This is a genomic window from Pseudomonas sp. 28 E 9, from assembly GCF_900004785.1.
In the GTDB taxonomy this organism is placed as follows: domain Bacteria; phylum Pseudomonadota; class Gammaproteobacteria; order Pseudomonadales; family Pseudomonadaceae; genus Aquipseudomonas; species Aquipseudomonas orientalis_A.
In genome coordinates, this window is sequence record NZ_CVTK01000057.1 from 384,602 (window position 1) to 439,044 (window position 54,443).

At 58.9% G+C, this 54,443-nt stretch carries 57 protein-coding genes and 3 pseudogenes; 21 read left to right on the forward strand and 39 right to left on the reverse strand.

Translation table 11 applies throughout. The annotated features are described in order from the left end of the window. Positions 1-193: 193 nt before the first annotated feature. On the reverse strand, positions 194-1,369 hold the full coding sequence (locus BFQ00_RS26505) for an aminotransferase class V-fold PLP-dependent enzyme (RefSeq protein ID WP_065935194.1): 1,176 nt from the start codon (positions 1,367-1,369) through the stop codon (positions 194-196). A gap of 18 nt (positions 1,370-1,387) precedes the next feature. Further along, a complete protein-coding gene (locus tag BFQ00_RS26510; RefSeq protein WP_065935250.1) occupies positions 1,388-1,624 on the reverse strand; it encodes a DUF3820 family protein in 237 nt (78 codons plus the stop codon). Positions 1,625-1,829: 205 nt separating this feature from the next. Here BFQ00_RS26510 and BFQ00_RS26515 point away from each other — a divergent pair, with 205 nt between their 5' ends. After that, positions 1,830-2,297 carry a ferritin-like domain-containing protein gene (locus tag BFQ00_RS26515; RefSeq protein WP_065887693.1) on the forward strand — a complete coding sequence of 156 codons (468 nt, stop codon included), beginning with the start codon at positions 1,830-1,832 and terminating at the stop codon, positions 2,295-2,297. A gap of 174 nt (positions 2,298-2,471) precedes the next feature. On the opposite strand, the gene BFQ00_RS26520 is transcribed toward BFQ00_RS26515, so the two are convergent. The 3 genes from BFQ00_RS26520 to BFQ00_RS26530 all read right to left on the reverse strand — a co-directional run bounded on the left by BFQ00_RS26520 (position 2,472) and on the right by BFQ00_RS26530 (position 5,614). Beyond that, on the reverse strand, positions 2,472-3,830 hold the full coding sequence (locus tag BFQ00_RS26520) for a hypothetical protein (RefSeq protein WP_065935195.1): 1,359 nt from the start codon (positions 3,828-3,830) through the stop codon (positions 2,472-2,474). A 311-nt stretch (positions 3,831-4,141) separates the two neighbouring features. Then, a complete protein-coding gene (locus BFQ00_RS26525) occupies positions 4,142-4,612 on the reverse strand; it encodes a MaoC family dehydratase (RefSeq protein ID WP_034115694.1) in 471 nt (156 codons plus the stop codon). Between the two features lie 57 nt (positions 4,613-4,669). Beyond that, positions 4,670-5,614, reverse strand: coding sequence for an alpha/beta hydrolase (locus BFQ00_RS26530; protein WP_065935196.1), 945 nt, complete (start codon positions 5,612-5,614; stop codon positions 4,670-4,672). A 213-nt stretch (positions 5,615-5,827) separates the two neighbouring features. Between BFQ00_RS26530 and fadD2 the strand changes: the two genes are divergently transcribed. Together fadD2 and fadD1 are read left to right on the forward strand one after the other, a co-directional pair. Continuing rightward, a complete protein-coding gene (gene fadD2, locus BFQ00_RS26535; RefSeq protein WP_065935197.1) occupies positions 5,828-7,516 on the forward strand; it encodes a long-chain-fatty-acid--CoA ligase FadD2 in 1,689 nt (562 codons plus the stop codon). A 386-nt stretch (positions 7,517-7,902) separates the two neighbouring features. Next, a complete protein-coding gene (gene fadD1, locus BFQ00_RS26540) occupies positions 7,903-9,594 on the forward strand; it encodes a long-chain-fatty-acid--CoA ligase FadD1 (protein ID WP_065935198.1) in 1,692 nt (563 codons plus the stop codon). A 130-nt stretch (positions 9,595-9,724) separates the two neighbouring features. Here fadD1 and BFQ00_RS26545 read toward each other — a convergent pair whose 3' ends face one another. Then, the gene (locus tag BFQ00_RS26545; protein ID WP_065935199.1) at positions 9,725-10,102 is read right to left on the reverse strand and encodes a hypothetical protein; all 378 of its coding nucleotides are present in this window, start codon (positions 10,100-10,102) and stop codon (positions 9,725-9,727) included. A 200-nt stretch (positions 10,103-10,302) separates the two neighbouring features. Here BFQ00_RS26545 and BFQ00_RS26550 point away from each other — a divergent pair, with 200 nt between their 5' ends. From BFQ00_RS26550 to def, 3 genes are all read left to right on the forward strand, one after another. Continuing rightward, the gene (locus tag BFQ00_RS26550) at positions 10,303-10,488 is read left to right on the forward strand and encodes a CsbD family protein (protein ID WP_065935200.1); all 186 of its coding nucleotides are present in this window, start codon (positions 10,303-10,305) and stop codon (positions 10,486-10,488) included. A gap of 181 nt (positions 10,489-10,669) precedes the next feature. Further along, a complete protein-coding gene (locus tag BFQ00_RS26555) occupies positions 10,670-11,623 on the forward strand; it encodes a YihY/virulence factor BrkB family protein (RefSeq protein WP_065895030.1) in 954 nt (317 codons plus the stop codon). Further along, positions 11,620-12,159: a peptide deformylase gene (gene def, locus BFQ00_RS26560; RefSeq protein ID WP_065935201.1), complete on the forward strand. Its 540-nt coding sequence runs from the start codon at positions 11,620-11,622 to the stop codon at positions 12,157-12,159. The genes BFQ00_RS26555 and def overlap by 4 nt, the downstream gene beginning before the upstream one ends. 108 nt (positions 12,160-12,267) lie before the next feature. Here the strand turns inward: def and BFQ00_RS26565 are convergent, their stop codons facing one another. Beyond that, positions 12,268-12,699, reverse strand: coding sequence for a GNAT family N-acetyltransferase (locus BFQ00_RS26565; protein ID WP_130184279.1), 432 nt, complete (start codon positions 12,697-12,699; stop codon positions 12,268-12,270). 184 nt (positions 12,700-12,883) lie between these two features. Between BFQ00_RS26565 and BFQ00_RS26570 the strand changes: the two genes are divergently transcribed. Further along, the gene (locus BFQ00_RS26570) at positions 12,884-13,810 is read left to right on the forward strand and encodes an aliphatic sulfonate ABC transporter substrate-binding protein (protein ID WP_065935203.1); all 927 of its coding nucleotides are present in this window, start codon (positions 12,884-12,886) and stop codon (positions 13,808-13,810) included. Positions 13,811-13,835: 25 nt separating this feature from the next. Here BFQ00_RS26570 and BFQ00_RS26575 read toward each other — a convergent pair whose 3' ends face one another. The 8 genes from BFQ00_RS26575 to BFQ00_RS26610 all read right to left on the reverse strand — a co-directional run bounded on the left by BFQ00_RS26575 (position 13,836) and on the right by BFQ00_RS26610 (position 20,386). Further along, the gene (locus BFQ00_RS26575) at positions 13,836-14,306 is read right to left on the reverse strand and encodes a hypothetical protein (RefSeq protein ID WP_065935204.1); all 471 of its coding nucleotides are present in this window, start codon (positions 14,304-14,306) and stop codon (positions 13,836-13,838) included. 133 nt (positions 14,307-14,439) lie between these two features. Continuing rightward, entirely contained in the window at positions 14,440-15,855 is a 1,416-nt protein-coding gene (locus BFQ00_RS26580) for an MFS transporter (RefSeq protein WP_065935205.1), read from the reverse strand. Positions 15,856-16,036: 181 nt separating this feature from the next. After that, on the reverse strand, positions 16,037-16,474 hold the full coding sequence (locus tag BFQ00_RS26585) for a hypothetical protein (RefSeq protein WP_065935206.1): 438 nt from the start codon (positions 16,472-16,474) through the stop codon (positions 16,037-16,039). Between the two features lie 131 nt (positions 16,475-16,605). Beyond that, positions 16,606-17,343, reverse strand: a complete 738-nt coding sequence (locus tag BFQ00_RS26590; protein WP_065935207.1) for an NAD-dependent epimerase/dehydratase family protein — start codon at positions 17,341-17,343, stop codon at positions 16,606-16,608. Between the two features lie 16 nt (positions 17,344-17,359). Beyond that, positions 17,360-17,992, reverse strand: a complete 633-nt coding sequence (locus tag BFQ00_RS26595) for a glutathione S-transferase family protein (RefSeq protein WP_065935208.1) — start codon at positions 17,990-17,992, stop codon at positions 17,360-17,362. A 230-nt stretch (positions 17,993-18,222) separates the two neighbouring features. Beyond that, positions 18,223-18,639 (reverse strand): hypothetical protein, encoded by a 417-nt coding sequence (locus BFQ00_RS26600; protein ID WP_065935209.1) that lies wholly within the window; start codon positions 18,637-18,639, stop codon positions 18,223-18,225. 163 nt (positions 18,640-18,802) lie between these two features. Beyond that, entirely contained in the window at positions 18,803-19,042 is a 240-nt protein-coding gene (locus BFQ00_RS26605; protein WP_065935210.1) for a DUF6124 family protein, read from the reverse strand. Between the two features lie 312 nt (positions 19,043-19,354). Then, positions 19,355-20,386 (reverse strand): LacI family DNA-binding transcriptional regulator, encoded by a 1,032-nt coding sequence (locus tag BFQ00_RS26610; protein ID WP_165386131.1) that lies wholly within the window; start codon positions 20,384-20,386, stop codon positions 19,355-19,357. Between the two features lie 213 nt (positions 20,387-20,599). Between BFQ00_RS26610 and BFQ00_RS26615 the strand changes: the two genes are divergently transcribed. Together BFQ00_RS26615 and BFQ00_RS26620 are read left to right on the forward strand one after the other, a co-directional pair. Further along, positions 20,600-21,133: a gluconokinase gene (locus tag BFQ00_RS26615; RefSeq protein WP_065935211.1), complete on the forward strand. Its 534-nt coding sequence runs from the start codon at positions 20,600-20,602 to the stop codon at positions 21,131-21,133. An 82-nt stretch (positions 21,134-21,215) separates the two neighbouring features. Further along, positions 21,216-22,568, forward strand: coding sequence for a GntP family permease (locus BFQ00_RS26620; RefSeq protein ID WP_065887726.1), 1,353 nt, complete (start codon positions 21,216-21,218; stop codon positions 22,566-22,568). 421 nt (positions 22,569-22,989) lie between these two features. Here the strand turns inward: BFQ00_RS26620 and alaC are convergent, their stop codons facing one another. Continuing rightward, positions 22,990-24,207, reverse strand: coding sequence for an alanine transaminase (alaC, locus tag BFQ00_RS26625; RefSeq protein ID WP_065935212.1), 1,218 nt, complete (start codon positions 24,205-24,207; stop codon positions 22,990-22,992). A 195-nt stretch (positions 24,208-24,402) separates the two neighbouring features. Here alaC and BFQ00_RS26630 point away from each other — a divergent pair, with 195 nt between their 5' ends. Then, positions 24,403-24,885: a GyrI-like domain-containing protein gene (locus tag BFQ00_RS26630; protein ID WP_065935213.1), complete on the forward strand. Its 483-nt coding sequence runs from the start codon at positions 24,403-24,405 to the stop codon at positions 24,883-24,885. Positions 24,886-24,905: 20 nt separating this feature from the next. Here the strand turns inward: BFQ00_RS26630 and BFQ00_RS26635 are convergent, their stop codons facing one another. From BFQ00_RS26635 to BFQ00_RS26650, 4 genes are all read right to left on the reverse strand, one after another. Beyond that, positions 24,906-26,114, reverse strand: a complete 1,209-nt coding sequence (locus BFQ00_RS26635) for a type II toxin-antitoxin system HipA family toxin (protein ID WP_065935214.1) — start codon at positions 26,112-26,114, stop codon at positions 24,906-24,908. Further along, the gene (locus BFQ00_RS26640) at positions 26,107-26,361 is read right to left on the reverse strand and encodes a helix-turn-helix domain-containing protein (protein WP_065887735.1); all 255 of its coding nucleotides are present in this window, start codon (positions 26,359-26,361) and stop codon (positions 26,107-26,109) included. Before BFQ00_RS26640 ends, BFQ00_RS26635 begins: the two co-directional genes overlap by 8 nt. A 42-nt stretch (positions 26,362-26,403) precedes the next feature. Further along, positions 26,404-26,922 (reverse strand): GNAT family N-acetyltransferase, encoded by a 519-nt coding sequence (locus tag BFQ00_RS26645; protein WP_065887773.1) that lies wholly within the window; start codon positions 26,920-26,922, stop codon positions 26,404-26,406. Positions 26,923-27,001: 79 nt separating this feature from the next. After that, on the reverse strand, positions 27,002-27,856 hold the full coding sequence (locus BFQ00_RS26650; protein WP_065935215.1) for a LysR family transcriptional regulator: 855 nt from the start codon (positions 27,854-27,856) through the stop codon (positions 27,002-27,004). A gap of 88 nt (positions 27,857-27,944) precedes the next feature. Here BFQ00_RS26650 and BFQ00_RS26655 point away from each other — a divergent pair, with 88 nt between their 5' ends. Further along, on the forward strand, positions 27,945-28,382 hold the full coding sequence (locus tag BFQ00_RS26655; RefSeq protein WP_065935216.1) for a multidrug/biocide efflux PACE transporter: 438 nt from the start codon (positions 27,945-27,947) through the stop codon (positions 28,380-28,382). Between the two features lie 11 nt (positions 28,383-28,393). Here the strand turns inward: BFQ00_RS26655 and BFQ00_RS26660 are convergent, their stop codons facing one another. Then, positions 28,394-29,155, reverse strand: coding sequence for an SDR family NAD(P)-dependent oxidoreductase (locus tag BFQ00_RS26660; protein WP_065935217.1), 762 nt, complete (start codon positions 29,153-29,155; stop codon positions 28,394-28,396). A gap of 105 nt (positions 29,156-29,260) precedes the next feature. On the opposite strand from BFQ00_RS26660, the gene BFQ00_RS26665 reads away from it, so the two are divergent. Further along, on the forward strand, positions 29,261-30,157 hold the full coding sequence (locus BFQ00_RS26665; protein WP_065935218.1) for a LysR family transcriptional regulator: 897 nt from the start codon (positions 29,261-29,263) through the stop codon (positions 30,155-30,157). A 177-nt stretch (positions 30,158-30,334) separates the two neighbouring features. Here BFQ00_RS26665 and BFQ00_RS26670 read toward each other — a convergent pair whose 3' ends face one another. From BFQ00_RS26670 to BFQ00_RS26685, 4 genes are all read right to left on the reverse strand, one after another. Continuing rightward, positions 30,335-31,939 (reverse strand): inorganic phosphate transporter, encoded by a 1,605-nt coding sequence (locus BFQ00_RS26670; RefSeq protein ID WP_065895012.1) that lies wholly within the window; start codon positions 31,937-31,939, stop codon positions 30,335-30,337. Between the two features lie 96 nt (positions 31,940-32,035). Further along, entirely contained in the window at positions 32,036-33,064 is a 1,029-nt protein-coding gene (locus tag BFQ00_RS26675) for a transporter (protein WP_065887744.1), read from the reverse strand. A gap of 157 nt (positions 33,065-33,221) precedes the next feature. Beyond that, the gene (locus tag BFQ00_RS26680; protein WP_065887745.1) at positions 33,222-33,530 is read right to left on the reverse strand and encodes a PepSY domain-containing protein; all 309 of its coding nucleotides are present in this window, start codon (positions 33,528-33,530) and stop codon (positions 33,222-33,224) included. Between the two features lie 91 nt (positions 33,531-33,621). Next, a complete protein-coding gene (locus tag BFQ00_RS26685; protein WP_065887746.1) occupies positions 33,622-34,773 on the reverse strand; it encodes a glycerophosphodiester phosphodiesterase family protein in 1,152 nt (383 codons plus the stop codon). Between the two features lie 232 nt (positions 34,774-35,005). Here BFQ00_RS26685 and BFQ00_RS26690 point away from each other — a divergent pair, with 232 nt between their 5' ends. Continuing rightward, positions 35,006-35,329: a DUF2025 family protein gene (locus BFQ00_RS26690; protein WP_065895009.1), complete on the forward strand. Its 324-nt coding sequence runs from the start codon at positions 35,006-35,008 to the stop codon at positions 35,327-35,329. 17 nt (positions 35,330-35,346) lie between these two features. Here the strand turns inward: BFQ00_RS26690 and BFQ00_RS30225 are convergent. Both BFQ00_RS30225 and BFQ00_RS26695 read right to left on the reverse strand, forming a co-directional pair. Then, positions 35,347-35,421, reverse strand: a pseudogene (locus BFQ00_RS30225) (antibiotic biosynthesis monooxygenase); the annotation flags it as partial. After that, entirely contained in the window at positions 35,418-36,125 is a 708-nt protein-coding gene (locus BFQ00_RS26695) for a CTP synthase C-terminal region-related (seleno)protein (protein ID WP_065935219.1), read from the reverse strand. The pseudogene BFQ00_RS30225 and the gene BFQ00_RS26695, both read right to left, overlap by 4 nt. A gap of 80 nt (positions 36,126-36,205) precedes the next feature. Here BFQ00_RS26695 and BFQ00_RS26700 point away from each other — a divergent pair, with 80 nt between their 5' ends. Next, entirely contained in the window at positions 36,206-37,090 is an 885-nt protein-coding gene (locus BFQ00_RS26700; RefSeq protein ID WP_065935220.1) for a LysR family transcriptional regulator, read from the forward strand. On the opposite strand, the gene BFQ00_RS26705 is transcribed toward BFQ00_RS26700, so the two are convergent. From BFQ00_RS26705 to BFQ00_RS26715, 3 genes are all read right to left on the reverse strand, one after another. After that, the gene (locus tag BFQ00_RS26705) at positions 37,087-37,605 is read right to left on the reverse strand and encodes a DUF1003 domain-containing protein (RefSeq protein WP_065935221.1); all 519 of its coding nucleotides are present in this window, start codon (positions 37,603-37,605) and stop codon (positions 37,087-37,089) included. The two genes, BFQ00_RS26700 and BFQ00_RS26705, sit on opposite strands and share 4 nt — an antisense overlap. A 74-nt stretch (positions 37,606-37,679) precedes the next feature. Then, positions 37,680-38,999: a methyl-accepting chemotaxis protein gene (locus tag BFQ00_RS26710; RefSeq protein WP_065935251.1), complete on the reverse strand. Its 1,320-nt coding sequence runs from the start codon at positions 38,997-38,999 to the stop codon at positions 37,680-37,682. Between the two features lie 283 nt (positions 39,000-39,282). Next, positions 39,283-39,903, reverse strand: coding sequence for a TetR/AcrR family transcriptional regulator (locus BFQ00_RS26715; protein WP_065935222.1), 621 nt, complete (start codon positions 39,901-39,903; stop codon positions 39,283-39,285). Between the two features lie 121 nt (positions 39,904-40,024). Here BFQ00_RS26715 and BFQ00_RS26720 point away from each other — a divergent pair, with 121 nt between their 5' ends. The 4 genes from BFQ00_RS26720 to BFQ00_RS26735 all read left to right on the forward strand — a co-directional run bounded on the left by BFQ00_RS26720 (position 40,025) and on the right by BFQ00_RS26735 (position 44,275). Continuing rightward, positions 40,025-41,083 (forward strand): MBL fold metallo-hydrolase, encoded by a 1,059-nt coding sequence (locus tag BFQ00_RS26720; RefSeq protein WP_065935223.1) that lies wholly within the window; start codon positions 40,025-40,027, stop codon positions 41,081-41,083. Between the two features lie 108 nt (positions 41,084-41,191). Next, entirely contained in the window at positions 41,192-41,929 is a 738-nt protein-coding gene (locus BFQ00_RS26725) for a hypothetical protein (RefSeq protein ID WP_170827595.1), read from the forward strand. A gap of 200 nt (positions 41,930-42,129) precedes the next feature. Then, a complete protein-coding gene (locus BFQ00_RS26730; RefSeq protein WP_065935224.1) occupies positions 42,130-43,581 on the forward strand; it encodes an amidase family protein in 1,452 nt (483 codons plus the stop codon). Between the two features lie 136 nt (positions 43,582-43,717). After that, positions 43,718-44,275: an AAA family ATPase gene (locus BFQ00_RS26735; protein ID WP_065935225.1), complete on the forward strand. Its 558-nt coding sequence runs from the start codon at positions 43,718-43,720 to the stop codon at positions 44,273-44,275. Here the strand turns inward: BFQ00_RS26735 and BFQ00_RS28780 are convergent. From BFQ00_RS28780 to BFQ00_RS26750, 3 genes are all read right to left on the reverse strand, one after another. Further along, complete coding sequence (locus tag BFQ00_RS28780) at positions 44,205-44,585, reverse strand: helix-turn-helix domain-containing protein (protein WP_083227436.1); 381 nt, start codon at positions 44,583-44,585, stop codon at positions 44,205-44,207. The genes BFQ00_RS26735 and BFQ00_RS28780 overlap by 71 nt on opposite strands. Before the next feature lie 107 nt (positions 44,586-44,692). Then, on the reverse strand, positions 44,693-45,640 hold the full coding sequence (locus tag BFQ00_RS26745) for a hypothetical protein (RefSeq protein ID WP_065935227.1): 948 nt from the start codon (positions 45,638-45,640) through the stop codon (positions 44,693-44,695). A 54-nt stretch (positions 45,641-45,694) separates the two neighbouring features. After that, a complete protein-coding gene (locus BFQ00_RS26750; protein WP_065935228.1) occupies positions 45,695-46,864 on the reverse strand; it encodes an MFS transporter in 1,170 nt (389 codons plus the stop codon). A 150-nt stretch (positions 46,865-47,014) separates the two neighbouring features. Here BFQ00_RS26750 and BFQ00_RS28785 point away from each other — a divergent pair. Beyond that, positions 47,015-47,248, forward strand: a pseudogene (locus BFQ00_RS28785) (helix-turn-helix domain-containing protein); the annotation flags it as partial. On the opposite strand, the pseudogene BFQ00_RS26755 reads toward BFQ00_RS28785, so the two are convergent. Continuing rightward, positions 47,203-47,427: pseudogene (locus tag BFQ00_RS26755) on the reverse strand (ABC transporter permease subunit); the annotation flags it as partial. The pseudogenes BFQ00_RS28785 and BFQ00_RS26755 overlap by 46 nt on opposite strands. A 261-nt stretch (positions 47,428-47,688) precedes the next feature. Here BFQ00_RS26755 and BFQ00_RS26760 point away from each other — a divergent pair. Both BFQ00_RS26760 and BFQ00_RS26765 read left to right on the forward strand, forming a co-directional pair. Beyond that, entirely contained in the window at positions 47,689-49,233 is a 1,545-nt protein-coding gene (locus tag BFQ00_RS26760) for a Fic family protein (protein ID WP_065935230.1), read from the forward strand. A 194-nt stretch (positions 49,234-49,427) separates the two neighbouring features. Beyond that, positions 49,428-49,673: a hypothetical protein gene (locus BFQ00_RS26765; RefSeq protein ID WP_065935231.1), complete on the forward strand. Its 246-nt coding sequence runs from the start codon at positions 49,428-49,430 to the stop codon at positions 49,671-49,673. 147 nt (positions 49,674-49,820) lie between these two features. On the opposite strand, the gene BFQ00_RS26770 is transcribed toward BFQ00_RS26765, so the two are convergent. The 5 genes from BFQ00_RS26770 to BFQ00_RS29520 form a co-directional block, all read right to left on the reverse strand. Then, positions 49,821-50,468 carry an HAD-IB family hydrolase gene (locus BFQ00_RS26770; protein WP_065887762.1) on the reverse strand — a complete coding sequence of 216 codons (648 nt, stop codon included), beginning with the start codon at positions 50,466-50,468 and terminating at the stop codon, positions 49,821-49,823. A gap of 73 nt (positions 50,469-50,541) precedes the next feature. After that, positions 50,542-51,255 carry an HNH endonuclease gene (locus BFQ00_RS26775; RefSeq protein ID WP_065935232.1) on the reverse strand — a complete coding sequence of 238 codons (714 nt, stop codon included), beginning with the start codon at positions 51,253-51,255 and terminating at the stop codon, positions 50,542-50,544. 147 nt (positions 51,256-51,402) lie between these two features. Further along, entirely contained in the window at positions 51,403-51,933 is a 531-nt protein-coding gene (locus BFQ00_RS26780) for a BRO-N domain-containing protein (protein WP_065935233.1), read from the reverse strand. A 316-nt stretch (positions 51,934-52,249) separates the two neighbouring features. Beyond that, entirely contained in the window at positions 52,250-53,500 is a 1,251-nt protein-coding gene (locus BFQ00_RS26785) for a ribonucleotide-diphosphate reductase subunit beta (RefSeq protein WP_065935234.1), read from the reverse strand. 490 nt (positions 53,501-53,990) lie between these two features. Beyond that, positions 53,991-54,380, reverse strand: coding sequence for a hypothetical protein (locus BFQ00_RS29520; protein ID WP_130184276.1), 390 nt, complete (start codon positions 54,378-54,380; stop codon positions 53,991-53,993). Positions 54,381-54,443: the final 63 nt, after the last annotated feature.

Here is a 54,443-nt window from a genome sequence, read left to right on the forward strand (position 1 = left end):
TGCGGCTAACCCGGCGTCCTGCCGGGTTACCCACGGATTCAAGCCTGCGTTCGGCCAGCGTGGTTTAACGGGGCGCCTAAGATCAAAAGCCAGATCAAGATCAAGAGCGACTCGCTTCGCATCGTGGTTACGGTTGGCGCTACAGAGTTGTGTGGATACCTATGGCCATCGGGGGCAAGCCCCCTCCCACATTTTAATCTGCGTTTAGTTGGGTAATTGCGTGGACCAACACATCGATGTCCGCAGTGGTAGTCACCAACCCCGGTGTCACTCGAATACAGGTGCCAAACGCCGCGCCTGAGCGGGTCGTGGTGAACACGTCATGCTCCTTGAGCATGCGGTCAACCATCATCTGCTGATCGCGTCCAATGAACTTGAATGCGGTAATCGCGCAATACAGCCTCGGATCATCCGGCGTCAGCACCTCAATGCCCGGCAACTCGCGCACCTGGCTCACCCACATGTCCCGCAGATAGTTGACCCGTGCACCTTTGGCCGCCGCGCCGCCCAGTTCCCGATGTTCTTCAAGCACCAGTGGCAAGCTCATCAACGCCGGAAAGTTCGGTGTGCTGTAGGACGTACGTGCCCGCACATCCGTGGCGGGGTAGTGGAATTCGCCCATGTCCGGGTCGATATCCGGCAGGCGTTCGGGGGCAATGTAGAGAAAGCCCAGGGTCAGCGGCGCGCCGATCCATTTGTGCAGGTTGAAGCCGGCGAACTGAATGCCCAGTTCGCCAAGGTCGAAATCGATCTGGCCCAGGGCGTGGGCGCCGTCGAGGACCACGTCGACCCCCTGGTCACGTGCAGCCCTGGCAATCGCCGCCACCGGCATCACCAGGCCGGTACGGTGGGTGACATGGGTCAGCGCCATCAGCTTCAGGCGCGGGTATTGATCGAAGGTGTCGCGATAGGTCTGCACCAGGCTGTCGAAACTGGCCGGGTGGGTGTGGGAAATTTCGATCACTTCGACACCGCGCACGCCGGCCAGCCAGCGCATCGCGCCTTTGACCGTGTCGTACTCCAGATCACTGATCAGCACCTGGTCGCCCGGTTGCAGGCGGTTGTAGTTGCGGATCAGCGACTGCAAGGCTTCGGTGGCGTTACGGGTGAAGGCCACCGAGTCGGGGTCGGCATTGATCAACGCGGCCAGTTGGCGGCGAATCTGGTTATTTTCCCCTTGCTCGAAGCGCTGACGCACATACACCGAGTTGCTGCGGTTGATAAACGCCACGTGCTCCAGGTACTGCGCCTGGACTGCACGGCTCATGCGCCCGAAGTAACCGTTTTCCAGATTGATCGGGCCCGGCTCCAGCGCATAGCGCTGGGCGATGACCTGCCAGTGAGGTTCGTTGTTTGCATTCCTTGGCATGGTGTGGCGCTCAGTTAATTAATGGCGAGGGGAGGGCTTACCGTGTTTAACGCGCAACGGTTCGAGCAATTCGGCCAGGCCGTTGTGGTCGATTTCCTGCATCAGTGCCAGCAAGCCGCCCAGTTCTCCGTGGGGAAATCCCTCGCGAGCGAACCAGTTCAGGTAAGGGCCGGGCAGGTCGGCGATGATCCGGCCTTTGTATTTGCCAAACGGCATTTGGCGGGTGATCAGCAATTCGAGCTTTTCAGGGTTCATGGTTTCGAGCAGTGAAGGCGGGGTCTTCGAAAATACAGGCATTCTGCATGAAGGCCAAATGACAGATCATGCAAATAACATACATACAGATGGTTCAATTATTCGTAACTTATTGAATTTATTAACAAAAATAATTTTTCAAAACCTGGCACGGGCGCTGCAATCATTAAGGCAACCTTCATCAATCCACACAAGGAATTGAAAAATGACTGACATCAACAAAGAATCGATCTCTGTACTCAACGACCTGATCGAGACCAGCATCGATGGTCAGAAAGGTTTCAAAGAGTGCGCAGAAGACATCAAGCACCCTGAACTCAAAGCGCTGTTCGCCAAGCGCTCCGCTGATTGCGGCACTGCTGCCGCCGAGCTGAAAACCGCCGTACGTGCCCTGGGTGGCGATCCGGAAGATTCCGGCAGCGTGGCCGGTGCCCTGCATCGCGGTTGGGTTGACGTGAAGTCCATGGTGACCGGCAAGGACGAAGAGTCCGTGCTGAACGAAGCCGAGCGCGGTGAAGATCACGCACTGAAGGCTTACCGTGAAGCGATCGAGAAGATCAACAAGCACAACCTGCTGGGCATTCGTGACCTGGTTGAACGTCAGTACCACGGCGTACAACGTAACCACGATCAGGTCAAAGCCCTGCGTAACCAGGCACGTGCTCAGTCCTGATTCGAGTGCTGTAGGGTTGCAAGCGCGTTGACTGATGTGTAATGCGCCATGAAAAATCCGAGGTCCCCTTTGGGCCTCGGATTTTTTTCGCCTGCATGCAGCGTCGCTAGCCTTCAAGGCTCAAGACAGACCACGTTGCCAGGTTTTGGTAGGCGTGACCTCAGCGCTTGCGGCTCAGCTCCTGTGCTTTTTATAGGCGTACACGGGGTGGAAATCTTTGGATATCTGGTCGATTGGCGGGGGAAGGGTGGCAGTGCTGATGGGTTTGAGCCGAAACTTGTTCCTGATTTGAAACATCTCCCGCTCCTTATCATCCGGTGCAAATAAAAACACCATGCCCTCAATGTCGAGTACTCGGCCTATTTCATCCGCGACGCGTTCGGTAATAGGCGCCCCCATCAAGGTAATGATTTTAACGTGCTCGCAGGCTATGGGAAAATCGGGGTCTTCGTAAGTAGCGACCGGCATGATGTTCGGGATTGCACTGTGGCGATTGACGCCATTGGAGACGGGTTGTCGGTATAAATTCAGATTAACGGCCGCGTCGAAACCGGATATCAAGTTACCTGCATGAATGCGTCCTTCTCCCCAGACATCGAGTAGCGGCACGGTTCGGTTAAGGACTTGATAATGCTGGAAGGCATAGGACAGGGAGTGGTCATTATTTCGATAGAAGCAATAAAGCAGCCCTTCATACTCGACCAGGCACGGACTGTTCGAGATGCCGTCCTTCACGATGGTCTTGTCAGGGCACCAGGTCCCATTGTCCAGATAGTTTACGCAGAGGCTGGCGTGTTCGGATTTGACGGTACGTGCGCTGAAGAGGCTGTCGTTGTAAACATAGAGGGATGGACTTTCCGAAACGTTGGCAGACAGACTCATTTCATGAGACCACTGCATACCGTCAAATTTAATACACCAGGCGCTTTGGGTGCTTGCCTTGTGGTAGGCGCAGTAGAGTTCACCCTTGTACACGGCAAGGGTGGGGGATTCAGTTATCTCAAGGCCGCGAACATGCTTATCCTGGTCCCAGTCGGCGCCATTGAACGTCGAATACCACAGGGTGCCACGGTCTTCCTCCCAGCCTTGATGAAAGCAATATAATTTATCCTGGTAAACCGCCAGGGAGGGGGAGGTCAAGATACCTTTGCTGGTAGTGATGACGCTTGACCAGGCGCTTCCGTCAAAGGTCGTGTACGTTAACTTTTGCGAGTCTCCACCGGGCCTGAACGCGCAATAAATTTTATTGTCGTACACCGCTACTGCAGGCGTACCGGTGACATATATATGGGGGATGGTGCGTTTGACAGTGTTTTTCAGTTGGCCCGAGGGTGTACGCTGGAAGATCAGGTAATCAACTTTGCCATTATCGATGCTGCCGTAATGTTGAATAAATACATACAGGTCGCCTTTAAAGACCACCGCACTGATACTGGCCGACGATCTATCCGGCAGGTGTGTGCCGCTGAACCAGGTTCCCGATTCCTTGAACGTGTTGTTTTCATAAATCACATTATCGAGTGGGTTCTTCATTTTTATAATTTCCTGGCGTGTTCTGGATACGTTGTCAGTCGTAAAGTTGAGAGGACGACTGAATAGGCAACTGGCAATACATATTGAAAGCCTGTCGATTTTTATCCAACGTACAGGACCAGGCCAGCCCCTATTGTGGGCGCTGGACGTGGGACAACGCCCTGTTCACTGAGGGTTGTTGCGAAGGTGCAGGTGTACTGGCTTAGTTGCACTGTATGAATGAGACGGATGTAAAGCAGGTGCCGCAAGTGAAGTGTGGGGTATCGCTCAGGACGGCCAATGGACGGCCGCCCCTTACCCGATGCGATGGGTCAGCCGATGCTGATCGGCGGCAGTTCGGTCAGCGTTACAACCTGCTGTTTACGCGGCGCAAGGATCTCCGCTTCGCCATCCACCACCAGTTCATCACGCTGGTTGAACACGCGAGTGGCAATGCGTACCCGGAACTTGGGCAGTTTTTCCAGAATTTCCAGGCGCACCGTCAGGGTGTCGCCGATTTTGACCGGCTTTTGAAAGCTCATCTGCTGGCCGATATAAATCGTGCCCGGCCCAGGCAATTCGCAGGCAACCGCCGCACTGATCAGCGCGCCGCTGAACATGCCGTGGGCGATACGCTCCTTGAACATGGTTGCCTTGGCATATTCGGCATCCAGGTGGACCGGGTTGTGATCGCCGGACATGGCGGCGAACAGCTGGATATCGCGTTCTTCGACGGTCTTGCTGAAGCTGGCGGTCTGGCCGACTTCAAGGGCCTCGTAGGGGGTATTGGTTACCTGGGTCATCTAAACGTGCATCCTGTGGCTAATCGGAAATTTAATCGGCTGATTTTAAACGCAAAGTCATTCGCAGCGGGTGGGCCTGCGCAATGCCTGGGTGTGCTCGAGCCACGTCAGGACATCCGCGGTGACGTCGTCGCGGTTGGTTTCGTTGAACACCTCATGACGCGCCTGCGGGTAGAGTGTCAATTGCAGGTGCTGGCAGCCGGCCTCACGCAGGGCGCGGGCCAGGCTCTTGAGACGCTTGCCTTCACTCACCGGATCACATTCACCGCCGATCAGCAGAATCGGCAGGCCCGGATCGATCTGCGCGAGATTGGACGCTTTGCTGATGTGCTGCAAGCCGCCGAGCAGGTCGACCCACAGTTGATTGGTGCAGCGAAAACCGCATAGCGGGTCATTGATGTACTTGTCGACTTCAAGCGGGTCGCGGCTGAGCCAGTCGAAGGCGGTGCGATTGGGTTTGAACGCCTTGTTGAATGAACCGAATGACAGAAAATCAATCAACCCACTGCGCCCGCGCCGGCCCTGGCGCGCGCGCTCGATACGTGCAATCAGCCGCGCTGCGCGATACAGCGCCACCGGCTGGAAATTCGAACCGCTCAGAATGGCGCCGTGCAAGCTGGCGCTGTGATGCAGCAGGTACGCCTGGGCGATATAGCTGCCCATGCTATGGCCCAGCAAGATGATCGGCAGCCCCGGATGCTGCTGGCCGATGTGGTGGTTGAGGCTGGCCAGGTCGCCCACCACCTTGTTCCAGCCATCGTTCTCGGCATACAGCCCCAGGGTGCCCTCGTCGGCGGTGCGGCCATGCCCGCGTTGGTCCAGCGCATATAAACCGTAGCCGGCGCCGCACAATGCCCGGGCCAGGCGTGCATAGCGGCCGCTGTGCTCGGCCATGCCGTGGGACAGCATCACCACGGCCTTGGGGAGCGCGTCAGGCGTCCATTGATTGACGAACAGCCGGCTGTGGTCGTTCGCGGTCAGCCAGAAAGTGCTGTGGTTCATGGCGGTTCCTTTGCTCAGGGTCGTTGCAGTGTATAGCTCATCTGTCCGAGGGCGGGGTATCTGCCTGCGCCTTAGCGACAAGATTCATACAATCAATGACACAGTTCAGCGTATTTGCCTGTTTGGCCATTACTGCTAACGTCCTCAAAGCTCCGCTCTTTGTAGCTGCATAGAAAAGCGGCCGGACCTGTTCAGGTAAAGAGGACAAGAATAATGCAACCTGATTTCTGGAATGACAAACGCGCCGCGGGCGTTCCCAATGACATTGATCTGACCAGCTACACATCGGTGATCGAAGTTTTCGAGCGCTCCTGCAAGACCTTTGCCGACCGTCCGGCGTTCAGCAACATGGGCATTACCCTGACCTACGCCGAGCTTGAGCGCTACAGCGCGGCGTTCGCCGGTTACCTGCAACAGCACACCGACCTCAAGCCCGGCGAGCGCATCGCGGTGCAGATGCCCAATGTGTTGCATTACCCGATTGCCGTGTTTGGCGCACTGCGCGCCGGGCTGATCGTGGTCAATACCAACCCCTTGTACACCCCGCGTGAAATGCGCCACCAGTTCAAGGACGCCGGCGTGCGCGCGCTGGTCTACCTCAATCTGTTCGGTTCGCGGGTTCAGGAGGTGTGTGCCGACACCGAGATCGACTACCTGATCGAAGCCCGGATGGGCGACTTCATGCCCGCCGCCAAGGGCTGGCTGGTCAATACAGTGGTCGATAAGGTGAAGAAGATGGTCCCGGCGTACCACCTGCCGCGTGCGCTGTCGTTCAAGCGTGCCCTGCGCATGGGCGGTGGCCTGGGCGTGACCCGCCATCCGGTGACCCTCGACGACATCGCTGTGCTGCAATACACCGGTGGCACCACGGGCCTGGCCAAGGGCGCGATGCTCACCCACGGCAACCTGGTGGCGAACATGCAGCAGGTGCGGGCGTGCATGTCCCAGACCGGCGACGATGGTCACCCGCTGGTCAAGGAAGGGCAGGAGGTGATGATTGCGCCGCTGCCGCTGTACCACATCTATGCATTCACCGCGAACTGCATGTGCATGATGGTATCCGGCAACCACAACGTGCTGATTACCAACCCGCGGGACATTGGCGGGTTCATCAAGGAGCTGAAGAAGTGGCGTTTCACCGGGTTGCTGGGGCTCAACACGTTGTTTGTGGCGCTGATGGACCATCCGGACTTCAAGCACCTGGACTTTTCCCATCTCAAGCTGACCAACTCCGGCGGCACGGCGTTGATCAAGGCCACCGCCGAGCGCTGGCAGCACATCACCGGTTGTGCGATCGGCGAGGGCTACGGCCTGACCGAAACCTCGCCGGTGGCCAGCACCAACCCGTATGGCCATAAGTCGCGACTGGGCACCGTCGGCATTCCGGTGCCGGCCACGGCCATGAAAGTGATCGATGACGAGGGCACCGAGCTGCCGCTGGGCGAGCGCGGTGAGCTGTGCATCAAGGGCCCGCAGGTGATGAAGGGTTATTGGCAGCAACCGCAGGCCACCGCCGAAGCGCTGGACGCCGAAGGCTGGTTCAAGACCGGCGATATCGCGGTGATCGATGCCGACGGTTTTATCCGTATTGTGGACCGTAAGAAAGACCTGATTATCGTGTCGGGCTTCAACGTGTACCCCAACGAAATCGAGGACGTGGTGATGGCGCATCCGGCCGTGGCCAACTGTGCGGTGATCGGTGTGCCGGACGAGCGTACCGGGGAGGCGGTGAAGCTGTTTGTCGTGGCGCGTGCCGAGGGGGTGAGCGTTGAGGAGTTGAAGGCGTACTGCAAGACCAATTTCACCGGGTACAAGGTGCCCAAGCATATTGTGCTCAGGGATTCGCTGCCGATGACGCCGGTGGGCAAGATTCTGCGCCGGGAGCTGCGCGACATCGCCTGAACCTTGAATTGAAATGCAATTAATGTGGGAGGGGGCTTGCTCCCGATAGCAGTGGTCCAGTCAACACATTGAGTGACTGACGCACCGCCATCGGGGGAAAGCCCCCTCCCACATGTGTTATTTGTCGCCCGGTATGGCTCATTCCAGAGCGGATTCCGCACGTATAGAATCTTTGCTCTAAAAATGACCACTGGATATTCTTGAGTCATGTTTATGACTGTAGGGCCCTCTTTTGGCTCTAGGCGGGCCTTGGCAAAGCTGCTACTCTCGGCGCGCTTTGTGACGTCTAGGCCTGCTTGAAAGCGCCAGATTCACCTTAAAACACACACCAATAATAATCGCATCAAATGCGATGATGAATTCGCGTCGCTGAGGAGTGGGCTTCCATGAACGAAGACTTTTGGAAGGATAAGTACCCCGCCGGGATTGCTGCACAAATCAATCCAGACGAGTATCCGAATATTCAGGCGGTATTGAAGCAGTCCTGCCAGCGCTTCGCCAACAAACCGGCTTTCAGCAACCTGGGCAAGACCATCACCTACGGTGAACTGTACGAATTGTCCGGCGCATTTGCCGCCTACCTGCAACAGCATACCGACTTGAAGCCCGGCGATCGAATTGCCGTGCAACTGCCCAACGTCCTGCAGTACCCGGTCGCCGTATTCGGCGCCATCCGTGCCGGGCTGATCGTGGTCAACACCAACCCGCTGTACACCGCGCGGGAAATGGAACATCAATTCAACGACTCCGGGGCCAAGGCCCTGGTCTGCCTGGCCAACATGGCGCACCTGGCTGAAAAAGTCGTGCCCAAGACCGCCGTCAAGCACGTGATCGTGACCGAAGTGGCCGACTTGTTGTCGCCGTTCAAGCGCCTGTTGATCAACAGCGTGATCAAGTACGTGAAGAAAATGGTCCCGGCGTATCACTTGCCGCAAGCGATCAGGTTCAATGACGTGCTGGCCAAGGGGCACGGCCAGGCGGTCAGCGATGCCAACCCGGCCAGCGGCGATGTGGCTGTTCTGCAATACACCGGCGGCACCACCGGGGTGGCCAAGGGCGCGATGCTGACTCACCGCAACCTGGTCGCCAACATGCTGCAATGCAAGGCGCTGATGGGCTCCAACCTCAATGAAGGGTGCGAAATCCTGATCACGCCGCTGCCGCTGTATCACATCTATGCGTTCACCTTTCACTGCATGGCGATGATGCTGATCGGCAACCACAACATCCTGATCAGCAACCCGCGCGACCTGCCGGCGATGGTCAAGGAACTGTCGAAGTGGAAGTTCAGCGGCTTTGTCGGCCTTAACACCCTGTTCGTGGCGCTGTGCAATAACGAAGGTTTCCGCAAGCTGGATTTCTCCGCGCTGAAGGTCACCCTGTCCGGTGGCATGGCGCTGCAACTGGCGGCGGCCGAACGCTGGAAGGCCGTGACCGGTTGTGCCATCTGCGAGGGCTACGGCATGACCGAAACCAGCCCGGTGGCCACCGTGAACCCGATCCAGCATATCCAGATCGGCACCATCGGCATTCCGGTGCCGTCCACCGTGTGCAAGGTTATTGCCGACGACGGCACCGAGCTGGCGCTGGGCGAAACCGGCGAGCTGTGCGTCAAGGGCCCGCAAGTGATGAAGGGCTACTGGCAGCGTGAAGACGCCACCGCCGAGATGCTCGACAGCGAAGGCTGGCTGAAGACCGGTGACATCGCGATCATCCAGCCCGATGGCTACATGCGTATTGTCGACCGCAAGAAGGACATGATCCTGGTCTCGGGCTTCAACGTGTACCCCAACGAACTGGAAGACGTCCTGGCAGGCCTGCCGGGTGTGTTGCAGTGCGCGGCCATCGGCGTACCGGATGAGAAGTCCGGGGAGCACATCAAGCTGTTCATTGTGGTCAAGCCGGGGGCCACCCTGACCAAGGAACAGGTGATGGAACACATGCGCGCCAATGTCACCGGCTACAAGGTGCCCAGGGCGGTTGAGTTCCGTGATGCATTGCCGACCACCAACGTGGGCAAGATCCTGCGGCGTGAATTGCGTGATGAAGAACTGAAGAAGCTCGGCCTTAAAAAGTAACGCAAACCAAATGTGGGAGGGGGCTTGCTCCCGATGGCGGTGTATCAGTCGATATCTTAATGACTGTCACACCGCAATCGGGGGCAAGTCGAATCGTCGCACCGCCCCTCCCACATTTTTTATTGCATTCTTACAGAGCGAACTGGGCGAAGCTGATTCCCGCACCGGCGGGGCGCACGTCCTTGAGGAACGAGTCCTTGTCGGCGCTCAGTTCCAGGGTGATCTCCGGCTTGCGTTTGCCGGCATTGCGCACCACCAACCCTTCGAGGTTTTCGCGCAGGAACAGGGTCGGCACCTTCAGGTGCAGCAACTGGTCGGTGTCGGCGTTGTGCATCAACAGGTGGATCCACTCGTACTGGCCCACGCCGATCCGCACCACGGGCAGGTCGAACCACCAGATGTTGCGTTTGCGGTCCAGGTCGGTGAAATGACAGTTGTTGACGCCGAGTACGGCACCCCCCAGTTCCTGGTTTCTGCGGGCGATGGCCTGTGCTTTATCGAGTTTCATAACCTTCCTACGGGATCTGTTATTCAGCGTGTGAGCCTGAATGTGCCGGGCATTCTCATGGGTTGGCCACAAAACATAAAGGCAAACCTGCCCCTTTCGATGAAATGCCTGCTGAAAATAATTGAAACTCTGGCGCGTGGCGTTGAGTCAACCGCAGCGTAGTGACCAAAAACCATTTGATTGTTATCAGGAGTAATACCATGGGCAGCACTTCCGATAAGGTAAAAGGCATGGCCAACGAAGCCGTCGGTAACGTCAAGCAAGGCGTCGGCAAGGCTACCGATAACGACAAGCTGCGTACTGAAGGCGTGATCCAGGAAAAGAAAGGCGAAGCACAGCAGGCAGTGGGCAAGACCAAGGATGCGGTGAAAAAAGCCACCGAGTAACACGGCTTGGCTGGCTCCCCTCCAGCAGCCCGACGGCCATCCACGGATGGCCGTTTTTGCAGGTACTGGCGCAACTAAACTTCAGAAATTGTTTCAAAGTCGCCAAATGGGCTACTTTGATGTAGAAAACGGCCCCTGAGTCGCCCACGACTTCAACTCTTTGCGGCGAAAGGAGACGCTAATGATTTTTCCGGTCCTCGATGGTCTCAAGCTGCACAAGGTGCTGGTGCGCACCGTCACCGAATTCGTCGACGACGAGATGCCCACCTATGCCTCGGCACTGGCGTACCAGATGCTGTTCTCGCTGTTTCCCTTCCTGCTGTTCCTGATTGCTTTGATCGGTTTCCTGCACCTGCCGGACTTTTTCACCTGGCTGCGCCTGCAGTCGGAGCTGGTATTGCCGCCCCAGGCCCTGGAGCAGGTCAACCCGGTGATCGACCAACTGCAGCAATCCAAGGGTGGGCTGCTGTCGGTGGGTATCGTGATCGCCCTGTGGACCGCTTCCGCCGGTGTGCGCCTGATGATGAGTGCGATGAACGCGGCGTATGACGTGGTGGAGGGGCGGCCGATCTGGAAGCGTTTTCCGCTGTCGATTTTCTACACTGTCGGCATCGCCGGCATGCTGCTGGCCGCCGCCGCGCTGATGGTGCTCGGCCCGCAAGTGATGGAGTGGCTGGCGGGGCAGATCGGCATGCAGGAGTTCGTCGTCACCCTGTGGACCATCCTGCGCTGGCCGCTGATCGTGATCCTGCTGATGTTTGCCGTGGCCCTCATGTACTACGTGATGCCGGATGTGGAGCAGGAGTTTCGCTTTATCACCCCCGGTTCCGTACTCGCGGTGGTGGTGTGGATAGTCGCCTCCCTTGGCTTTGGCTACTACGTCAAGACCTTCGCTGACTACAACGCCATGTACGGCAGTATCGGTGCGATCATCGTCCTGCTGCTGTACTTCTATATTTCCGCCGCCGTGCTGTTGCTCGGCGCGGAGATGAATGCCGTCATCGAACACATGTCCGCCGAGGGCAAGGACCCCGGCGAGAAGGAAATCGACGAACCGGGTCATACCTCTGAAAAACAGCACGTCTCAGGCCTCGGCCGGGACCACTCCAAGCCCCTCGCCGAGCCTGAACAATGATCCGTGACATCCTCAAAATGGGCGATGAACGCCTGCTGCGCATCGCTCCGCCGGTACCGCCGGAAATGTTCGACAGCCCCGAGTTGTGGCAACTGATTGATGACATGTTCCAGACCATGGAACATGTGGGCGGCGTCGGCCTGGCCGCGCCGCAGATCGGCGTCGACCTGCAACTGGTGATCTTCGGTTTCGAGGCCAGCGAGCGCTACCCGGACGCGCCGCCGGTACCGCAGACCATCTTGATCAATCCACTCATCACCCCGCTCAGCCCGGTACTGGAAGAGGGCTACGAGGGTTGCCTGTCCGTCCCCGGCCTGCGCGGCGCCGTGGACCGTTACCAGCAGATCCGCTACGAAGGTTTCGACCCCAAGGGCGAGCCGATCGTACGCTTCGCCGACGGCTTCCATGCACGGGTGGTGCAGCATGAATGCGACCACCTGATTGGTCGCTTGTACCCGTCGCGGATTACCGACTTCAGCAAATTCGGGTTTATCGAAGTGATGTTCCCGGAAATGGACCCAACCGCCGACGAGTGACCTGCAGGCCCTCTGTAGGAGCGAGCTTGCTCGCGAAAGACGTCAACGATAACGCGTGCTTCCTGAATGAACGCGGTGCCTGTGAAGTTTTCGCGAGCAAGCTCGCTCCTACACACTGCTATCGGGGGCAAGCCATCCAGGTGATTGAAGTCCCATCGCGATCATCGGCTTGTTGCGCTTGTAACGCACCAACCGCTCACTGAGCGATTGCGGCAACACCGTGTACTGTGAAAACCCCATACGCCGGTACAACCCTTCAAGGTCCGGATGGCACAACAGCCAGACCGTGCCGTCCACACTCGCCACGGCCTGGTGGATCAATCGCGCCGCCAGCCCCTGGCCGCGATAGGCCGGGTCAACGAACACTCCCGTCAGCCACTGCCCACCGACCACAGGTGTCAGGCACAACCCGGCCGCAATCTCAGCGTCTCTGGCCACCCACAACTGCCCGCCCTTGAGCGCCTTCATCGACGAGTTGTGATTGCGGTAAAACTTGTTCAGCAACGGCCATAGCGGCGCTGCCAGCCGTTCGATGTGCATGGTCAAACCAAATGAAAAGGGCAAGGCGCGCATTGTAACCGGTGCCGACGGAGCACCGACAACGGCTGCGCTGATTGTGCATAAAGTTATATGTAGATGACTTTTAAATATTATTAAAGAATAAGAGGGCTTGTTAGGATCGCTTCCAACCTGCACCCGCCGCCAAGGCCAAGGAAGCGCTCTTATGCTGAAAATAATTGTTGTCGCCGTTCTTTCGCTGCTCGCTGCCAACGTGCTGGCCGCCGATCCTTCCACCCTGCGCATTGGCTATCAGAAAAGCTCGGTGAGCATGGTGCTCGCCCGTGAGCACAAGCTCTTCGAAACCGCGCTGCCCGGCACACAGGTGCAGTGGACCGAGTTCCTCGGTGGCCCGCCGCTGATCGAGGCGCTGAACGCCGGCAGCCTGGACATCGGCAATATCGGCGACATCCCGCCCATTTTCGCCCAGGCCGCCGGTATCGAGTTGCAGTACATCGCCGTCGAGCCCAATGACGGCAAGACCGAAGCCGTGCTCGTGCCCAAAGCCAGTACGATTCAGAGCGTGGCCGAACTCAAGGGCAAGCGTGTGGCCCTGCTCAAGGGGTCCAGCGCGCACAACCTGTTCCTCAAGAGCCTGCTGCGCGCCGGCTTGCAGTGGAAGGATGTGAACGTGGTGTACCTGTCGCCGTCCGACGGCCGCGCCGCATTCGAGCAGGGCAAGGTGGACGCCTGGGTCGTGTGGGACCCGTATTACTCGGCCGCCGTGGTCGACGGTGCCGCCCGTGTGTTGGGCACCGGCGAAGGCCTCAATCCGGCCGGCAGCTTCTTCGTGACCAGCGGCGCGTTTGCCCGGCAAAACCCCCAGGCCATCGCCACCATCATCCAGACCCTCGGCAAGGCGCAGCGTCTGTCACTGGACCAGCCCGAGGACAGCATCGCGCTGATGGCCAAGACCCTGGGCCTGCAACCGGCCGTGGTCAAAAGCTACTTCGAGCACCGCTCGCCGGCGCCGATCCGGCCGCTGCAGGGGGGCGACATCACCACTCAGCAAGGCACCGCCGACCTGTTTTTCGCCAATGGCCTGATCCCGAAAAAGATCGATGTGCAGCAGGTTGTGTTCAAAGGTCCATAAGCCCACGGTGAGTTCAAAGTGTGGCTTAGATGGCTGCCAGGGTGTCTTTCAGTGCCTGGGTTTGTGGAGCAGCCGTCTTCGCCGCTACCTGCTGCTGTTGCTGCTCCTTCAGGCGCTCCGCCACTTGGCTGGCAATGGCGTCTTGCCTTTCCTGCGGCAGGGCCTGCACTTGTTCCTCGGTCATCCCCTGCTCCTTGAGCAACTGTTCGCGGATGCGTTCGGCCGGGGATTTGCTCATGTACTCGGTGAATTCAGCCCGCGCCCCCGAGGTCGGTGCTGTGGTCTGCAGTTGCACGCGAGTCTTGGCGAACGCCTCGTCGATGCGGTCGCCCGCCTTGTCCAGCTCCTTCTGCGCGGCCGGCATCGCCGTACCTTGCTGTGCACCCTGCAGGGCGCCGCTGTACAACGCGCTGGCGGCGGCATTGGCCGGGTCCATGTCGGGCCGTTTGATCTGTTGAACCGTCGAAACGGCTTGGGTGTTGGTGTTAACCAGCATGATCGGTCACCTGTGCAAATATGCGGTGTGACAGCTGGAGCAATTAGCATGCCGGGCGCAGGGTGCGCGTTTTTACTGGGGGAGAGGCCGCCGTCGCGGCAAACACTGTCCCGCCGACGGCCAACTGTTGCCGTCAGTGGGCGATATGCTCCAGCGCCAGGTTACGCGTACGCGGCCCGAACCAGCTGATGGTAATCATCACGATCAACATGCTGCTGGCGATAAACGCCAGCACGCCCGGCGTGCCCAGGTGCTCGAGGATAAAACCGATCAGCAGGCTGCTGAACACCGTGGACAAGCGGCTGAACGAATAACAGAACCCAACCGCCCGCGCGCGGATATTGGTGGGGAACAACTCGCTCTGATACGAGTGATAGCTGAAGCTCAGCCAGGCATTGCAGAAAGTGATCATCACCCCGCAGAAAATCAGCCCCACCGCCGTGGTTTGCAGGGCGAACAGGCTGCCGAAGATTACCGCGCCCATGGCCGAGCCGACGATCTGCCATTTGTTTTCAAAACGGTTGGCGACCTTGACGAACAGCAACGGGCCCAGCGGGTAGGCGAGGGTGATGATAAAGGCATAGAGCAGACTGTGGGTCACGCTGACGCCCTGGCCCGACAGCAAGGCCGGCAGCCAGTTGCCAAAGCCGAAGAAACCAATCGCCTGGAACACGTGGAACACGATCAGCATCAAGGCGCGGCGACGGTAGGGCGGCTGCCAGATATCGGCGAAACGGCCGCTGCCCTGCACGCTGACAGCCTCCGGCTCCGGCGCGTCCAGAGGTTTGCCGTGATCCTTCAGGCAGCGCGCCTCCAGGTTGTCCATGATCGCGCCGGCTTCCTCGAAACGACCTTTCTGTGCCAGCCAGCGCGGTGACTCCGGCAGGCGCTTGCGCAGTTGCCAGATAAACAGCGCGAACACTGCACTGCTGAGCACCACCCAGCGCCAACCGGAGATGCCGAACGGTGCCTGGGGCACCAGCCACCACGACATCAGCGCCACCGCCGGTACCGACAGGAACTGGATGAAAAACGCAAAGGCAAACGCCGAACTGCGCATGCGCTTGGGCACCAGTTCCGACAGGTAGGCGTCAATGGTCACCAGCTCGATGCCCAGGCCAATGCCCACCAGAAAGCGCATGCAGATGATGCCCACGGCTGACGTCTGGATGCCCATCAACACGGTGGCGACGGTGTACCAGATCAACGCAAAGGTGAAAATCGCCCGGCGTCCGAAACGGTCGGCGAAGGGGCTTAGCAGGCTGGCACCGAGGAACAGGCCGAGGAAAGTCGCCGAGGCGAACGCGGCCTGGTCAGAGAAGCCAAACACGCCCGCGTTGCCGGTGTGGAAGATCCCGTCGCTGATCAGTCCGGGGCTGATATAGGCCGTTTGGAACAGGTCATACAGCTCGAAGAAACCGCCGATCGACAGCAATGCCACCAGGCGCCAGATGCTGGCGACTGCGGGCAGGCGGTCGATGCGCGCGCTGATGTGGGCGGCGCGGGTCGGGTCGATGCCGTCGATGGCAGCGGCGCTGAGGTTGGGCATGGGAGAAGTTCCAGAAGCAGTGAGCTGGAATCTTAACCTGCAACTGGCAGTGAGCAATTGTGCAATGTAGGGCGAAAGCCGCTGTTTTGGCGATTTATTGCGTGCGGGTTCATCGACGACCAATAATGGCCGTCGATTGGGCTTATGCGCAGTAAAACAGCGGACCTTGAGTCACGCTTTCTTACGAGGAAGAGGCTGCCCGCACATGCTTGAAGTTCTCTACCGTAAAAGCGCCAGATGAAAAGCTCATTTGCTGCACGCGGCGACTTCTCGTTTCAGCCTCGAAGTGAAATTTTGCAGTCAGGACACCGTTCTGTAATTGCAAGACGGTGAATTCTCCCTGGCTTGCAAAATAAGTACCCTGATTACCCGCGCGCGTATCATCAAATTCCAGCCTTACCTTGTGATCGGTGTCCGTTGCACCAATCGCGTAGGTCTCGCCTGAGCGAATATCCTGGTCAATGCTCATTTTGAGCAATGCGTGGTCAGTCATGATTCCGACGGTCGAATTAAAGCCGGCCTCTCCATTTAAATGAGCGACAACGCTCGTCTGAAAGGGGACAGACCATCCGGAAACAGTTCCCGAGATTTTATCGTTTGGGCCCAGTATGTTAGTCATTTGTTTTTTCCGTATTCAAAGGGGAGCAATGGGTTGTCAGTGCCGCCCGATATGAATAAGCGAAGAGAAAAACCAGATCTACTGTCAAATCTGACAGGTATAGCGCGTTTCCGACTAATGGGCCGGCTGGTTCAATAAGTTATCGGTATCCCAAACTGTGCGAATGCATCGTCCAGCGGTTGGTAGTCAAGCACACGCACTGTCTCGCTCAGGTCCAGGCGTTTGAAACGGTTATTGGAGATGCCATGGGCGATCAAGTGTTTCACGCCTTCGGCCTCAACCGAACGCTGTAATAATTGCACGGCATCGCGGGGGCTGAGCCAGGCGCTGAGGTCGCGGGCGTTGTTCAGGTCGTGGGTTTCGGGAAATTCAAACGCGCCGATGCGCACGGCGATGGTCGACAGCGGCGTCTTGGCGGCATAGTAGCCACATAGCGCCTCGCCGTAGCATTTGCTCACGCCATACAGGTTGGCGGGCATCACCGGCATGCCTGGCGTGATCTGGCGATCCACCGGGTAGCCTTCGATGGTTTGCGCGCTGCTGGCGAATACCAAGCGCTGCACGCCGGCGTTCACAGCGGCCTCGAACAGGTAGGTAGTGGCGAGGATGTTGTTGGGCAGCAGTTCGTCGAACGAGGCGCTGGCATGGGGGATGCCCGACAGGTGCACGATCACATCGATGCCTTCGAGCAGGGCTGCGAGGCTGGATTTATCACTGAGGTCAGCGTGTATGAAGCGGTGTCCAGCCAAATCGAAATCCGGCGCGATGCGGTCAGTGAGGGTGAAACGGTAGCGATCTTTCGACGCCTGGAAAAATGTCTTGCCGATTCTGCCGCAGGCGCCGGTGAGGAGTATGTTGAGTCCGTTCAAGAGGTTGTCCCTGTATTCAGTTGTGGCCGTCGAGGGCGAAGGTGTTGAAACCGGCATGTTGGCTGAGCCGCTGGTAGTAGGCGGCGATGGCCGGGTAGGGCGGACGCGCCATGGGCGTCACCTGCCAGCGGTGCACCGAGAGGCCGATGAGGATATCGGCGAGGGTGAACTCGTCGCCGGCTACGTAAGCGCCGGTCCTGGCCAGCTGTTGTTCGAGAATGCCCATCTTGTCGTTCCAGACCTGCACGGCGGCGGCTATTTGGGCCGCGTCCAGGCCGTCCGGGTTGTTACGCACCAAAGCCGGGAAGGCGTCGCCCCAGGCGCGGTTGAGTTCAATGGCTTGCCAGTCGATCCATTGTTCAACGCGGGCCCGTGGCGCGGGCTCGAAGGGCAGCAGGTCAGCGCGTTGATACAAGCCGACGAGGTAGCGGCAGATGGTATTGGACTCCCACAGCACGCCGTGGTCATCGATCAGTACCGGCACCTGGGCGTTGGGGTTGAGTGCGAGAAATTCGGCGGACTGGGTGGGCTTGAAGCCGATGCCCCAGTCCTCGCGGACATAGTCGATGCCCAGTTCCTGGCAGGTCCAGAGTACTTTGCGCACGTTGATGGAGGATGCGCGACCCAAGATTTTCAGTGAGTGTCCCATGGTGCTTCCCTGGCGATTCAAAGCAACCAATCTAGCAGGGGATGAGAGGGGGAGGTAGCGTTAGCATTCATGGCAAGCGGGTGCTGGTCGTGTGGCTTGTATTCAGGGGCTCGCAGGGTCAATACAGGCACTTGTGATGATACGAGGTAAGTGAATAGCCGAGTAAAGCCCACAAGAGCCTTTCAATGTCTGCCGGCTCTTGTCGGGTCAAGTTATGTAACGTGACGGGGTCATGTATTTTTAGTGCCGTTGAGTTTGATAACCCCGTCCGTTACATAATGCTCTTCGTCGCGTTTGAAGTGGAATGTCGCATCGATTTCATTGTTCACCAGGTTGATGCTTTTCACATATAACTTGCCACTGCTGGCTTGGAGGTAAAACGGTTCGCCCTCAATTTCGCCGGAGCAAGAGGCGCGCACTCCAATGTCGTCTTCTTTGATATCGTGCTCGCCAGCGGCAAGATCGTGCTTAAGATAAAGAACGACTGAGTGAGCGTTGTCGTCGAAGGTTTCGATTACCTGTTCGTCGCCTGAGTCCCTTGACTCAATAGTCGTTGCTCTAAACTGGATGGAAGATGATCCGACGGTTAGTTTGCAGGTGAAGCTTCCTTCGACGGAAACAAGTTCAATTGGCGTTGGAGTACTCATCTTGAAAATCCTTTTGAATGAACATTTGAATACGCCGACGGCGCAGTCAGCGTGTTCAGTTATAGGCATCGGATGAACGAGCGTCTACTGTCAAGGTTGACAGGTACGGGAAGCTGCCCTTGGTCAGGAACTCCAAAGTGGGCACGATTAAAAAATGCGGGACTTAAGCGCGTGGTGTGTGCTGGTCCATGGCTTTGCCCACCAGCAGGACGCTCAGCTCGCTCAGTTGATGAATGGCGAGTGCTATATCGCGGTGCTTGCCGGTGAGGTCATCGGACAGGTCGAGCAGCAAGGTACTGACGGAGCATACGGTTTCGTAGCTGTTGATCAGCAGGGTTTCGGTGGAAACATCGGGGACGAGGGTGAAGAGGGTGGTTGGCGGCGTATCGATTTTTTTGATCATTAGAGCATCCTGGAATGGGCTGCCGCCGTATCGCTACTAAACGAGGGTGGCAGCTGTACGCAGGTTAGTAGACCGGTGGACACTCAAAGCCGGCGCACTCGAAAGTGCCCTACGCACAGCCGCCATTAACGCGGGCAGACTTATGCACTTGGAGTGACCAAACTCAGGCTACTAAACCCGATCACCGAGAAATTCAGCGACCGGCAAACCTTAAAGACCGCCACCCAGGCACACAAGCCGGCCGATTCTGACGTAAGCGTAGGTAACGGAGCAAGGCGCTTGCCTTAATGTCAGCCGCTTCCTACAGCCGTCCTACGTACTCTCCCGCACCTGCAATTCGAACCCCATATCCACCACCGGCTTGGCGATCCGGTTGCCCGCCATGATGGTCAGCAAGTGCTCCGCCGCACGCCGGCCAATGGCTTCGCGCGGCGTGCTGATGCTGCTCAGGCGCGGCACCATGAACGACGAGGCCGGCAGGTCGTTGAAGCCCAGCACGGCCACACGCTCTGGCACTTTGATGCCGTGGCGCATGGCTTCCAACAAGGCGCCCTGGGCCAGGTCGTCGTTGCCGAAGAAAATCGCATCCACGTCCGGATGCGCCGCCAGCAATTGCAGGAACAGTTCGCCGCCGAGGCCCACGGAGGAGGGGCGAGGTGTCAAAAGCTCCAGCGCCGGGTCGTACAGGCCCGCTTGCTGCAAGGCCCGGCGGAAGCCTTCACCGCGCAGCAAGGTGCGCTGGTCCAACTGCGCGCCGATGTAGGCCAGGCGCTTGCGCCCACGGGACAGCAAATGCGCCGCAGCTGTTTCGCCTGCGGCCAACTGTGAAAAGCCCACGCAGTTCACCCCGGCATTAGGGTCCAAATCCATCATGTATACGCACGGCACATTGCTGGCCTCGACCATCCGTCGCGCGCTTTCGGTGCGGTCGAACCCGGTCAGCAGCAAGCCGCGAGGCTGGTAGGCCATGTAGTTGCGCAGCAGGTTTTCTTCTTCGTCGCGGCAGTAGTGGGAGTTGCCGATCAGCACTTCAAAGCCCTTGGGCCGCAGCACCTGGTGGATGGCTTCGAGGGTTTCGATAAACAGCAGGTTGGACAATGACGGCACCAGGACCACCACCGAATGGCTCTGGGCCGACGCCAGGGCGCGGGCGGCGGGGTTGACCACGTAGCTGAGTTCGGCGGCGGCCTGCTGCACTTTCTCCACCAGTTCGGTGGCGACCGTGCTGATGCCACGCAGGGCGCGGGAGGCGGTGATCGGGCTGACGCCGGCCAGACGGGCAACTTCATTCAAGGTGGGGCGACCGGTGGTGCGGGTATTTTTATCGTTCTTGGAGGTCATCAGGCGGCTTGCCAAACAAAAATCGAGGCACTAAGGTAGCGCTGTCTCCAAACGGCTGCAAATGCTTGAACGTTGGGTTGCCTGATCCCGTTCGAATGATTGGAGCGGATGCACGCGTCACTCCATAAAAAAAGACAAGACGGCGCGGGAAAAGCCTGTTTTTGCACTAGCCTTGGGCTGTGCAAAGGTAGCGCTATCTGCGTCCTGAGGTGTTTCATGAGTCAACCTGTTACCGCCCTGGTCATCATGGGTGTTTCCGGCTGTGGCAAGTCCAGCGTCAGCGAGGCCTTGTGCCGCCTGAACGGTGCCACCGCCATCGAAGGCGACAGCTTTCACCCCGCCGCGAACATCGAAAAGATGAGCGCCGGCCACCCCCTCAACGACGACGACCGCGCCGGCTGGCTCGACATCCTCTGCGATGAATTGCGCCGCTCGCTCAAGGCCGGTGAACATCCGGTGCTCACCTGTTCGGCGCTGAAAAGGAAATACCGCGACCACCTGCGCGAAGCCGCGCCCGGCCTTGGCTTTGTATTCCTGGAGCTGACCCGTGAAGTGGCCGCCGACCGCGTGTCCCATCGCCCCGGCCATTTCATGCCGGCAAGCCTGATCGACAGCCAGTTCGCCACCCTCGAGTCGCCCAAGGGCGAGCCGCTGACCCTGGCCCTCAATGCCAGCGAAGACAGCGTCGAGGCATTGGCCGAGCAGACCAATGCCTGGTGGCGCGAGCACGGTTTTAAACCTACCCATTAATTTTTTGCCGGAAAGATAGCGCTATCCCCGGCAGGAAGTTCAACACCCGCTTTAATAACAACAACAAACAGGAGAGATCCCCATGTTTGGCATGTCCCACGAGTCGTATCTGCTGCTGGATGCAGTCGTCACTATCATTGGCCTGATCGTTCTGATCACCAAGTTCAAGGTGCACCCGTTCATCGCACTGATCATCGCGGCCGGCTTCCTCGGCCTGACCTCGGGCATGCCTGTGGAGAAGATCATCAAGGCGTTCCAGGACGGCTTCGGCGGCGTACTCGGTTTTGTCGGCATCATCCTTGCGCTGGGGACCATGCTCGGCAAGATGATGGCCGAGTCCGGCGGTGCCGATCAGATCGCCCAGACCCTGATCCGCGCCTTCGGTAAGGAAAAGGTCCAGTGGGCCATGATGTTCGCCGCCTTCCTGGTGGGCATCCCGCTGTTCTTCGAGATCGGCTTTGTGCTGCTGATCCCCCTGGTGTTCATCGTGGCGCGGCGTACCGGTGTGTCGCTGATCAAGATCGGCATCCCGTTGCTGGCCGGCCTGTCGGCCGTACACGGCCTGGTACCCCCGCACCCGGGCCCGCTGCTGGCCATCGGCGTGTTTGGCGCGGACATCGGCAAGACCATTCTGTACGGCCTGATCGTCGCTTTGCCGACCGCCATCATTGCCGGCCCGATCTTCGGTACGTTCATCGCCAAGTACATCCCGGGCAACCCGTCCCAGGAACTGGTCGACCAATTGGCCCGCGAGACCGATAACAAGGCGCTGCCCAGCTTCGCCATCACCCTGGTCACCGTGCTGCTGCCGGTGTTCCTGATGCTGCTCAAAACCTTCGCCGACATCGCCTTTGCCGAAGGCAACGTGGTGCGCAACTGGATGGACATGATCGGTCACCCGATCACCGCGCTGTTGCTGGCATTGCTGCTGTCGCTGTACACCTTCGGCCATCGCCAGGGTATCCATTCCAAGCAGATCCTCAAACTGCTCGACGCCAGCCTTGCGCCGACCGCCGCAATCATCCTGATCATCGGTGCCGGTGGTGGCTTCAAGCAGATGCTGGTGACCAGCGGCGTGGGTGACGTCATCGGCCACATGGCAGTAAACGCCCAGATCAACCCGATTCTGCTGGCGTGGCTGGTGGCGGCGGTGATTCGCGTGGCAACCGGTTCGGCCACCGTGGCGACGATTACCGGCGCGGGCATCGTGGTGCCGGTGGTGGGCATGATTCCAGGGGTTAACCGTGAACTGCTGGTGCTGGCGACGGGGGCGGGATCGTTGATCCTGTCTCACGTCAACGATGCGGGGTTCTGGCTGGTCAAGCAGTACTTCAACATGACCGTGGCCGAGACCTTCAAGACCTGGACGGCGATGGAAACCATTCTGTCGGTGGTGGCGCTGATCTTCATCATGTTGCTGTCGTTGGTGGTGTAGGCCGCACCGCAGCATTCCATGTGGTCACCCAGTCAAATGTGGGAGGGGGCTTGCCCCCGATAGCGGAGTGTCAGTCACTGTATCTGGTGACTGAGCCACTGCCATCGGGGGCAAGCCCCCTCCCACATGTTGACCACATTTCTTCAGGTAGATCGGCTCAGGCTTTCTGGACTAAACCCATCGCCTCTGAACATCCCGCGAATCCCCCGCACTGCCTGGCGAATCCTGGCCCAGCCACACACCGACGCTTTGGGATTCTCCACCACTGTCGTTGGTGGTGTAGGCCGCACCGCAGCATTCCATGTGGCCACCCAGTCAAATGTGGGAGGGGGCTTGCCCCCGATGGCGGAGTGTCAGTCACTGTATCTGGAGACTGAAGCACTGCCATCGGGGGCAAGCCCCCTCCCACATTTTGATCGCGTCAGATGCTGGCTTTCGGTGCTATTCCATCGGCCCTGAACATCCCGCGAATACCCCGCACCGCCTGGCGAATCCGGTCCTGGTTTTCGATCAGGGCAAAGCGCACGTGATCATCGCCATACTCGCCAAACCCGATCCCCGGCGACACACACACCTTGGCTTCCAGCAGCAGTTTCTTGGCAAACTCCAGCGAGCCCAGGGCGGCATACTGCTCGGGAATCTTGGCCCAGACATACATCGACGCTTTGGGATTCTCCACCATCCAGCCCAGCTCATGCAGGCCCTTGACCAACACATTACGGCGCTGGCGATACTGCTCGGCGATGTCTTTCACGCACTGTTGATCGCCTTCCAGCGCCGCAATCGCGGCCACCTGCAGCGGGGTGAAGGTGCCGTAGTCGTGGTAACTCTTGATCCGCGCGAGGGCGTTGACCAGTTCCGGGTTGCCCACCATGAAGCCGATGCGCCAGCCCGCCATGTTGTAGCTCTTGGACAGGGTGAAAAACTCTACCGCAATGTCCTTGGCGCCCGGCACTTGCATGATCGACGGGGCTTTCCAGCCGTCGTAGACGATGTCGGCGTAGGCCAGGTCGTGCACCACCAGCACATCGTACTGCTTGGCCAGGGCGATCACGCGCTCAAAGAAGTCCAGCTCCACGCACTGCGCGGTGGGGTTGGACGGAAAGCCCAGGATCATCATCTTCGGCTTGGGGATCGAACCGCGAATCGCCCGCTCCAGCTCGGCGAAGAAGTCCACGCCGGGCACCAGCGGCACCGAGCGCACCTGGGCGCCGGCAATCACGGCACCGTAGATGTGAATCGGGTAGCTCGGGTTGGGCACCAGTACGGTGTCGCCCTGGTCGAGGGTGGCCAGCATCAGATGCGCCAGGCCTTCCTTGGAACCGATGGTGACGATGGCCTCGGTTTCGGGGTCGATATCCACTTCATAACGGTCCTTGTACCAGCGCGAAATCGCCCGGCGCAGGCGCGGAATGCCTTTGGAGGTGGAGTAGCCGTGGGTGTCCTCGCGCTGGGCGACGGTGACCATCTTCTCGACGATGTGCGGTGGTGTGGCGCCGTCGGGGTTACCCATGCTCAAGTCGATGATGTCTTCGCCGCGCCGACGCGCAGCCATCTTCAGCTCGGCAGTGATATTGAACACGTAGGGAGGGAGTCGATCTATGCGCGCAAAGCGGCGCGGCGAACCTTGGTCTGCCATTGTTGCCTCGAGGTACGTAAGCGCCCGGAACCGTCCGAGCGACGTCGGCCACTGCGGTGGCCTGCGGGGCAGACAATACGGTCGATGATGGCAAGTTGTCCATATGCCCGGGAAAAATTTCTGCATGGAGCTCGGCGCGGATATGCCCCTATACTCGCTACGGGTTTGTTCCCTCATAAGAAGGAGACTGTTCGTATGGATCAGCAGACAAGACAACCGTTGGAACCACGCATGGAAGCCGGCAAGGCCCTGGTGATCGCAGGCGTCCAGGGGCGTTATTCGAAAGCCACCGTGGGCGATATTGTGCAGCTATGGGAATTGTTCAACAGCTGTATCAAGGACATCAACAAGCGCGTCGGCGGCGTGACCTATGGTGTTTGCCATAATCCCAAGCAGGGCGAATTCGACTACATGGCCGGTGTTGAAGTCCCCAGCAAAAGCGATGTACCGAGCAATTTCCAGTGCATTGAAATTCCACCACTGAACTATGCCGTGTTCCCTCATCACGGGGCGGTGCAGGCGCTTGAGCAAACCTACGAGCGCATCATGTTCGAGTGGCTGCCGCACTCGGGCTACAAGGTGATGGGGGCGGATTTCGAACGATACAGTGCGGATTTTGATGCAAGGAAGGGCACCGGGACGGTGGAGATCTGGTTGCCGGTCGGGCAGAAAGTCTGAGCGCCAAGTCCGGGGGCGATTCAGCCCCCGAAGCTAGTTTGAAACCCCTGAGCGGATTGGCGTATGGCGCCCGCCACCTCAGGCGCCAACCTGCAGTAGTCGTCTTCGCGCTTGAGCACCACTTCAAGGGTCTGGAGCAGCGCCTGAATACGCCTTTCGGGATGTTCGACTTCGCAGGTCCTGGCAAATTCGAGAATGCCCAGGCGCGAGGCGAATAACGATTTATTTCCGCTCAGGTCCAGGGCCAGTGAGTCCTCGCGCAGGTAAGCGGTGGTGTTGACGATGTCGTAAGTCGGTGCCAGCCGCGTATCTGATTTAAGTGGATCGCTATAGAGCACGCCGAAATTCTTCAAATGGGCATCGCCATTACCCACGATGCAACTCAACGCCACGCTGTCGAATAATTGGTCCAGCGAACTGCGTTGATAGGCCGGGGCGCAGAACACGCGTACAGCCTTGGCGATGGCGGCGTAACTCTTGGTGTACTTTTGCTCGGCGGACAGTCCCATCAGTGCGGTCATGTCTTCGAAGCCCAGAGGGTTGAGCTGTGCGTCCCGATCAAAGCGCCGCATGATGAACAGCTTATGGTTGCGCGACAGATAAAACGGCGGTACGGGCAGGCCCGCATCCCTGGCAATGGACATGCACAGGTATTCATTGATGGCCAGCCCGGGAAACTCGTCCCGCCCGCTTTTAATGATCAGGTCGTCGGTTTTCGAGGTGAATTTCTGTTCGGGGGTTTGTGGTTTCTCCGGCACCAGTACTTTGGGTTGCACACCGGAAATACCCGCTCGCAGGATATAGCGATCTACCAGTTCGACGAACAGATCCTCCGTGCCGTCCCAGGCAAGAATTTCGTCGAGGTTTTCTCCGCTTGTGTGAGGGCTGTTGCGATGGATCAGATTGTTCACTTGTTCAGAAGACACAAAAACCCTACCAATTGGCGCGCTGCTGCCCGATAGCGCCAGCAATAGCATAGGGTCTACCCTGACCGTTTTGGCGAGGCGATTGCGCAATTGTTCAAGCACATAACCTTCCGGCAAATTCATCTGAAAGATGGGATGCAAGTCCCGGCGCCGGTATTCGTCCGCGCGTACGGGCATCGTCAGGCTAATTGCGCTGGCGGCCTTTGCCTCATCGCTGTAGCGAAACAAATAGTCTTCAGCACCAATCCGCACGCTGCCGCTGTCTCCTTGGGGCGTATGAACGCGTAGCGTGGGGCTATTCATTGAACACGTCCTCCAGTTCCTCCAGAGTCGGCAAGGTCACGGGTACCAGCTTGAATTCGCTGCCCAAGGCGGCTACCACCCGAGCATAGGCATTCATCGAGACCGAGAGGCTGCCTTTTTCTATTTCGATCAGTTTTTGCCGAGTAACCCCGGCCAACTTCGCCAGATCCGCCTGTTTATAGCCGCGATTGGAGCGCATGGTGCGCAGGTGCACGCCGAGACGTTGGGTGATTACGGTAGGGTCCATGTCTTATATAGATTACTTTTCTGATTTTAGGTTATGTATACGTTACATTTCGACGATGTCAACGGTGTCCTGATCAAACGCCCGTCTCAACCTGCGCTCATGCCCAATCCTTCCTCTGTATGCCTCACCGCTGTCCACCCAACCAGCCCCCAGATACAACCCCATCGCCGCCACATTGTCCGCATCCACCGACAATTCCAGCGCCTTGATCTGTGGCCATGCCTGTAGCGCCGCTGCGGGCAGCATCTGCAGACAGATTTTGCCGTAGCCGCGGCCTTGCTGATGCCGATCCACCTGCAATGCATGCAAGGTGGCGCTGTGTTCATCTGCCCAATGGGGCAGGCACGGTGGGCGTTTGAGCAGCAGGAACGCCACGGGCACGTCGCCCGCGAGCAGGGCGAAGCCTTTGACGCTGTCGGGGTTGGGATTGACCAGCAGGCTGTTCAGCGCGCAATAGATATCACCGGAGTACGCCAGTTGCTCGGGGTGCACCGTCAGGCCGTCCAGTTGCTGTTTTTGTAGAACGTTCAGCGTTTCGTAGGGGACGAGGCGGGTTTGCATGGGCGGCATATCCAAAAATCCTACCAAGGGGCGGGAATTCTACCTCATCCGGTTATAGCGCCTGTGCCCCTTGCCTACGTCACTCGAGCATCTTTGCCAACAACCAACTCCCCGCCGGCCCTGGCGGTTGTTGCCGCGACCACAGCGCATCCACCGCCACCGAACGCGGCCAACCGCGCACCTTGAGCTCGACCAACTGGTCGCCGCCGAAGCGCTCCACCAACCAGCGCGGTATGGGCGCCCAACCAAAGCCCAGTTGCGCCATCTCCATCAGCATCAGGTAGCTCGGTGCCGACCACACGCGTTGAGCGCCACGGTTTTCGTCAGGGTTGATGATGCTGGCCAGGCGCAGCTCCCGATGTTCTTGCAGGGTGTGCGGATCAAGACGGGCCTGGCTCGCCAGCGGGTGTCTGGGCGAGACGAACAAGGCGATCTCGGTGCGTTCCTCGACCGCCGAGCAACTGAGGTCCGGGGGGTAAACCTGCTGCTGCTCGATAAACGCGATGTGCGCCCGGCCACTTTGCACCAGGGCGATCAGGTCCTCGCATTCGGCGATCAGGCATTCCAACTCAAGGTCCGGGTAGCGTTGTTCAAAGGCGCTGAGAGCGACTTCGAAACGGTCGGACTGGTAGGTATCGGACATGGCGATACTCAGCTTCGGCTCCAGCCCCCGGGCCAATTGACTGGCCGCCAGTTCCAGCCGGCTGCTGGCCTCCAGCACCTGTTCGGCACGCTGCAACAACACCTGGCCGGCCGGGGTCAGCGTCGGCTTGCGGCTGCTGCGATCGAACAACACCACATCCAGATCGATTTCCAGGCTGGCCACTGCCGCGCTGATGGTGGACTGGCTCTTGCCCAGCTTGCGTGCGGCGGCGGAAAACGAACCCTGGGTGGCGGCCTGGACAAACGCCTGGAGCACTTCATGGGAGGCCATGACTATCGCCTTGATCGATGGTTATTGGTTATGAAGTATCGGCCAGGGGCGTGATCATGACAACCATCGTCACTCACGGAGCCGGGCCATGCACCCTACCAAGTCGATTACTGAACGTGTTTTCCAGGCCTTGGGGTTTGAAGGTTTGGCCTTATTGATCTGCACGCCTTTGCTGGTCTGGGTGACCGGCCGACCGGCCCTGGAAATGGGCGCGGTGACCTTGGGCATCAGCGTGCTGGCGCTGAGCTGGAACATCATTTTCAACAGCCTGTTCGACCGCCTTAAAGTGCGCCTGCACCTGTCCAGCGGGGGCCGCACGCGAGTGCTGCACGCGCTGCTGTTCGAAGGCGGGTTGATCCTGCTGGCGGTGCCGTTGATTGCCGCATTGATGAAGACCAGCCTGTTGGAGGCGTTCATCCTCGACATTGGCGTGCTGCTGTTCTTCCTGCCGTACACCTATGTCTACCACTGGGCGTATGACGTGATTCGGGAACGAGTCACCCGCAAAACGCCAATCGCCCTGTAGTCGCCAGCCGCTTACAGAAACATGCCGCCCGAGGCCTCGATCCGCTGGCCGGTGATCCATTGGCCGCCATCGGCCAGCAGCAGCGCCACGGCCCCGCCAATATCGTCGGGCAAACCGGCGCGGCCCAGGGCGGTGTTGTTGGCGACCATGGCATTGAGGTTGGCGTTATCGCGTACCGCTCCGCCGCCGAAGTCGGTTTCAATCGCGCCAGGGGCAAGGATATTCACGCTGATGCCACGCGCGCCGAGCTCCTTGGCCTGGTAGCGGGTCAGCACTTCCATCGCGCCTTTCATCGCCGCGTAGGCCGCGTAGCCCGGCAGGCTGAAGCGCGCCAGGCCGCTGGACACATTGAGAATTCGCCCACCGTCGCGAATCAACGGCAACAGCTTCTGGGTCAGAAAAAATGGCCCCTTGAATTGGATAGCGACCAGTTGGTCGAACTGGGCTTCGGTGGTTTCGGCAAAGCTTGCATGAATACCGATACCGGCGTTGTTGACCAGAAAATCAAACTGATCCTGTGCGAACACGTTCTTGAGCGCGTCAGTCACGTGATCGGCAAAGCCTGCAAACGTCGCGCTCTGGCTCACATCCAGTTGCAACATCGCCGCGCGGCCGCCCAGTTGTTCGATTTGCGTCACTAACGCCTGCGCCTCATCGGCCCTGCTGTGGTAAGTGCCGAGGATATCGACACCCTGGGCGGCAAGGTGCAGTGCAGCGCTTTTGCCCAGGCCGCGGCTGGCGCCGGTGATCAGTGCGATTTTACGTGGGGTCATGGTGCAGTCCTCTTGGGTGATGGTGGGACTGAGTGTATTTGTCCGCCCATAACGTGATAAACAGTGCCGTACCGGAATCACTGGTCGGACAGGGCGAACAATCCCATGAATAAACTTGAGCTGCTGCGCACGTTTGTACGCGTGACCGAGCTGTCGAGCTTTACCCAGGCCGGTGAAAGCCTTGGCTTGCCGCGCTCCACCGTGTCCGAACAGGTGCGCGCCCTGGAAGAACTGCTCGGTGCACGCCTGTTGCAACGCACCACGCGCAAGGTGCAGGCCACCCAGGACGGCCAGGTGTTGTATGAGCGCAGCAAGGATTTGCTGGCGCACATGGAGGAACTCGAGGGGCTGTTTCGACAGGACGAAACCCAGTTGGCCGGGCGCATACGGGTGGACATGCCCAACGTGATAGCGCGCACGCTGATCGTGCCCAACTTGCCCCCGTTCATGGAGCGCCACCCCCTGATCGAGATGCAAATCGGCAGCTCGGACCGCCAGGTGGACCTGATTGCCGAAGGCTTCGACTGTGTTGTGCGCGTGGGTGCCCAGCCCGACCAGAGCGTGGTGGCGCGGCGGGTGTGCAGCATGCCGATGGTCAACTGTGTGAGCGCAGGGTACGTGCAGCGCTACGGCATGCCGCGCACCCTGGCTGACCTGGAACAGCATCAGTTGGTGCATTACGTACGGCCGCTGGGCGCACGCTCGGCGGGGTTCGAGTACCTGCAAGGCAACAAGGTGCTGCGGCTGCCAATGGCCGGGCGGGTGACCGTCAACAGCACCGATGCGTACCAGGCGGCGTGCCTGGGCGGCTTTGGCATTATCCAAGTGCCGCGGCTGGGCATTCGCGACTTGCTGGCCAGTGGCGAATTGGTCGAGGTGCTGGCCGATTACCCGGCGCCGCCTCTGGACGTGTCATTGCTCTACGCCGGCCAGCGGCATTTGCCGTTGCGCGTGCGGGTGTTCATGGAGTGGTTGGCGGCCACCCTGCAAGCCCACCTTTAACTGCGCGCCGGCAACGTGGGAGGAGGGCTCGCCCTAATAACGCTTTTTGTAGGAGCGAGGGGGGCGCCTAGCTCTTGCTCGCGAAAAACTTACAGGCACCGCGCTCATTCAGAATGAACGCATTATCGTTGACGTTTCTCGCGAGCAAGCTCGCTCCTACATTCGATTGAGGGTGGGTCAGAACAGTTGGGTGAACAGCCAGTAAAGGCTGCCCGACAACACAATCGCCGCCGGCAACGTCAATACCCAGGCCATCAACAAGTTGCGGATGGTGCGCATCTGCAGGCCGCCGCCGTTGGCCACCATGGTCCCGGCCACGCCCGATGACAACACATGGGTGGTCGATACCGGCAAACCGAACATGTCCGCCGCGCCAATGGTCAGCATCGCCACGGTCTCGGCCGAGGCGCCCTGGGCGTACGTCAGGTGGGTCTTGCCGATCTTCTCGCCCACCGTCACCACGATGCGCTTCCAGCCGACCATGGTGCCAAGCCCCAAGGCGATGGCCACCGCGATCTTGACCCACAGCGGGATAAAGCGCGTGGCGCTGTCGATCTGTTGCTTGAACAATTGCAGCTTGCCCTGGGTGTCGGCGTCGAAATTGCCGACCTTGCCCTTGTCCATCAGGCGAATGGTTTCGCTGGTCAGGTACATGTCGTTACGCACGTTGCCCACCGCTTCAGCCGGTACCGCGGCAAGGGAGCCATAGCCTTTGACTTCGGCGCCGATGTGCCCGGTGATGGCGGCAAGGGCGGGCACCAGTTCCGGGGTGGCTTCTTTGGTGCGCACGTAGGTGGATAAGGTTGCTCGTGAATCGCCGGGAGCCGGCTGCGGTGCGGATTTCACCAATGCGGCCTGGGTGACTTCCGCCACCGCTGCAAACTGCAGTGACTGATCGGCCGGCATGGTGCGGTTCAGCGCGTAGGCCATCGGCAACGTGCCCACCAGAATCAGCATGATCAGGCCCATGCCTTTTTGCCCATCGTTGGAGCCGTGGGCGAACGACACACCGGTGCACGTGACGATCAGCATGCCGCGAATCCACCACGGCGGCGGGGTGTCGCCCTTGGGCGCTTTGTACAGCGCGCGGTTCTTCACGAAGGCGCGCAGCGCCAGCAACAGCAAGGCGGCAAACGCGAAGCCGATCAGCGGCGACAACAGCAAGGCATAACCGATCTTGGCCGCCTGGCTCCAATCCACGCCACTGGTGCCATCGCGGCCATGCATCAACGCATTCGCCACGCCGACACCAATGATCGAGCCGATCAGCGTGTGGGACGACGACGCCGGCAAACCCAGCCACCAGGTGCCGAGGTTCCACAGGATCGCGGCGATCAGCAGGGCGAAGATCATGGCGAAGCCGGCCGAAGAGCCCACCTGCAGAATCAACTCCACCGGCAGCAGGGCAATGATGCCGAACGCCACCGCGCCGCTGGACAGCAGCACGCCGAGAAAATTGAAAAAACCCGACCACACCACCGCGAAATGCGGCGGCAGCGAGTTGGTGTAGATCACCGTGGCCACCGCATTGGCGGTGTCGTGAAAGCCATTGACGAACTCAAAGCCCAACGCGATCAACAGCGCCACGCCGAGCAACAGGAACGGCGTCCAGGTGGTGAGCTGGGCGCCCATTTCGTGCATGTCATGCATCAGGCTGTAAGCGGTGAACAGCAGGCCCATGGCGAGCACGGCGAAAAACATGATCACCGTGACCAGGCCGGGCTTGGTGTCCAGGCGCGGTTTGGGGGCGGAGGGTGAGGCTGTCAGGGAGGGGGTGGCCATGCCGGAGCATCCAGTGTGAGGAGGATGGCGTTCATGATCATTGCAAATTGTTACAGAGATGCTGCGGCAGGTCAGTGTTCAGGTGGGGAGTGCCTTTCAATTCATCAAGTCCTTACGCTTTCTGAATGCCCAGCGCCCGGCAATCAGGGTGAAGGTTGCCACCAGCGCGACCAGTATCCAAAAGCCTTCCGGGTCCTGGGACAGCGGCACCCCGCCCACATTCATGCCGAAAAAGCCGGCGATGATGTTGATCGGCAGCGCCAGCACCGTCACCACCGTGAGGGTGAACAGCGTGCGGTTGCTCTGCTCGTTGAGATTGGCGGCGATCTCTTCCTGCAACAGCTTGATGCGTTCGCCCAGGGCCGTCAGGTCGTTGATGATCAGCGCGAACTCTTCGGTGGATTTGCGCAGCTCCTTCACGTCTTCCTTTTGCAGCCATTGCGGCGGCCGGTTGAGCAGGCGCAACAGCGAACCCGGTTCCAGCGCCAGCAGGCGTTGCAAGCGCACCAGCACGCGGCGCGCGGCACCGAGTTCGGCGCGGTTGGTGGACAGGCGCGAGGACAGCAACTGGTCTTCGATATGATCGACGCTGAGGCTGGTCTTGCGCACGATCTGCGTCAGCACTTCGCCCTGGTCGCGCAGCAAATGCACCAGCAACTCCAGCGGCGAGCGAAAACGTTCACCGGCCTTCACCGACGAGCGCAACTTATCCACCGAGTGCAGCGGTTGCAGGCGCGCACTGATCAGCAAGCGACTGCGCGCGCACACCCACAAGGTGGATATATCCGAGGAGACCATGCTGCTGAAGTTGAACACCACATCGTTGACCACCGCCAGCAGGGCCGAATCGACATGCTCGATGCGCGTGGAGCGCGAACCTTCGTGCAGCGCTTCGAAGAATTCCTCCGGCAGTTCCAGGTGCGCTTGCATCCAGCGCTCACAGGCGGCATGGGCCAGGTTCAGGTGCAGCCAGAGAAATTCCTGCGGGTCACCGGGTTGTTGCAGGCATTGCAGGGCGGTAGCGGAATCAATCTGCTGGCCTTTTTCGCCGGGCAGAAAGCGGAAACCGTAAAGCAGGCCAAACAGGTCGGGATCCTGGTGGGCGTGGTCAATGCTGTGGTTCATGGGGGCTCGCACAGAAAGCGCCTGTAGGATATTTCACAGGTTCGCATGCTCGAATCATTGCAAGGCGTGATGACGATTATGTGACAGCACGGCGCGCGCCCATAAAAAAAGCGCCACCCGAAGGTGGCGCGTTTTCTGGCAATTCAACTCAGGTCACTCAGGTATCGAGTTTGTCTTCCAGCACAGCGCCGGTCTTGGCGTCGAGCTTCACTTCGTAGTTCTTGCCGGCGGTGTCGGTCAGGTCAACTTCATAGACCAGTACGCCGCTGTTGTTGTGGTCCAACTCGGTGTCGTTGATCGTTGCGCCAGCGTGTTTGGCCACGGCCGCAGCGTTGAGTTTTTCGAATGGCATCACGGCACCGGACTTGAGCAGGCCTTCAATCTGGTCCGGACGAATATCCGCCTGGGCCAGGCCCGCAGTCAGTGTCAGGGCAGTGGCGGCGAACAAAGCGGTCAGGGTTTTCATGGTGTGTGTCCTTCTGGTTGAGCTGTTTAAGTGGCGCCAGATTAACCGGCGCAACTTAACTCATCCTTAATGGCTCACTGACACCAACGCCTCAGTATTTATGATCGCTCAGCAGGTCCTGCACGCTGGACGACGGCCAGCGCTTGTAGAACTTCAACAGTTCGGCGGCACGGTTGGTGAAGATGCCATCGACACCGGCCTTCATCACCTTGTCGAAGTCGACCGGCTCATCCACGGTGTACACATGCACCAACAGGCCCTTGTCGTGGGTCAGCTTGTTCATCTCAGGCTTGACCAGGTCGGTGTAGCTCTGGTCGCCATGGTCGGTCAGCTCTGCCGAAGGGCCGGTGCCGATGGCGCCGAGGCTTTTGGCCTGGTCGACCCATTTTTCGAATTCGGCCGCGTCTTTCGGTTCCTGCTTGGCGTAATAGGCCGCTTTGGTCGCTTCGCCGGACTCGGCGAACGTCACCTTGGACTTGGGCTCAATGCTGCCTTCACCGACCCACAACAGCAGGATCTTCGGCGTGTTGGGCATTTCTTTTTGCAGTTCTTTCAGGCTGGCCACCTCAAAGGTTTGCAGCACCACACGGCCCTTGCCCTGGCCGACGCCGGTGTTGCTCTTGCCCAGCTTGGAGCCGGCGGAGCTCAACCAGCCCTTGTCGAGCAACTTGTTTTTCAGGTCGGCCTCGATGCCCGGGAATTGCTTGGGCTCCTTGGTCTCGATGTACAGGCCCGGCTTATGTTGCGGATTGCCTTCGGCGATCTTGATGATGTCATCCAGGCTCTGGATTTTCAGGCCGACGAAACCCGGGCGTGCACGGTCCGGGTAGGCGGCGTTGAACCAGCTGCCGGCGTCCAGGCTTTGCAGTTCTTTCCAGGTGAATTCGTTGGCCGGCGCGTCTTTGCGCTCGGGGAACTTGGTCGCCACGTCGGTGGTGCGCTGCAGGTTGTTGTCGTGCAGGGCGAACAATACGCCGTCCTTGCTGCGCTGCAGGTCCAGTTCCAGGTAGTCGGCGCCCAGGTCGCGCGCGACCTTGTAAGCGGCGGCGGTGGACTCGGGGGCGTCATAGGACGCGCCACGGTGGGCGATCACCGCAGGGTAGGGGATGCCTTCGTTTGTCGCCAATTCAGCCGGGCTGATCGGGTCGGCAGCCTGTGCGGGAGCAAGGCCGAGCATCAGCGCCAGCAGCACGGCACTCCCTATCGTGGTGCGCACCAGGCCGTTGGTTAACGTGACAGGCATATGGGAAGTCCTTTCGTGGAGGTAACTTTGAGAAGGCGTCCTTTTTAACAATTGATTGCGAAAGGCGCTATCACCAAACCGACATTAACCTGCGCGCGGACCAACTTTTAGGGTTTTTCTGTGATGTATTGCAGTACTCTTGGCCGCAGCTGCCCCGTCAGAGGGCGGTATTTTTTGCCACGCGTGTAAACCATCTTTCCAGTCCCTGTGGGACTTTTCAGTGAGGTTTACCATGCGCATCACTTCCGAGCTTATCTGCCAGGCCGCCGACCAACTCCACGGTTTTGTTGGCCTGAATCGCAAGACTGGCCAGTACATCGTGCGTTTCAGCGAAGATGCCTTCGGCATGGACGTGGCCGATGACGGCATCATTCCCACCGCCGAGTTCGTCTGGGTCCCGGCTGCCGACCACAGCATGATCCTGTCACGCGCGCGCATTCAGTTACTGCTGGAGCAGAATATCGACGACCGGCTCAACATCAGCGAACCGTTGCGGGTGTATATGCGCCGGGTCGAGATCCCGCAGATCAGTGCGTTGCGTAGCCTGGTCAGCTAGGCCTGTGTAATCGCCCTACCCTGGTCGCCATCGGTGTGCAGTGAGCTGAAAATAACTGCGTAGTAAGGCGCTGCCGGTGTCCTGGCGATCATGCCGAGGCCTCCCGGCACGCCTTGAGCAGGGCTATCGCCAGCGGCGGCGTGGTGCCTTTGAGGGCGGCACGTTCGGGCTGGAACAGGGTGGCGACGAAAAAAGGATGGCCCAGCAGCTCTATCGCGCGAAGCTCGCCAGCCGCGTCATGGCCGCCGGGGATCAACTCCCCGTCGAGCAGTGCGTGAGCGAACTCTGGATTGATACCGTAGCTGCAACGATAACCTTCGTGGATATCCAGGCTGCCGTAGGCTTGGGCGATACGCGTATTGGCTAGCAGGCGCACGGTGTCGCTGGCTTCCACCAGCGCACAGCTCAATGGCGTAATGACCGCACGTTCGGCGTCCGGTACCAACTCGCCGTGTTCGGCATCCGCCCATCCCAGCACGTTGCGGGCATATTCGAGTACCACGTGCTGAAAACCACCGCAGGTGCCGAGGAAAGGTCGCCGCTGTTCGCGGGCAAAGCGGATGGCTCGCAGCGCGCCTTCGATGTCGCGGTAAGGGCTGGCAGGCACGCACCAGAAGCCGTCAAACCCGTGCAGCGAGGCCGTGGAGGTGAGGGTGTCGGTGCCGAGCCAGTGCAGGTTGACGTCAAGTTCCAGGGCTTGGGCCGCTTGTTGCAGCGCTACCGGAATGGCTTGGTGTGCAATCACGTCGGGGTTGTAATCGCCGATCAGAGCGAGGTGCAGCGGGGTGTCGTTCATCGTGTGCATCCCATGGCTTGTGGTGTCCTGGTGGGCACTATAGATTGGCGCTCACGCAATCGATATTGGCGTTTTCCCACATGGTCAATGCATCCACGCACTATCAGCTCGACTATAACGACCTGTCGCTGGTCCTCGCTCTGTTGCGTGGCGGCACGCTGGCGCGGGCGGCGGGGTTGCTGCGCGTGGATGTGTCCACGGTGTTCCGCGCAGTACGGCGCCTGGAAGCAGCCCTGGGCCAACCGCTGTTTGAAAAAAGCCGCGCCGGCTATCTGCCTACCAGTCTGGCCAACCACTTGGCGCAACAGGCCGAGCGCGCAGAGCTTGCCCTGGAGGCTGCACGCATCGGTGTGGAGCAGGGCGGTGAAGTGATCAGCGGCACGGTGCGCCTGACCTGTTCCGACTCGGTGCTGCAAGGTCTGTTGCTACCCGCCCTGGCCGGCTTCATGGCGGACTATCCGGCGTTGATCCTGGAGCTGAGCACCTCCAACGATTTCGCCAACCTCAGCCGCCGCGATGCGGATATCGCGCTGCGCCTGACCATGAACCCGCCGGAGCATCTTGTCGGACGTTGCCTGGGCACGGTGACGTATCAGGTGTGCGCCAGTGCCGACTATGCCCGTCGGCATGCAGGCCATGAACTGGCCGACCTGACCTGGATTGCGCCGGATGACTTTTTGCCCGACCACCCCACCGTGGCCTGGCGCCGTGAGCATCTGCCGGGCGTGCGTCCCGGTTATCGCTGCAACAGCATGCAGTCGGTGACGGCATTGGTACGCGCCGGGCTTGGGGTGGCGGCGTTGCCGGATTTCCTGATCGACGACGGCTTGCAACGGCTGGGCCCCGCTTTGGCAGGACATGACACGGCGCTGTGGCTGTTGACGCGCCCTGATTGCCGGGCGTTGCGTTCGGTGGTGACGCTGTTTGATGAGCTGGGGCGACACGTGCGCTGGCTGCGCCGTTAGGTTTTGCGCACAAAGTGCTCATGCATTTCACTGGTCAGGGTTTCGATACGCTCGGTCAGCTGTTTGGTCATTTGCGTCAACCGCGTGTTCTGCTCCAACAGCTCCAGCAGCTGTTGGGTGGTCTGTTCCGCTTGGGCCTGGCGTGCGGTATTGGCCGTGGCCAGAGCTTCGCGGTGCTGCGCGTCGGCGTCGGACTGGGCTTTGTCGCGTGCTGCCTGGCGCGTCTGGGCCAGCAGGATCAGCGGCGCGGCATAGGCCGATTGCAGGCTGAAGGCCAGGTTGAGCAGGATGAAGGGGTAGACGTCGAAGTGGGTGACGCCGGTCGCGTTCAGCACCACCCACAGCACCACAATGGCGGTTTGCGCGCCAAGGAACGTTGGGGTGCCAAAGAAGCGCGCGAAGGCTTCGGCCTTGAGGGCAAAGGTATCGTTGCCAAAGGTCGGCGCCAGGTGAGCGTGGTGGCGATGGAAACGCAGGTGGTCGACAGGGATCGGGTCGGGTTTATCTGAGGTCATGGCAGGCTCGAGTCGATGGCGTAGGGCTTACGCACTATAGACCGAGCCTCCCGGCCAGGCACATGAAGAAGCCGTCAGCGATTGCCCCGCTCGTTGGCGAACGCGCTCACCGCCTGCACCGCCTCGCTGGTGCCTTCACGAATCTGCAGGATCACCGTACCGGCCTGGTTGGCCAGCTCCACGCCCTGAGCCGCACGGTCGCGGGTGGCGTCCATGCTGTCGATGGCCTGGCGGGTTTCGTCCTGGATCATGGCGATCATGCCGGAAATTTCCGCCGTGGAGCCGCTGGTGCGCGCCGCCAATTGGCGGACCTCATCGGCGACCACGGCAAAGCCACGGCCTTGCTCGCCTGCGCGGGCGGCCTCGATGGCGGCGTTGAGGGCCAGCAGGTTGGTCTGGTCGGCGATCCCGCGAATGGTGTTGACGATGGTGGTGATCTGCTGCGACCGCTCGCCCAGCTTGGCGATCAGTTGCGAGGAAGCGTCAATATCCACGGCGATTTCGCGCATGCCGGTGGCGGTTTTCTGAATCACGTCGGCGCCTTTTTCGGCCATGTCCTGGGTATTGAGCGACAGGTGATACGCCTGCGCAGCGCTTTGCGCGTCAGCGGCATGCTGTTGCACACGGGCGGTGACGTCCGACGCAAACTTCACCACCTTGCACAGACGCCCGCTGGCGTCGTACACCGGGTTGTAGTTGGCTTCGAGCCACAGCGTGTTGCCGTGTTTGTCCACGCGCTCGAACTGGCCGTTGAACAGTTCACCCTGGTTCAGACGTTTCCAGAATTCGCTGTAGGCGGCGCTGCCGGCCAGCTCGGGTGTGCAGAACAGGCGGTGATGCTTGCCCTGGATCTGCGCCAGGCTGTAGCCCATGCGCTGCAGGAAGTTCGCATTGGCGGTGATGATGGTGCCATCGAGGTTGAACTCGATCATCGCCATGGCGCGGTCGATGGCTTGCAGCTTGGCGTTGGCTTCACTTTCGGCCTGCAGGCGCGGGGTGACGTCCAACGCGTATTTCACCACTTTGATCACGCGCCCGGCTTCATCCTTTACCGGGTTGTAACTGGCTTCCAGCCACACCGATTGGCCATTGGCGCCCACTCGCTCAACGGTGCCCGACTCGAATTGGCCGTTGCGTAGATGCGTCCACAGCTGGTTGTACTCGGCGCTGCGGGCGAACGCCGGTGTGCAGAACAGGCGGTGGGGTTGGCCCAGGATCTGTTCGGCGCGATAGCCCATGGTCTTGAGGAAATTGTCATTGGCGCGCAGCACCGTGCCCTGCGTGTCGAATTCGATGACCGCCATGGAGCGCTCGATCGCGTCCAGCAGGCTGGCTTGTTGGGCATTGGTGTGTTGCAAGGCGGTGATGGTTTTTTTGTAAGCATTGAATAGCATGGTCGGAAGCTCGAGCAGGCATGCGTATGAGGATTCCATGTAGATGCGCCTGACCCCGTAGGGCATCTGGGCCTTACGGTTGACTTGCTCATTGCCAGCTTCCTTGTGCTGACAGAGGGGTGGAACAACGGGTTCAGAGTGATCGGCCAGCCAAGAAGTTCGCCGCTTTGGGGGCGTATTTCATGATCATGCGACCAATGGCGGCATTATGCTATCGCGGCAGGCTGGCGGAAGAAAATTCAGACGAAGCGTTGTAAGACGACTCAGGCCGGACGGCGTACCGTCAGCGGTGAGCATTGACCTCATAACCTGCCAGGAACAGATCGATCGCCGATTCGATCACATGGGCCTGGGACGCTGTATCGAGGGTAGGTTGGCCAAGGGTAATCTGCGGCCAGAATGCGAAGGCCTTGAGCAGGCTTTGTACCTGGTGAGCGGCGAACGCCGGGTCGTCGCCACTCAGCCGGCCGTCTTCCTGGGCGGCGCGTATCCACAGGGTAAAGCCTTCTTCACGGGCGCTCAGGCGGTTGACCATGTCCTGGGCGCGTGCCGGCGAATGAATGGTGGCCGCAATGGCCACGCGCGCCAGGTCGAGGAAGTTGGTATCCGACATCATCTTCATTTTCGCTTCCAGCAACTGGCGCAATTGATCGCGCAAGGGTTGGTCGCGGCTGTAGGCCACATCCAGTTGCGCGGCGCTGCTGGCCCACAATTTGTGCATGATTTCGGCAAACAGCTCTTCTTTACTGGGGAAGTGGTTGTACACCGTACGCTTGGAAACCCCGGCAGTGGCGGCGATCCTGTCCATGCTGGTGACCTCGAAGCCATTTGCGCGAAATTCGGCAATGGCCGCCGTCACGATAGCTTCGCGTTTACGGTCGGTGAGGCGTGGGGAGGCATTCATGGAGGGCGTTCGGCTCGAAGATGAAGTTACACTCGGTAGTTTACTTGTTCAGGATTTTGTTGCAATGTAGAAACTACACTGTGCAGTGTAATTCATCCGCAGACGTAGGAGTCACTGTGTAATGGGCACCCTTTCAACCCGTCTCGATCCCGCACCCACTGCGCGCAAGCCTGCCGAGCGGGAGCAGGGGCATTTTCATAACGATGCGCCGGTGCCGCACGGTGGCTTTGGCAAGACATTGCGTATCTTTTGGAACATGTTGTTCAACAAACCGCGTACGACACGGCCTGTGGGCAATATCCCGGTACAGCGCCTGACGCGCGAACACCTGATGGCAGCCCCTGACCACAGTGTGTTCCGCCTGGGCCATTCAACCGTGTTGCTGAAAATGCGCGGTAAGTTCTGGATCACCGACCCGGTATTCGCCGAGCGCGCCTCGCCGTTCAGTTGGGCCGGCCCCAAGCGTTTCCACCAACCGCCTATCAGCCTTGAAGAGTTGCCGCCGTTGGAGGCGGTGATCCTGTCCCACAATCACTACGACCACCTTGACCGCGCGGCGGTCGTGCAATTGGCCGACAAGACGCGCTGCTTCCTGGCGCCTTTGGGGGTGGGAGACACGCTGGTCAAATGGGGTGTGGATGCCGGCAAAGTGCGGCAACTGGACTGGTGGCAGGGCACCGAGGTCGATAGCATTCGTTTTGTTGCCACGCCGGCGCAGCATTTTTCCGGGCGTGGCCTGTTTGATGGCAACCAGACCCTGTGGTGTTCCTGGGTGATGATCGATGACGCGCGGCGGATTTTTTTCAGCGGCGACACGGGGTATTTCGACGGTTTCAAGCGGATCGGCGAGCAATACGGACCGTTTGACCTGACCCTCATGGAGACCGGGGCCTACAACGTCGACTGGCCTCACGTGCATATGCAGCCGGAGCAGACATTGCAGGCGCATATCGACCTCAAGGGCCGTTGGCTGCTACCAATTCACAACGGTACGTTCGACCTGGCGTTCCACGCCTGGCACGAGCCGTTCGACCGCATCATGGCACTGGCTTGGGAACGCAATGTGTCGATCACCACCCCGGCCATGGGCCAGGCGTTCAGGCTCAACCAGCCCGAGCGAGGGCATGCGTGGTGGCTGGAAGTAGAGAGTCATGATGCAAAAGAACACGCTGCGGGCTAATTGACGAGCGTGTGGAAAAAGGTATTTTCAGGGTGTTTCAACGCTGCGACAAACGTCGGAAGGGAGTGCGATGATCCCTCGGAAATTTAATTTCAGGGAGACGTTGTCATGAGCGACGACTGCAAGAAACTATGGCGATTGGGCATACCCTGCTTCTCGGCGGCGTCGCACGCCGTTGAGCAGGGGAGCGTTGATCCTGGCTCTTCCAGCACCACGGCGGCGCGTACCGATAACGCCAACCCCGGTGCTATCGTCTTCGGTGCCGCATGCGCTGAGGGCGCGGTGCTCATACCCGGCTACAATGCTTTGGCGCCCATGATCAAACCCCCGCGCGACCCTGCCTTATCACTGATTGCCATCAGTGGTGTCGACCCCACTGAGCCCGTGATGGTTGAAGTCCCCCTGGTGCAAAACAACAGTGCTTCGCGTGCATCCCTGGTACTGGAGGGGTGGCGTATCGGTTATGCCAGCCGCTATGTACGCGGTGGTCATATCGAACCCGCCGACCACAGTGCGACCCTGCAGCGAGCGTTCGTCATCCTGCGCCAGGCGGGCGTGCAGTTGGTGGCAGTGGACGTGCAGTGTACGAGCGACCCGCTTGAATCCGGCACGGCCATTGATGAGCTTGCGACCCGCCATCGTCTGGATGCCTTGATATCAGACGAGCAAAGCCAGGCGTTTCATGCCGCGTGTGCAAGCGGCTACCCCAGTGGCTGCCAGGCACTGGAAGACGGCGCCAGGCTTTGGTTTTATGGGGCCCGCTGGGCGGGCGAGCGGGTGAGGGTTGTACTGCGAACTTATGCTCAACTGATATCACCCAGCGCACCTACAGCGCTGATGGAATGATCATACCGGGCGGTAGGATTAGCGCTGTACAGCGCTGCCGGAACAACCTCTTAGACTGCCGCCGGGTTATCGCAAGATAGCCCTCATTCAGTCACTTACAGGGGTATTTCATGATCGGACCCGTTTCGGCAGGTGGGTGGGCGTCAGGCCTGTTGCAAGAACTTTCAAATCCGCCGCAGGGCTTCAAGGGCGCCTGTCAAATGGCAGGGGAGATGGCCAGCCAGGGCGGGGTCACCTCAGAGTCGCTGGTGAAGGACTCATTCAGACAAATCGCTAATATTGACCGTGGCCTGCAGGGTGGTAACGCGTTTGTAGAAACCAACCCGGATGCCCTCAACGATGCCAGGGCTCGCGATCTGGAACGTAAAAGAGGCCATGTGCGCGGGTATCTGCACGGCGTTCCCATTGCCCTCAAGGACGTGTTCGAAACCAGGGACCGTATGCAAACAAGCGGTGGTTCCAGGGCTTTGGTGGGAAAGGCCGCCTCAAAGAATGCCAAGGTCGTGGATAACCTGCTAAGGGCGGGGGTGGTAGTTGTAGGTAAAACGAATATGAGCGAACTGTCCAACTTCCGCTCTGAACTGCCGCTGGATGGCTGGAGCTCGCGAGGTGGTCAGACGCTCAATCCCCATCGCCTGGGAGGGCAGGTGGCAGGATCGAGTTCCGGTTCTGCCGTGGCGGTTGCCCAAGGGCATGTGCCGCTGGCACTGGGGGTGGAAACCAGCGGTTCGGTCATTACTCCTGCGGCCTACAACGGCGTTTTTGGCTTGAAAACCTCCGTTGGCTTGCTGAGTACCGAGGGTGTCATGACCAGTTCACACATGGATACGATTGGCACATTCACCCGCAATGTCTGCGATGCGGCAGAAGCACTCAACGCCATGACCGAGACCCGCGCCTACACCGAAGGCCTGCGCTCAGATGCATTGAAGGGCAAGCGCATCGGCTACACGCCGGTGCCCGAATTGTCCGAAGAGGATGCAAGGGACCCCGCGAAGCGCGCCGACAGCAAGCATTACTCAGAGGCGCTTGAGGTGTTGCGGTCTCAAGGCGCGATCCTGGTGCCCGTGGGTACGCTTGAGGATGGCGTCGAAGAGGGAACCTACGCCGATTACAACGAAGCATTGTTTTCAGACGTCAAGCATCACTTGGAAGAGTACCTTGCCGGGCGCGAAGGTTTGCCCGTCAAATCGCTTACGGAGCTGATTGCATTCAATCAGCGTAACCAGCAACCCGGTGAGCCTGACCAGAAGGTGTTGGAGCTTATCAATGGCCTGGAAACGACTCAGGACCAGCGCGATAGGCTGTGGGAGAGCGTCCTCCCTCTTTTTCAGAAAACCATCGATGATCCGATGAAAGAGCACAAGCTCGACGCCATGGTGTCGAATTTTCTCTCGAACAATTATTTTTTCAGCGCAGCGGCAGGCTACCCCGGAATGTCCGTTCCGTCCGGCATGGATGATGAAGGTATGCCAACTGCACTTTACCTTTACGGGGCGGCCAACAGCGAGGCGACATTACTGTCGGCTGCCTACGTTTATGAGCAAGCCACACAGGCGATCAAAGAACCGGCATTCCTCCCCGGCACTCCGTTTACGCCGGCACCCGTAACGGCAGATAGCGCCGCTGAGGTACCTGCAGGCAACGTCTGAATGTGATCCAACCTCTGCCCGATGGCATACGGCAGAGGTTGTCCCCGTGCGGTCAACCGACAAATAATGCACAGGGCTGCGCCACTGCTGGCCCGATGTCGGCGTGGCGTGAACTCAATGTCATGGAGAGAAAACCATGGCCTGTAGAATTCACATCCTTGGCGCTGCGGGCGCCGGTACGTCCACCCTGGGCAAGGCGTTGGCCGACCGCCTGAATGTGGCCTTTTTCGACTCGGACTTCTATTACTGGCAGCAAACCCCGGAGCCGTTCTCTGCTGCCCGACCCAAAGGTGAGCGCATCCGCCTGCTGCAGGAACACACCGCACGCCATGAAGGTTGGGTGTTGTCCGGCTCGCTATGCGGATGGGGGGATACCATGATCCCGCTGTTCACCCACGTGGTCTTTCTGCGCCTGGACCCCGACGTCCGCCTGCATCGCCTGCGCGTGCGAGAACAACAGCGCTACGGCGACCAGATACTCGAAGGTGGCAGCCGCCATGCAAACAGCGCTGCATTTCTTGACTGGGCCGCGCGTTACGACGACGGCAACCACAGCCTGCGCAGTTTGCGTCGGCATGAAAGCTGGTTGAAACCACTGAGTTGCCCGGTGGTCCGGCTGGACTCTACGCGCCATTCGGTTGAGGCGTTGGCGAGTCAATTGATGCAGTGGGTGAGCCCAGCAAGCGGGAGATAATGCCAGGTGTGGCAGGCTCGGCCGATACGACGTCGAACCGGCGTTTACTCATTCCCCATCCGGGTGCAAACCCCGGGAAAAACACCAGCCCTTGGGCCTCCAGACAAAACGCCAGGGCCAGTCGAGTTTCATCCTCGACATCGCCATGGCTCTCCAGTTGTTGAACGGCCTGCACCGCCACGCCAGCCTGGCGGGCCAGTTCTTCGCGGCTCCAGCCCAACATGACACGGGCCTGGGCGCTGTGTTTGGCGGTGAATTGATGAAGGACGATCTGCTGTTCTACGAAAGAGCTCATTGCCAGAGAGGACATGGGGATTTCTCCAGGTTCGACAGGGGAGGCACAACTATACTGTGTTTTTATACAGTTGTTCCTACCGCTCATCAACTCAGGGCAATGGCTGGCGTTCCAGCTTGCGCCTACTCCACGCCGGGCGCCTCGCGAATGATCAGGTGATCCAGGTTTTCAATATTGGCACTGAATACCCCGAACGTTTGCTCGGGGTTCTTCTTGCTTGGCACGTGCTTGAGCTGCGGCGTGACGCCATAGAAAAAGCAATACAGCGCTTGCTCGCTGGCTGCTGCGGCCTTGATCTGTTCCAGGAAAGCCGTGCGCTTGCGATAGTTCTCGATGAGCTTTTTGCTCAGGTAGACGTTGACGGCGTAGGGCTTTTTGTCGAGCCATACCTTCTTTTCGAAGTCGATGCGAAAGCTGCTGGTGTAGTCCTTGATGGCCTTGATCCTGCCCCAGTAGATCAGGCCCTTGTTGTCCTGCAGGTATTCGATTTTTTTGAAGAACGCCCAGTACGTCGCCGTGTGCTCGCCGATTTTCAACGGCATTGATTTGAGCGTGTCCTTGTCATCGATATTTGACACGTAGCACTCCACCGGGTGGGCGAATACGCTGGTTTTGTCCGGGGTGGTGTCGTTGTTGCCGTGGGATGTGGCGACGCGATTTGAAGGGGCTTTCGTTGGTTCTTGCAGGGCGACGTTCTCGGTGCCTGTCAGGTGGCTCTTACGGTCGTATTGGCGCCGTGTCAGCACAAACTCCGAAGGGAAGTTTTCCTCGCGATCGTCATCGCTTTCACCGGCCGCGTTCCGGTGTGCGCTGGCGTAGCGGCAACCCTCGATATGCCGGGTGCCGGTCTTGTTCTTGAAGTGCGGCGTGCGCTTGTAGTTGACGTTCTTTGCGTTGAACGTACTCAGTGTATTGCCGGTATCGAACGCCGCGCGGCAGACATCGTTGGGGCAGAGAAAGTGGTCTGTGTCGGAATCGAAATCGGCGGTTTCGTCGAAATTCAGGTCTCGTACATCATAGATCGACAGCTTGTCATCGAGACTCAGGCTGTAGGCCGTGTCGAATTTCATGGGGCTCGGGTCCGTGAGAGGTTTGGCTATTAATAGCGAGAACCTGCGCAAATATCAGCAAGAACTTGCAACCCGTCGCCCACTCAGGAAACACAGGGTTCCGCCGGCTGCGGTCAATGCCGCCAGGGCATAAAACATGCTGGCCGGCGTCACATTGATCAGCAGGTACCCACACATCACCGGGCTCATCGCTCCGCCAAACGCCGCCAGGTTCTGCGCGCCGTAGTAACTGCCCCGCAGTGCATCGGGTGCGATGGTGTCGATAAACAGAAATTCTGCGGGGTAGATAATCATCTCGCCCAAGGTGAATACGAACATCGCCAGGCACCAACTGACCAGGCTGTCGGCCAGGCTGAACCCCATCAACCTGAGAATAAACAGCAAGGTGCCCAGCGCAATCCAGTGGCGTAACTGCTCGCGTTTGAGAAAACGGCCAATCTGGTACTGCAGCAAAATCACCGTGAGGGCGTTGCAGGCCAGCACTGCGGACAGAATCTTCAAGGCGGCTGCGGGCTTGTAGGCAACCAGTAGAAACTGCGACAGATACAGGGTGTAGCGCCCGTGGACAATGGTGCTCAACAAACTGCCGCTGGTGAAGAGGATCAGCGTGCGGTCGCTGCGCAAGGTCTGCAGGGTGCGCAGAAAGCTTTGCGGTTTATGACGGGTATCCCGTGCGGTCGGGGCAATGCCGACCATCAGGAACAGGCTGCCAAAAGCAATCGCGCTGGCGATCAGGAACGGCGCCCAGGGCAATTGGCCGGCGATCACCACGCCGACCATGGGGCCGGTGGCATAGCCGACGTTGGTCAGGGTGTAGCGCAGGGAAAACACTTTGGCGCGCTCACCCACCGCGAGGTTTTCGCTGATGATCGCCTTGGAACCGATCAGGAACAGCGCCGACGCGGCTTCAGCGATCACCAGGGTCAGGGTGGTGAGGTAGAGGTTGCTGGCAAACGTCAGCAACAGAAAACCGATGGAACTGGAGAGCATAGCCAGGATCAGCAGCTTGCGCTTTTCCAGGCGGTCGATGATATAGCCGCCGTACAGACCGAGCAACGTGGCGATAAACACGGCAACGCCCATCAGCAGACCGATGTCCTGCTGGTTGAGGCCCAGGCGGGTACTCAGCCAGAGGGCCAGCAGTGGGCTGGTCATGGAACGGCTGACCACGATGGTCACCGAGCAAATCAACAGGCGGCGAATTACCAGGGAGTAGGTGGCCACAGTGGGGGAGAGCATCCTTGTTGTTGCTTAAGATCACACAGATCCAATGTGGGAGGGGGCAAGCCCCGGTACAAACCGGGGACATCGTTTACATTTCTAACCGGAGACATGGTTTACAGGTTAATACGCATGATCAGGAGGTAACTGATCATGCCCTGGAACCAAGAGTCTCCGATGAATCAACGAATCAGACTGGTCGCTGACTGGCTTTCTGGTAACTACACCAAAAGCCAGCTGGCGCGCCGCTTTAACGTAAGCCGGCCTACCGTCGACAAATGGATCGGCCGGCACAATGGCGATTTAAAGTCCTTAGCCGAACTGTCCCGACGCCCTCACAACAGCCCCAATAAAACCGACAATGAGATCCTGACCCGCGCGTTGGCGTAGTAGATGTTTTGCGCGTTGTGCAGCAGCTCCGAGTACTGGATCACGCTGGCCAGGCTGGTCATTTTCACCATGCTGATGAACTCGTTGCCTACCGGCGGAATGATCACGCGCATGGCCTGCGGCAGAATGATCCTGCGCAGCGCCTGCAGGCTCGGCATGCCGATCGACTTGGCCGCTAAGCCCCAATCTAAGCCCCACCACCATTCAAATGTAGGAGCTGTCGAGCCCCAGCGAGGCTGCGAGGGGATGGACTCGGTATCCTGTTAAACCCATAAATCCGCAGCGCCTCTCTAGGGGTCGTTAGCGTTTTCACCTAAAAAATGGAATTGTTAGCAGATTCAACTGCGCGTTAGCGTTTTCATGAACACAAAATTAACGTTTTCGCCTACTATTCTCCAATCGTTATCGTTTTTTAGCGCTCGTTAGGGGATTCGACAATGCAAGTAGGTTTCAAGGTGCTCGCGGACCGCTACCGTATCGCGCTTGCGCAGCCCCTACGCGTCGAATCGGTCATTGGCACGGCCCGCATGAGCCACGAGAGCAATGGTCGGGTTGAACGCAAGTATCCCGTCAGCTACCAACCGTCAGACGACTTTGCAGGGCATTTCGAGTTCGGACTCAAGTACGAAGAAATCCACCTCGAATTCCTCGCGCGCCTGTTTGCCGCCGTTGGCCCTGAGCCAGTCGAAGCCTGGTGCCGGAAAACGCCCTTTGGTCAATACGCCCGCCGTACCGGATTCCTGTACGAGTGGCTGACCGGAAGGCATCTTGATGTGCCCGATGTCGTCAATGGCGGCTATGTCGATGCTGTTTCGGCCCAGCATTACCTGACCCGCGTTGAGCCACTGCGGATACGGCGCTGGCGCATTAACGATAACCTTCCCGGTGTGCCAGCGTTCTGCCCTCTGGTCCGTCGTACCCAAGCCGTACAAGAAGCGCTGCAGTTTGATCTCGGCGCGGCACTGCGCGAGCTGAACCAAACCTTTGGCCCCGATATCCTGATGCGTACGGCCAGTTGGCTGACGTTCAAAGAGTCGCGTGCCAGCTTTCTGATCGAGAGAGAGGCCGACAAAGCCGACAGGATCCAACGGTTTGCCCACGTGATCGCCAAGTACTGTGGCGATATCGAGGATCCGTTGAGCAACGAAACCCTGCACAGGTTGCAAGCCGGAATCCTGGGTGAGGACGCGCTCGGGTTGGGCTTGCGCCGCTCGCCAGTCTTCGTGGGGCAGGCGACGATGCGCGAGGACATCGTGCACTACATTGCGCCGCCATTTGAGGGGCTGACGCAACTGCTCGACGGCCTGAAAGCATTCGAGTTGGCCACGCGGGGAGCCGAGCCGTTGGCCCGGGCGGCGGTAATCGCTTTCGCTTTTGTGTATATCCACCCCATGCGGGACGGTAATGGTCGAATCCATCGCTTTCTGATCAACGACACCTTGATCCGTGATAAGGCGGTGCCGGATGGCGTGATCCTGCCGGTATCCGCCACGATCACCAGTTCGCTTGATTTCCGGGCGCGTTATGACCGGACGCTTGAGGTATTTTCGCGGCCATTCATGCAACGCTACGCCGCGTCCTATCGGTTTGGCGAACTCGCGGTCTACGAGGATGGCACCCGCAGCAACCTGGTCTTCGACGACTACGAGGACGCGCAATTCGCGTGGCGGTATCCCGACTTGACCGAGCATGTCCTTTATACGGCAGAGGTTGTAGCGCATACGGTGCGTACAGAAATGGCTGATGAAGTGCGTGCGTTGATCGTTTTTCAGCGCGCCCAGCAGCGGCTCAAGAACGTGCTGGAAATGCCGGACCAGGACGCAAACCGCGTCATTCGCTCTCTAAAGGAAAATGGCTGGCAGCTATCGGGAAAATTGAAGAAAGCCTATCCGCAGTTGGACGCGGCGCCCTTGGCCGAACGGGTTGTGGAAGCAGTGCGATCTGCGTTTGAAGAACGAGAGTCGGATAGCGGCGACGAATGATCGGGCCCAGGCCCATGTGACGATTCAACCCAGCCTCACACCGATCAAATGTGGGAGCTGTCGAGCCCCAGCGAGGCTGCGAAGAGATCGACTCGGTGTTTCTCTGAACCTGCCATCCGCATCGATACATTTTCCGCCTAGGCAACAGGCTAACTGACTTGTATCGTCTACAGCCAACTTATAGGAGGGATGCCATGACTCAAACAAAAAACAGCACCCCAGCAGAAAACCCTTGGGACAGCTACTTCCTCAATGGCGAATTAGTTTCTAACGATTTTATGTCTGAGGATGACCGATTGGATGATCTGGAATTAAGGCAGGTAATCCAGCAGCGGCTGAAGGCTATAGAAAACGCTCGTAAGTCTCAAATTCGATATCGACTGGTACCGTTCGCAGAAAAGCCCAATTTTTTAAGAGTGGGCTTTATCAAAAGGCATTGAGGTAGCCTGGTTTAATCGCTCAACCCCAAGCACCCCATGCTAGTGCGCGACACTCAAGCCTAAATCGCTCAACCGTGGGAACTCTCGAGCCCCAGCGAGGCAGCGATGGGATCGACTCGGTGTCCCCGCCGATCCCCATGCCCCGCATCACCGCTGCAACCGAGCCCGCCTTTTCTTCTTCGCATGAAAATGCCGAAAATGCGCATCCTGCGCCGCCGCCAGCAACTCCCGATCACCACGCGTATCGCCCCAGGCCCTGAGCCGATACTCCCCCAGGTCCCCATACACCGCTTCAAGCCGCAGCACCTTGTTCTCACAGCGGCAATTATTCCCCGTGAGCTTACCGGTCAGCACCCCGTCCACCACCTCAAGCTCAGTCCCGATCAAGCGGATCCCCAGCCGATCGGCAAATGGCTGCAACACCAACGCCGGCGACGCCGAACACAGCGTCACCACCGCGCCCGAGCCCAACTCCTGCTCCACCGACAACACCCCCGCCGGACGCATCAACCGCGCCCAATTGCGCTGGCAATACTCCTCGGCCTTCTGCTGCACCCACGCCTTCTCCACCCCGGTCATAAAGGTGCGAATCAACTGCGCCTTCAACTCATCCCGGCTGATCTGCCGCACCAAAAAACGCAGCCCCGGCACGGCCAGCTTCACCATCCGGCCATAAAACGCGCCAGTGCCAAAGGCAAACTTGAGGAAGGGCACAAAACTGTCGTGGTGGGTGAGGGTGCCGTCGAAGTCAAAGACGGAGAGTACTTTGGCGTCGATGGGGCCGGCTTCGAGCATGTCTGGGTTCACGGGTTGGCCTCGGTCCTATCAAGTATTTTTTCGAATGTGCATCAGGTGTGACAGCAGGAGTCTACTCCCGTGCCAATCTTCCGATTTTGGCGTAAAGCCCTTCGGTGAAAGCCTCCCGATCGCTCGACCGGTGGCAACGCTGATGGCAATTGGGGCACAAGGCTACAGCATTGGAGATGCGATCCGAACCCTTCTGGGCGAGGTGCTTGATGTGATGTACTTCAAGAAATGGCAGACCGTCGACCTCGAACGGCGCGTTTGAACCGCAGCCTTCGCAGATGCCGTTGGCTTCTTTCAACACCCAAGCGCGTACTTTCGGGTCGCGAACGAAGGCTGTGCTGAACGTGGATACCTTCTGCGGTTGGGCAATGCCGTCCGGGAGTTTTGAGAAGGTTTGCTGCTGCAGTTTGGACGCGCGGCGGATAAGCGTTTGCTCATCGGCGGTTTGGGCAGCGTCTTCGGATTCGAACACGCCCTGTGCAGCGAGGGCGTGGCGGATGCGTTGCTCTACGCCGGAGCCCACGTTCTTGGCGGGTTTATAGCCCTCAATACGATCCCAACCCATACGGACCAGCACGGTGGAAATGTTTTGCATACGGAATTCGATGGAGCCCTTCGCACGGCCTGCCACCGGGCCTTCGCGTAGAAGCCGGTTCTCGAGGGCTTTGTTGAAAAGTTGGCCGCTCTTTTCCCAGGCCAACATCTTTAGATACGCCTCGACCGCCGCTGCCAGCTCCGCGTCGCTCCAATCCGTTTTGTCTTTCGTAATGTCCATGCAGCCGCCGAGGGTGGAAAACCCTCGGACGATACTGAGTAGCCATTATGGCGTCTACGAAATTTCTTACTTGTCCGTAGGAAACGCCGGGCGAATACGTCAGTAGACTCGCTGGCTGATTCGGAACGATTGTATGAGCTTGCGCCATCACGGCGTGTTCTCGGTCTCTTTCCGGTAGGTTCTATTCACCAGCAAATACGGCATGTCTCGAAGACGAATCCAGCCCTCATCCTGCCAATGCAACAGGTTCAACGACATCTCTGGCCAATCCAGCATGCTCAATAAGGGGCGCTCTATCGTTCGTGCCTGGCGATTGTCTCGCAACGTCGGAACAACTTCGTGAGTCAGCCAGCTACGTAGCAAGCGGTTTCCCGGTATGTAGTGATAGACCAGCAATGCATAGGCGCCGGATTCACTGATCATTAACATTTCTTCCGGCTGACCGTGGAATAGCAGGTTTATGGTTCTTTTTTGATCTTCATCAAGCTTGCGAGTCGTTCGCTCATCCAAGCGCCATCCCATCAAACGACCAAGATCGCGAGCGCAGAACCAAGGTTGGTTTTCCAGCAGAAGAGTATGTAAATGAAGACTGTGACGAGTGAAAACAATGGCGATAAACGGTTCAGCCGCGACTGCTTCTTTGGCGACCGGTAAGTTGGATTGATGTTGTTTGGACATTCCCTATGACCTCTACGTGGTTTCTGAAGGGCCAGAACCCAGCGTAGAGAGTGGGGTTTTAAGAAACTCCAACCGACCAAGCCTCATTGCAGCGTGAATTCCGCATGACTGACATCGAGCGGAATTTTTGCTGTGTGAGTTAGGCTTGCTTCTACGTTGGGCGTTTCTTAGGCACCGGCGGATGAGCCTAGGTAACATCGACATTCGCATCAACCCTTCCATGGATGATCGTCTTGTAGGAGGGGTCCTATTCAGTCAGCGTGCATAAAAAAGCCCTGAACAAGTCAGGGCTCTTTAGTGTTACTTGGCTTGGAAATCAGTCCCAGCTCAATGCACCACCCGTCTGATACTCGATCACACGAGTTTCAAAGAAGTTTTTCTCTTTCTTCAAGTCCATGATTTCACTCATCCACGGAAACGGGTTAGTCGTCCCCGGATACTCTTCCTTCAACCCAATCTGCGACAGGCGACGGTTAGCGATGAACTTGAGGTAATCCTCCATCATCGCCGCATTCATCCCCAGCACCCCGCGAGGCATGGTATCCCGCGCATATTCAATCTCCAGCTGCGTCCCCTGCAGAATCATCTGGGTCGCTTCTTCCTTCATCTCGGCATCCCACAAATGCGGATTCTCGATCTTGATCTGGTTGATCACATCGATCCCGAAGTTCAGGTGCATCGACTCATCGCGCAGGATGTACTGGAACTGTTCGGCCACGCCGGTCATTTTGTTGCGGCGGCCCATGGACAGGATCTGGGTGAAGCCGCAATAGAAGAAGATGCCTTCCAGCACGCAGTAGTAGGCGACCAGGTTGCGCAGCAGCTCTTTGTCGGTGTCGACGGTGCCGGTTTCGAACTTCGGATCGGAGATCGAGCGGGTGTACTTCAGACCCCAGGCGGCTTTTTTAGCGACCGATGGGATCTCGTGGTACATGTTGAAGATCTCGCCTTCATCCATGGCCAACGATTCGATGCAGTACTGGTAGGCGTGGGTGTGGATCGCTTCTTCGAAGGCCTGGCGCAGGATGTACTGGCGGCATTCGGGGTTGGTGATCAGGCGGTACACGGCCAGCACCAGGTTGTTGGCAACCAGGGAGTCGGCGGTGGAGAAGAAGCCGAGGTTGCGCATGACGATGCGGCGTTCGTCGTCGGTCAGGCCTTCGGGGTTTTTCCACAGGGCGATGTCGGCGGTCATGTTGACCTCTTGCGGCATCCAGTGGTTGGCGCAGCCGTCGAGGTATTTCTGCCAGGCCCAGTCGTACTTGAAAGGCACGAGCTGGTTGAGGTCGGCGCGGCAGTTGATCATGCGCTTTTCGTCGACGGCGACGCGGGCGGAGGCGCCTTCGAGTTCGGCGAGGCCTTCGGCGACGTCGAGTTTGTCCAGTTCGGCCTTGGCGCGTGCGATGGCGGCCGAATCACTGGCGGTGACAGCGCGGGCTTCGATGGCGGCGGCGGCGCCGGCTCCGTCGAGGCGGTCCATGTTGGCTTCGGTGGCGTGGCCGGCGTTGGCGCCTTTAGCGGCTACTTCGCCTTCTTCTTCTTTGTCGAATTCGTCCCAGCTCAGCATGACGTGTCGTCTCCTGCGTGAGGGCTCAAAGGTGCCCGTGTGAAACCGGATGGTTGGGTGTTCACACGGCCCTTGGGCCGCGGTGGATCTTAAGGAATCGTTTGTTGCAGCTAGCGCACGCATTAAACGGAATAGGGCTACGGGTGCTCTGCGTGAGGCTTGAGGGGCGCAGCGGTAGGTACAAGCTCGCGCGGGATGCCTCAGGGCTGGCTCTTCATCCCTGTGTAAAGGGATATTGCAGGCCCGATTTACCCGCGCATTATAGGGAAAAAATCGGGTTTGTGTTGTGGTGGATGACCGCAGTGGAGAAGCTAAATGTAGATTCTTTCAGCCACAGCACGGGTTTGCAGGGGGATCGCCGCTTGAACGATCTTTAATCGGCGCACAGATGCTTTCACGATCTATGGACGCTTGTGATGCGCTTCGATCTGGCTCACAGATACGGAGGCAAGAGGGGGGCTACAGCATTTACTGCCCCCGCGAGGGTGCGTTACTTTTGAACTGGGAATGTCACATCAAAATTACCGGAAGATATTGATTCTTCAGTTTGCGAGTTGATTAATTCAAAGGAGCCTGTGGCACGGCCTAAGTTTTCATCCCAGTCGCATTTAACATTTCCCGTATTGGCGCTCCAGGCGGAAGTGCCAAGTTTGATAGAGGTTTGTACATTGCCTGAGGGTAAGGGGACTGAGCCTTGGTTAAGCGCCTCACGCAGGATGGTGATTTGAATGTAACTGTCGAAGCTTGAAGGTTTTGGTAGGAAATACAAATAAGCTGCTCTCTGGTCAACTTCACCACGGATCTCTTTGAAATGAATGACCGCACTCGCGCTTCCTGTAGCTTGAGCTATATCGCGCGGGTCTTTTTTTAAAGTGGTCATGGGTTGTGCTCCTCAGTCGTTGCGTATGATTTTGTCTTGGTGCCTCCTTCTTGAGGCGACAGG

Excerpts from the sequence above, each read along its gene's own strand:
- BFQ00_RS26505 (WP_065935194.1), bottom strand. The coding sequence starts at position 1,369 with ATGCCAAGGAATGCAAACAACGAACCTCACTGGCAGGTCATCGCCCAG.
- BFQ00_RS26510 (WP_065935250.1), bottom strand. The coding sequence starts at position 1,624 with ATGAACCCTGAAAAGCTCGAATTGCTGATCACCCGCCAAATGCCGTTT.
- BFQ00_RS26515 (WP_065887693.1), top strand. The coding sequence starts at position 1,830 with ATGACTGACATCAACAAAGAATCGATCTCTGTACTCAACGACCTGATC.
- BFQ00_RS26520 (WP_065935195.1), bottom strand. The coding sequence starts at position 3,830 with ATGAAGAACCCACTCGATAATGTGATTTATGAAAACAACACGTTCAAG.
- BFQ00_RS26525 (WP_034115694.1), bottom strand. The coding sequence starts at position 4,612 with ATGACCCAGGTAACCAATACCCCCTACGAGGCCCTTGAAGTCGGCCAG.
- BFQ00_RS26530 (WP_065935196.1), bottom strand. The coding sequence starts at position 5,614 with ATGAACCACAGCACTTTCTGGCTGACCGCGAACGACCACAGCCGGCTG.
- fadD2 (WP_065935197.1), top strand. The coding sequence starts at position 5,828 with ATGCAACCTGATTTCTGGAATGACAAACGCGCCGCGGGCGTTCCCAAT.
- fadD1 (WP_065935198.1), top strand. The coding sequence starts at position 7,903 with ATGAACGAAGACTTTTGGAAGGATAAGTACCCCGCCGGGATTGCTGCA.
- BFQ00_RS26545 (WP_065935199.1), bottom strand. The coding sequence starts at position 10,102 with ATGAAACTCGATAAAGCACAGGCCATCGCCCGCAGAAACCAGGAACTG.
- BFQ00_RS26550 (WP_065935200.1), top strand. The coding sequence starts at position 10,303 with ATGGGCAGCACTTCCGATAAGGTAAAAGGCATGGCCAACGAAGCCGTC.
- BFQ00_RS26555 (WP_065895030.1), top strand. The coding sequence starts at position 10,670 with ATGATTTTTCCGGTCCTCGATGGTCTCAAGCTGCACAAGGTGCTGGTG.
- def (WP_065935201.1), top strand. The coding sequence starts at position 11,620 with ATGATCCGTGACATCCTCAAAATGGGCGATGAACGCCTGCTGCGCATC.
- BFQ00_RS26565 (WP_130184279.1), bottom strand. The coding sequence starts at position 12,699 with ATGCACATCGAACGGCTGGCAGCGCCGCTATGGCCGTTGCTGAACAAG.
- BFQ00_RS26570 (WP_065935203.1), top strand. The coding sequence starts at position 12,884 with ATGCTGAAAATAATTGTTGTCGCCGTTCTTTCGCTGCTCGCTGCCAAC.
- BFQ00_RS26575 (WP_065935204.1), bottom strand. The coding sequence starts at position 14,306 with ATGCTGGTTAACACCAACACCCAAGCCGTTTCGACGGTTCAACAGATC.
- BFQ00_RS26580 (WP_065935205.1), bottom strand. The coding sequence starts at position 15,855 with ATGCCCAACCTCAGCGCCGCTGCCATCGACGGCATCGACCCGACCCGC.
- BFQ00_RS26585 (WP_065935206.1), bottom strand. The coding sequence starts at position 16,474 with ATGACTAACATACTGGGCCCAAACGATAAAATCTCGGGAACTGTTTCC.
- BFQ00_RS26595 (WP_065935208.1), bottom strand. The coding sequence starts at position 17,992 with ATGGGACACTCACTGAAAATCTTGGGTCGCGCATCCTCCATCAACGTG.
- BFQ00_RS26600 (WP_065935209.1), bottom strand. The coding sequence starts at position 18,639 with ATGAGTACTCCAACGCCAATTGAACTTGTTTCCGTCGAAGGAAGCTTC.
- BFQ00_RS26605 (WP_065935210.1), bottom strand. The coding sequence starts at position 19,042 with ATGATCAAAAAAATCGATACGCCGCCAACCACCCTCTTCACCCTCGTC.
- BFQ00_RS26615 (WP_065935211.1), top strand. The coding sequence starts at position 20,600 with ATGAGTCAACCTGTTACCGCCCTGGTCATCATGGGTGTTTCCGGCTGT.
- BFQ00_RS26620 (WP_065887726.1), top strand. The coding sequence starts at position 21,216 with ATGTTTGGCATGTCCCACGAGTCGTATCTGCTGCTGGATGCAGTCGTC.
- alaC (WP_065935212.1), bottom strand. The coding sequence starts at position 24,207 with ATGGCAGACCAAGGTTCGCCGCGCCGCTTTGCGCGCATAGATCGACTC.
- BFQ00_RS26630 (WP_065935213.1), top strand. The coding sequence starts at position 24,403 with ATGGATCAGCAGACAAGACAACCGTTGGAACCACGCATGGAAGCCGGC.
- BFQ00_RS26635 (WP_065935214.1), bottom strand. The coding sequence starts at position 26,114 with ATGAATAGCCCCACGCTACGCGTTCATACGCCCCAAGGAGACAGCGGC.
- BFQ00_RS26640 (WP_065887735.1), bottom strand. The coding sequence starts at position 26,361 with ATGGACCCTACCGTAATCACCCAACGTCTCGGCGTGCACCTGCGCACC.
- BFQ00_RS26645 (WP_065887773.1), bottom strand. The coding sequence starts at position 26,922 with ATGCAAACCCGCCTCGTCCCCTACGAAACGCTGAACGTTCTACAAAAA.
- BFQ00_RS26650 (WP_065935215.1), bottom strand. The coding sequence starts at position 27,856 with ATGGCCTCCCATGAAGTGCTCCAGGCGTTTGTCCAGGCCGCCACCCAG.
- BFQ00_RS26655 (WP_065935216.1), top strand. The coding sequence starts at position 27,945 with ATGCACCCTACCAAGTCGATTACTGAACGTGTTTTCCAGGCCTTGGGG.
- BFQ00_RS26660 (WP_065935217.1), bottom strand. The coding sequence starts at position 29,155 with ATGACCCCACGTAAAATCGCACTGATCACCGGCGCCAGCCGCGGCCTG.
- BFQ00_RS26665 (WP_065935218.1), top strand. The coding sequence starts at position 29,261 with ATGAATAAACTTGAGCTGCTGCGCACGTTTGTACGCGTGACCGAGCTG.
- BFQ00_RS26670 (WP_065895012.1), bottom strand. The coding sequence starts at position 31,939 with ATGGCCACCCCCTCCCTGACAGCCTCACCCTCCGCCCCCAAACCGCGC.
- BFQ00_RS26675 (WP_065887744.1), bottom strand. The coding sequence starts at position 33,064 with ATGAACCACAGCATTGACCACGCCCACCAGGATCCCGACCTGTTTGGC.
- BFQ00_RS26680 (WP_065887745.1), bottom strand. The coding sequence starts at position 33,530 with ATGAAAACCCTGACCGCTTTGTTCGCCGCCACTGCCCTGACACTGACT.
- BFQ00_RS26685 (WP_065887746.1), bottom strand. The coding sequence starts at position 34,773 with ATGCCTGTCACGTTAACCAACGGCCTGGTGCGCACCACGATAGGGAGT.
- BFQ00_RS26690 (WP_065895009.1), top strand. The coding sequence starts at position 35,006 with ATGCGCATCACTTCCGAGCTTATCTGCCAGGCCGCCGACCAACTCCAC.
- BFQ00_RS26695 (WP_065935219.1), bottom strand. The coding sequence starts at position 36,125 with ATGAACGACACCCCGCTGCACCTCGCTCTGATCGGCGATTACAACCCC.
- BFQ00_RS26700 (WP_065935220.1), top strand. The coding sequence starts at position 36,206 with ATGGTCAATGCATCCACGCACTATCAGCTCGACTATAACGACCTGTCG.
- BFQ00_RS26705 (WP_065935221.1), bottom strand. The coding sequence starts at position 37,605 with ATGACCTCAGATAAACCCGACCCGATCCCTGTCGACCACCTGCGTTTC.
- BFQ00_RS26710 (WP_065935251.1), bottom strand. The coding sequence starts at position 38,999 with ATGCTATTCAATGCTTACAAAAAAACCATCACCGCCTTGCAACACACC.
- BFQ00_RS26715 (WP_065935222.1), bottom strand. The coding sequence starts at position 39,903 with ATGAATGCCTCCCCACGCCTCACCGACCGTAAACGCGAAGCTATCGTG.
- BFQ00_RS26720 (WP_065935223.1), top strand. The coding sequence starts at position 40,025 with ATGGGCACCCTTTCAACCCGTCTCGATCCCGCACCCACTGCGCGCAAG.
- BFQ00_RS26725 (WP_170827595.1), top strand. The coding sequence starts at position 41,192 with ATGAGCGACGACTGCAAGAAACTATGGCGATTGGGCATACCCTGCTTC.
- BFQ00_RS26730 (WP_065935224.1), top strand. The coding sequence starts at position 42,130 with ATGGCAGGGGAGATGGCCAGCCAGGGCGGGGTCACCTCAGAGTCGCTG.
- BFQ00_RS26735 (WP_065935225.1), top strand. The coding sequence starts at position 43,718 with ATGGCCTGTAGAATTCACATCCTTGGCGCTGCGGGCGCCGGTACGTCC.
- BFQ00_RS28780 (WP_083227436.1), bottom strand. The coding sequence starts at position 44,585 with ATGTCCTCTCTGGCAATGAGCTCTTTCGTAGAACAGCAGATCGTCCTT.
- BFQ00_RS26745 (WP_065935227.1), bottom strand. The coding sequence starts at position 45,640 with ATGAAATTCGACACGGCCTACAGCCTGAGTCTCGATGACAAGCTGTCG.
- BFQ00_RS26760 (WP_065935230.1), top strand. The coding sequence starts at position 47,689 with ATGCAAGTAGGTTTCAAGGTGCTCGCGGACCGCTACCGTATCGCGCTT.
- BFQ00_RS26765 (WP_065935231.1), top strand. The coding sequence starts at position 49,428 with ATGACTCAAACAAAAAACAGCACCCCAGCAGAAAACCCTTGGGACAGC.
- BFQ00_RS26770 (WP_065887762.1), bottom strand. The coding sequence starts at position 50,468 with ATGCTCGAAGCCGGCCCCATCGACGCCAAAGTACTCTCCGTCTTTGAC.
- BFQ00_RS26775 (WP_065935232.1), bottom strand. The coding sequence starts at position 51,255 with ATGGACATTACGAAAGACAAAACGGATTGGAGCGACGCGGAGCTGGCA.
- BFQ00_RS26780 (WP_065935233.1), bottom strand. The coding sequence starts at position 51,933 with ATGTCCAAACAACATCAATCCAACTTACCGGTCGCCAAAGAAGCAGTC.
- BFQ00_RS26785 (WP_065935234.1), bottom strand. The coding sequence starts at position 53,500 with ATGCTGAGCTGGGACGAATTCGACAAAGAAGAAGAAGGCGAAGTAGCC.
- BFQ00_RS29520 (WP_130184276.1), bottom strand. The coding sequence starts at position 54,380 with ATGACCACTTTAAAAAAAGACCCGCGCGATATAGCTCAAGCTACAGGA.